Origin of the sequence: Paenibacillus sp. 32O-W (assembly GCF_007679495.1) — a bacterium.
GTDB classification, from domain to species: Bacteria; Bacillota; Bacilli; order Paenibacillales; family NBRC-103111; genus Paenibacillus_L; species Paenibacillus_L residui.
In genome coordinates this window covers 115344-173014 of record NZ_VEGP01000001.1, presented here as the reverse complement: position 1 = coordinate 173014, position 57671 = coordinate 115344, and the positions used below count along the sequence as shown (strand labels likewise).

50 protein-coding genes and 1 tRNA gene (2 of these 51 cut by a window edge) are annotated in these 57671 nt (G+C 50.3%); 34 read left to right on the top strand and 17 right to left on the bottom strand.

Annotation, left to right across the window (positions count from 1 at the left end):
- Positions 1 to 456 carry the 5' portion of a sporulation membrane protein YtrI gene (locus tag FS806_RS00785; protein ID WP_222126564.1) on the bottom strand. It extends 57 nt beyond the left edge of the window, so only the first 456 of its 513 coding nucleotides appear in the window; it begins with the start codon at positions 454 to 456; its stop codon lies beyond the left edge, outside the window.
- Positions 426 to 758, bottom strand: a complete 333-nt coding sequence (locus FS806_RS00780) for a YtrH family sporulation protein (RefSeq protein WP_144932180.1) — start codon at positions 756 to 758, stop codon at positions 426 to 428. Before FS806_RS00780 ends, FS806_RS00785 begins: the two co-directional genes overlap by 31 nt.
- Positions 759 to 1069: 311 nt before the next feature.
- Here FS806_RS00780 and FS806_RS00775 point away from each other — a divergent pair, with 311 nt between their 5' ends.
- The 11 genes from FS806_RS00775 to FS806_RS00725 all read left to right on the top strand — a co-directional run bounded on the left by FS806_RS00775 (position 1070) and on the right by FS806_RS00725 (position 15534).
- Positions 1070 to 5020 carry a DNA polymerase III subunit alpha gene (locus FS806_RS00775; protein WP_144932178.1) on the top strand — a complete coding sequence of 1317 codons (3951 nt, stop codon included), beginning with the start codon at positions 1070 to 1072 and terminating at the stop codon, positions 5018 to 5020.
- Between the two features lie 1037 nt (positions 5021 to 6057).
- A complete protein-coding gene (locus FS806_RS00770; protein WP_144932176.1) occupies positions 6058 to 6246 on the top strand; it encodes a glutamate decarboxylase in 189 nt (62 codons plus the stop codon).
- A 37-nt stretch (positions 6247 to 6283) separates the two neighbouring features.
- Positions 6284 to 7153 (top strand): acetyl-CoA carboxylase, carboxyltransferase subunit beta, encoded by an 870-nt coding sequence (gene accD, locus FS806_RS00765; protein WP_144932174.1) that lies wholly within the window; start codon positions 6284 to 6286, stop codon positions 7151 to 7153.
- Positions 7143 to 8108 carry an acetyl-CoA carboxylase carboxyltransferase subunit alpha gene (locus FS806_RS00760; RefSeq protein ID WP_144932172.1) on the top strand — a complete coding sequence of 322 codons (966 nt, stop codon included), beginning with the start codon at positions 7143 to 7145 and terminating at the stop codon, positions 8106 to 8108. The genes accD and FS806_RS00760 overlap by 11 nt, the downstream gene beginning before the upstream one ends.
- Positions 8109 to 8219: 111 nt before the next feature.
- The gene (gene pyk / locus FS806_RS00755; RefSeq protein ID WP_144932170.1) at positions 8220 to 9974 is read left to right on the top strand and encodes a pyruvate kinase; all 1755 of its coding nucleotides are present in this window, start codon (positions 8220 to 8222) and stop codon (positions 9972 to 9974) included.
- A gap of 223 nt (positions 9975 to 10197) precedes the next feature.
- Positions 10198 to 10662 carry an acyl-CoA thioesterase gene (locus FS806_RS00750; protein WP_144932168.1) on the top strand — a complete coding sequence of 155 codons (465 nt, stop codon included), beginning with the start codon at positions 10198 to 10200 and terminating at the stop codon, positions 10660 to 10662.
- A 14-nt stretch (positions 10663 to 10676) separates the two neighbouring features.
- Positions 10677 to 11072: an FxsA family protein gene (locus FS806_RS00745; protein WP_144932166.1), complete on the top strand. Its 396-nt coding sequence runs from the start codon at positions 10677 to 10679 to the stop codon at positions 11070 to 11072.
- A 236-nt stretch (positions 11073 to 11308) separates the two neighbouring features.
- Entirely contained in the window at positions 11309 to 12421 is a 1113-nt protein-coding gene (gene citZ, locus FS806_RS00740; RefSeq protein ID WP_144932164.1) for a citrate synthase, read from the top strand.
- Positions 12422 to 12552: 131 nt separating this feature from the next.
- Positions 12553 to 13851, top strand: a complete 1299-nt coding sequence (icd, locus tag FS806_RS00735) for an NADP-dependent isocitrate dehydrogenase (RefSeq protein WP_144932162.1) — start codon at positions 12553 to 12555, stop codon at positions 13849 to 13851.
- Between the two features lie 100 nt (positions 13852 to 13951).
- Positions 13952 to 14896: a malate dehydrogenase gene (gene mdh, locus FS806_RS00730; RefSeq protein ID WP_144932160.1), complete on the top strand. Its 945-nt coding sequence runs from the start codon at positions 13952 to 13954 to the stop codon at positions 14894 to 14896.
- Positions 14897 to 15120: 224 nt separating this feature from the next.
- Positions 15121 to 15534, top strand: coding sequence for a hypothetical protein (locus tag FS806_RS00725; protein ID WP_144932158.1), 414 nt, complete (start codon positions 15121 to 15123; stop codon positions 15532 to 15534).
- A 27-nt stretch (positions 15535 to 15561) separates the two neighbouring features.
- Here FS806_RS00725 and yfbR read toward each other — a convergent pair whose 3' ends face one another.
- The 3 genes from yfbR to FS806_RS25570 all read right to left on the bottom strand — a co-directional run bounded on the left by yfbR (position 15562) and on the right by FS806_RS25570 (position 18149).
- Positions 15562 to 16143, bottom strand: coding sequence for a 5'-deoxynucleotidase (yfbR, locus tag FS806_RS00720; protein ID WP_144932156.1), 582 nt, complete (start codon positions 16141 to 16143; stop codon positions 15562 to 15564).
- A gap of 57 nt (positions 16144 to 16200) precedes the next feature.
- Positions 16201 to 17292 (bottom strand): polysaccharide deacetylase family protein, encoded by a 1092-nt coding sequence (locus tag FS806_RS00715; RefSeq protein ID WP_144932154.1) that lies wholly within the window; start codon positions 17290 to 17292, stop codon positions 16201 to 16203.
- Between the two features lie 713 nt (positions 17293 to 18005).
- Positions 18006 to 18149: a hypothetical protein gene (locus FS806_RS25570; RefSeq protein WP_186328137.1), complete on the bottom strand. Its 144-nt coding sequence runs from the start codon at positions 18147 to 18149 to the stop codon at positions 18006 to 18008.
- Positions 18150 to 18648: 499 nt separating this feature from the next.
- Here FS806_RS25570 and FS806_RS00710 point away from each other — a divergent pair, with 499 nt between their 5' ends.
- From FS806_RS00710 to FS806_RS00695, 4 genes are all read left to right on the top strand, one after another.
- The gene (locus FS806_RS00710) at positions 18649 to 20190 is read left to right on the top strand and encodes a fumarate hydratase (RefSeq protein ID WP_144932152.1); all 1542 of its coding nucleotides are present in this window, start codon (positions 18649 to 18651) and stop codon (positions 20188 to 20190) included.
- A 219-nt stretch (positions 20191 to 20409) separates the two neighbouring features.
- Positions 20410 to 22212: a two-component system histidine kinase PnpS gene (pnpS, locus tag FS806_RS00705; RefSeq protein ID WP_144932150.1), complete on the top strand. Its 1803-nt coding sequence runs from the start codon at positions 20410 to 20412 to the stop codon at positions 22210 to 22212.
- A 79-nt stretch (positions 22213 to 22291) separates the two neighbouring features.
- Positions 22292 to 23011 carry a response regulator transcription factor gene (locus FS806_RS00700; protein ID WP_144932148.1) on the top strand — a complete coding sequence of 240 codons (720 nt, stop codon included), beginning with the start codon at positions 22292 to 22294 and terminating at the stop codon, positions 23009 to 23011.
- Between the two features lie 254 nt (positions 23012 to 23265).
- Positions 23266 to 24255 (top strand): Gfo/Idh/MocA family protein, encoded by a 990-nt coding sequence (locus tag FS806_RS00695; protein WP_260981922.1) that lies wholly within the window; start codon positions 23266 to 23268, stop codon positions 24253 to 24255.
- Positions 24256 to 24384: 129 nt separating this feature from the next.
- Here the strand turns inward: FS806_RS00695 and cydS are convergent, their stop codons facing one another.
- From cydS to FS806_RS00680, 4 genes are all read right to left on the bottom strand, one after another.
- The gene (gene cydS / locus FS806_RS27050) at positions 24385 to 24483 is read right to left on the bottom strand and encodes a cytochrome bd oxidase small subunit CydS family protein (RefSeq protein WP_379288667.1); all 99 of its coding nucleotides are present in this window, start codon (positions 24481 to 24483) and stop codon (positions 24385 to 24387) included.
- 5 nt (positions 24484 to 24488) lie between these two features.
- Entirely contained in the window at positions 24489 to 25514 is a 1026-nt protein-coding gene (locus FS806_RS00690) for a cytochrome d ubiquinol oxidase subunit II (RefSeq protein WP_144932146.1), read from the bottom strand.
- Positions 25511 to 26857, bottom strand: a complete 1347-nt coding sequence (locus FS806_RS00685) for a cytochrome ubiquinol oxidase subunit I (RefSeq protein WP_144932144.1) — start codon at positions 26855 to 26857, stop codon at positions 25511 to 25513. Before FS806_RS00685 ends, FS806_RS00690 begins: the two co-directional genes overlap by 4 nt.
- A 488-nt stretch (positions 26858 to 27345) precedes the next feature.
- Positions 27346 to 28578, bottom strand: a complete 1233-nt coding sequence (locus tag FS806_RS00680) for a LysM peptidoglycan-binding domain-containing protein (protein WP_144932142.1) — start codon at positions 28576 to 28578, stop codon at positions 27346 to 27348.
- 208 nt (positions 28579 to 28786) lie between these two features.
- Here FS806_RS00680 and FS806_RS00675 point away from each other — a divergent pair, with 208 nt between their 5' ends.
- The 5 genes from FS806_RS00675 to phoU all read left to right on the top strand — a co-directional run bounded on the left by FS806_RS00675 (position 28787) and on the right by phoU (position 33400).
- Positions 28787 to 29698 carry a phosphate ABC transporter substrate-binding protein gene (locus FS806_RS00675; protein ID WP_144932140.1) on the top strand — a complete coding sequence of 304 codons (912 nt, stop codon included), beginning with the start codon at positions 28787 to 28789 and terminating at the stop codon, positions 29696 to 29698.
- Positions 29699 to 30241: 543 nt separating this feature from the next.
- On the top strand, positions 30242 to 31084 hold the full coding sequence (gene pstC, locus FS806_RS00670) for a phosphate ABC transporter permease subunit PstC (RefSeq protein WP_144932250.1): 843 nt from the start codon (positions 30242 to 30244) through the stop codon (positions 31082 to 31084).
- The gene (gene pstA / locus FS806_RS00665) at positions 31081 to 31941 is read left to right on the top strand and encodes a phosphate ABC transporter permease PstA (RefSeq protein ID WP_144932138.1); all 861 of its coding nucleotides are present in this window, start codon (positions 31081 to 31083) and stop codon (positions 31939 to 31941) included. The genes pstC and pstA overlap by 4 nt, the downstream gene beginning before the upstream one ends.
- Positions 31942 to 31944: 3 nt before the next feature.
- Positions 31945 to 32706 carry a phosphate ABC transporter ATP-binding protein PstB gene (gene pstB, locus FS806_RS00660; RefSeq protein WP_144932136.1) on the top strand — a complete coding sequence of 254 codons (762 nt, stop codon included), beginning with the start codon at positions 31945 to 31947 and terminating at the stop codon, positions 32704 to 32706.
- 34 nt (positions 32707 to 32740) lie between these two features.
- Positions 32741 to 33400 carry a phosphate signaling complex protein PhoU gene (phoU, locus tag FS806_RS00655; protein WP_144932134.1) on the top strand — a complete coding sequence of 220 codons (660 nt, stop codon included), beginning with the start codon at positions 32741 to 32743 and terminating at the stop codon, positions 33398 to 33400.
- 10 nt (positions 33401 to 33410) lie between these two features.
- Here phoU and FS806_RS00650 read toward each other — a convergent pair whose 3' ends face one another.
- Positions 33411 to 34160 (bottom strand): HAD family hydrolase, encoded by a 750-nt coding sequence (locus FS806_RS00650; RefSeq protein ID WP_144932132.1) that lies wholly within the window; start codon positions 34158 to 34160, stop codon positions 33411 to 33413.
- A gap of 140 nt (positions 34161 to 34300) precedes the next feature.
- Here FS806_RS00650 and polA point away from each other — a divergent pair, with 140 nt between their 5' ends.
- The 5 genes from polA (at position 34301) to FS806_RS00625 (ending at position 40027) form a co-directional block, all read left to right on the top strand.
- A complete protein-coding gene (gene polA / locus FS806_RS00645; RefSeq protein WP_144932130.1) occupies positions 34301 to 36946 on the top strand; it encodes a DNA polymerase I in 2646 nt (881 codons plus the stop codon).
- A 76-nt stretch (positions 36947 to 37022) separates the two neighbouring features.
- Positions 37023 to 37871 (top strand): DNA-formamidopyrimidine glycosylase, encoded by an 849-nt coding sequence (gene mutM / locus FS806_RS00640; protein WP_144932128.1) that lies wholly within the window; start codon positions 37023 to 37025, stop codon positions 37869 to 37871.
- A gap of 199 nt (positions 37872 to 38070) precedes the next feature.
- Complete coding sequence (gene ytaF / locus FS806_RS00635; protein WP_144932126.1) at positions 38071 to 38754, top strand: sporulation membrane protein YtaF; 684 nt, start codon at positions 38071 to 38073, stop codon at positions 38752 to 38754.
- Between the two features lie 107 nt (positions 38755 to 38861).
- On the top strand, positions 38862 to 39455 hold the full coding sequence (gene coaE, locus FS806_RS00630) for a dephospho-CoA kinase (protein ID WP_144932124.1): 594 nt from the start codon (positions 38862 to 38864) through the stop codon (positions 39453 to 39455).
- Positions 39455 to 40027 carry a lytic transglycosylase domain-containing protein gene (locus tag FS806_RS00625; RefSeq protein WP_144932122.1) on the top strand — a complete coding sequence of 191 codons (573 nt, stop codon included), beginning with the start codon at positions 39455 to 39457 and terminating at the stop codon, positions 40025 to 40027. The genes coaE and FS806_RS00625 overlap by 1 nt, the downstream gene beginning before the upstream one ends.
- Before the next feature lie 68 nt (positions 40028 to 40095).
- Here the strand turns inward: FS806_RS00625 and FS806_RS00620 are convergent, their stop codons facing one another.
- On the bottom strand, positions 40096 to 40320 hold the full coding sequence (locus tag FS806_RS00620) for an alpha/beta-type small acid-soluble spore protein (protein ID WP_144932120.1): 225 nt from the start codon (positions 40318 to 40320) through the stop codon (positions 40096 to 40098).
- A gap of 119 nt (positions 40321 to 40439) precedes the next feature.
- On the opposite strand from FS806_RS00620, the gene nrdR reads away from it, so the two are divergent.
- Positions 40440 to 40919: a transcriptional regulator NrdR gene (gene nrdR, locus FS806_RS00615; RefSeq protein WP_144932118.1), complete on the top strand. Its 480-nt coding sequence runs from the start codon at positions 40440 to 40442 to the stop codon at positions 40917 to 40919.
- An 83-nt stretch (positions 40920 to 41002) separates the two neighbouring features.
- Here the strand turns inward: nrdR and FS806_RS00610 are convergent, their stop codons facing one another.
- Together FS806_RS00610 and FS806_RS00605 are read right to left on the bottom strand one after the other, a co-directional pair.
- Entirely contained in the window at positions 41003 to 41725 is a 723-nt protein-coding gene (locus FS806_RS00610) for a DsbA family oxidoreductase (protein WP_144932116.1), read from the bottom strand.
- Positions 41726 to 41826: 101 nt separating this feature from the next.
- Positions 41827 to 42249, bottom strand: coding sequence for a MarR family winged helix-turn-helix transcriptional regulator (locus tag FS806_RS00605; protein WP_144932113.1), 423 nt, complete (start codon positions 42247 to 42249; stop codon positions 41827 to 41829).
- A gap of 201 nt (positions 42250 to 42450) precedes the next feature.
- Here FS806_RS00605 and FS806_RS00600 point away from each other — a divergent pair, with 201 nt between their 5' ends.
- Positions 42451 to 43689, top strand: coding sequence for an MFS transporter (locus FS806_RS00600; protein ID WP_144932111.1), 1239 nt, complete (start codon positions 42451 to 42453; stop codon positions 43687 to 43689).
- A gap of 67 nt (positions 43690 to 43756) precedes the next feature.
- Here FS806_RS00600 and FS806_RS00595 read toward each other — a convergent pair whose 3' ends face one another.
- Entirely contained in the window at positions 43757 to 45748 is a 1992-nt protein-coding gene (locus FS806_RS00595; RefSeq protein ID WP_144932109.1) for a methyl-accepting chemotaxis protein, read from the bottom strand.
- Positions 45749 to 46018: 270 nt separating this feature from the next.
- On the opposite strand from FS806_RS00595, the gene FS806_RS00590 reads away from it, so the two are divergent.
- On the top strand, positions 46019 to 47602 hold the full coding sequence (locus FS806_RS00590; RefSeq protein ID WP_144932107.1) for a catalase: 1584 nt from the start codon (positions 46019 to 46021) through the stop codon (positions 47600 to 47602).
- A gap of 114 nt (positions 47603 to 47716) precedes the next feature.
- Here the strand turns inward: FS806_RS00590 and FS806_RS00585 are convergent, their stop codons facing one another.
- Positions 47717 to 48619 (bottom strand): DUF4261 domain-containing protein, encoded by a 903-nt coding sequence (locus FS806_RS00585; RefSeq protein WP_144932105.1) that lies wholly within the window; start codon positions 48617 to 48619, stop codon positions 47717 to 47719.
- 187 nt (positions 48620 to 48806) lie between these two features.
- Entirely contained in the window at positions 48807 to 50009 is a 1203-nt protein-coding gene (locus FS806_RS00580) for an MFS transporter (protein WP_144932102.1), read from the bottom strand.
- Positions 50010 to 50400: 391 nt separating this feature from the next.
- On the opposite strand from FS806_RS00580, the gene FS806_RS00575 reads away from it, so the two are divergent.
- Entirely contained in the window at positions 50401 to 51069 is a 669-nt protein-coding gene (locus FS806_RS00575; protein WP_144932100.1) for a transcriptional regulator, read from the top strand.
- A 668-nt stretch (positions 51070 to 51737) separates the two neighbouring features.
- Here FS806_RS00575 and FS806_RS00570 read toward each other — a convergent pair.
- Positions 51738 to 51810 (bottom strand) — tRNA-Ala (locus FS806_RS00570).
- A 216-nt stretch (positions 51811 to 52026) separates the two neighbouring features.
- Between FS806_RS00570 and FS806_RS00565 the strand changes: the two genes are divergently transcribed.
- The 5 genes from FS806_RS00565 to FS806_RS00545 form a co-directional block, all read left to right on the top strand.
- A complete protein-coding gene (locus FS806_RS00565) occupies positions 52027 to 53553 on the top strand; it encodes a glycine betaine uptake BCCT transporter (RefSeq protein ID WP_144932098.1) in 1527 nt (508 codons plus the stop codon).
- Positions 53554 to 53925: 372 nt separating this feature from the next.
- Positions 53926 to 54237, top strand: a complete 312-nt coding sequence (locus FS806_RS00560; RefSeq protein ID WP_144932248.1) for a metal-sensitive transcriptional regulator — start codon at positions 53926 to 53928, stop codon at positions 54235 to 54237.
- 26 nt (positions 54238 to 54263) lie between these two features.
- Positions 54264 to 54464 carry a copper ion binding protein gene (locus tag FS806_RS00555; protein ID WP_144932096.1) on the top strand — a complete coding sequence of 67 codons (201 nt, stop codon included), beginning with the start codon at positions 54264 to 54266 and terminating at the stop codon, positions 54462 to 54464.
- Positions 54465 to 54692: 228 nt separating this feature from the next.
- Complete coding sequence (locus FS806_RS00550) at positions 54693 to 57122, top strand: heavy metal translocating P-type ATPase (protein WP_144932094.1); 2430 nt, start codon at positions 54693 to 54695, stop codon at positions 57120 to 57122.
- A gap of 117 nt (positions 57123 to 57239) precedes the next feature.
- On the top strand, positions 57240 to 57671 hold the start of the coding sequence (locus tag FS806_RS00545) for a Gfo/Idh/MocA family protein (protein ID WP_144932092.1). It continues 582 nt past the right edge of the window; the window shows 432 of its 1014 coding nt (coding positions 1-432); the start codon lies at positions 57240 to 57242; the stop codon falls past the right edge of the window.

The following is a 57671-nucleotide window of genomic DNA, read 5'->3' as shown; positions in this document are numbered from 1 at the left end:
CATAAGCGTCGTAACCTCCACCCGGTAGTCCTTGTCATAAATACCGGGGTATGGCTTCTCGATCAGCTTCATGTACAGCTTCGGATCTTTCTTGAAATCCGCCACCGGCTTGCCGCTCAAAACCTTTAAATCCTCGTGGACCCTCTTCTCCAGCTCGACCTTCGACAGGTCGTCCAGCGTATGCCCTTCCTCCAGATGGACGAAAATTCCCCCGATGTACGCCGCCTGCTTTCTGTTTTTGCTATAGGTTTCTATTTCGTTCCTCAATTCCCGGATTTCCTGCTCCAGGTCCGCATTGCGGCTGGCCAGCAGGGAGAAGTTCTGCTGGTAGATGCCCATGAAGAGAGCGGCGCCAATAATGACGCCCGCCAGGAATAAGCCGAACCGGGCCAGCCAATGCCGATAACGGTCGAAATTGGGCACTCTCATGACGACCCGCTGCCCTCGCAGATCCATTGGATCAGGTGGTAAGCCATCTGAGCCCCGATGAACGCCACGATGAAATATAGAATCTGTTTAATCGCGGGCGACAGATAGCCTTCGGTAAAGTTAAATTCAATGACCCGCAGAGGGTCGATGGTTCCTCCGACGGCGGCTACCATGGCCCATATTTTAATATTCTCCGCTATTTTGAGCATATAGACGGCTGGAGGCTGAAGGATAAAGACGGCCGCCATCCCGCCAAGCATGCTGCCCCCGAGTACGATTCCGAAGGCGATGAAAAAATCCATGGTCAGCTTAGTTAAGAAAGTGGTCATGATAACCCCATCCTTTGCCGTTTGTCCTATAATTCTATATGTATGACAGACCTGTCCGGCATAGAAGACAGGCCGGTTAAAAAAACGGCGGCCGGAGCGCAACTTACAGATTGTGTTTGATTAAGGTTATCATTTTTACAGTACAGAATCAGAGCTTACGGAGGATTCCGGAGGGCAGAGGAATAAGCGGAAAGAGTGGAGCGGGAAAAAAGAGTAAAGAGATACGAATAACGGATGCGAATGTGGGTTCGCCTCTTGCCGCGGAATATGATAAAATAGTAGGCAGAAGTTAAAGAGAGGGAGAACGGAAAATGAACGGCTTCGTACATCTTCATGTTCATAGTGAATATAGCTTGCTGGACGGGGCGGCAAGAATCGAGGAATTAGTGGACCAGGCCGCCCGGCTCGGCATGTCGTCCCTTGCCCTTACGGATCACGGAGTTATGTATGGGGCGATCGCTTTCTACAAAGCGTGTGTTCAGCGGGGAATCAAGCCTATTATTGGCTGTGAGATGTATTTCACAAGCGGTTCTCTGCATGATAAAGGTTCGCGGCAGGAGCAGCCGATTTATCACCTCATTCTTCTGGCCAAGAACGAGACCGGCTACCGGAATTTAATGAAGCTTTGTTCTATCGGCCATCTCGAAGGATTCCATTACAAGCCGCGGATCGACCATGAACATTTGGCAAGGTACTCCGAAGGCTTGATCTGCCTGAGCTCTTGTCTTGGAGGGGAAATTTCCCAGCTTCTGCTTCATGATCAATACGAGCAGGCGAAGGCTGCGGCGGAGAGATATTACGGGATCTTCGGCGAGGATTACTATTTGGAGATCCAGGATCACGGCCTGACGGAACAGAAGAAGGTTATGCAGGAGATGATCCGCCTGAGCCGGGAAACCGGAATCCCGCTGGTGGCGACCAACGATGTCCATTATGTCAGACCGGAAGATCACGCGGTGCAAGATATTCTCATTTGCATCGGCACCGGTAAGACAATGGATGACCCGGAGCGCTTTCGGATGGAGACGTCGCAGCTTTACTTGAAGAGCGGCGAAGAGATGACCCGTCTGTTCGTCCATGTTCCGGAAGCTGTATCGAATACGGAGGCCATCGCTGACAAATGCCGGCTGGAGCTGGAGTTCGGGCGGGCGATTCTTCCGAGATTCGAGCCGATCCCGCAGGGGATGTCGGCCGGAGATTATCTTGCCGTGCTGTGCAGGGAAGGATTGGAGCGACGCTACGCCGGCCGCGGGGAATGGGCGGATGAGGATTATCGCAGGACGCTGGAGGAACGGCTGGCCTATGAGCTCAGCATCATCGATAAGATGGGCTTCTCCGATTATTTCCTGATCGTGTGGGACTTCATCCGCTTCGCCCATGAGCGGGGAATTGCAACCGGGCCCGGCAGGGGGTCGTCTGCCGGCAGTCTCGTCGCCTATGTATTGAACATTACGAATGTGGACCCGATCCGTTACCGTTTGTTCTTCGAACGCTTCCTGAACCCGGAGAGGGTATCGATGCCGGATATTGATATCGACTTCAGCGATTTGCGAAGGGATGAAGTGATCGGGTACGTCACGCGTAAATATGGGGCGGAGCATGTGGCCCATATTATTACATTCGGAACGATGGCGGCGAGAGGCGCCGTCCGCGATGTCGGACGGGTGCTCAATATGCCCTATAACGAAGTGGACCGCGCGGCGAAGATGATTCCGAATGCGATGGGCATCTCGCTGGAGAGGGCGCTTGAGGTCAATCCTGAGCTGCAGGAATTATGCAAGCAGAATGCCAGAACGGCGGAATTGATAGACCTGGCCCGTAAAGTGGAAGGGATGCCCCGCCATGCTTCAACGCATGCAGCCGGAATAGTCATTTCCCGTGAACCGCTGACCAACTACGTTCCGCTGCAGGAGGGGGCCGAGGGCACCACTCTGACCCAGTATACGATGGAGCATCTGGAAGCGGTCGGAATGCTCAAGATGGATTTTCTCGGCTTGAGGACCCTCTCGATTATTGAGCGAACATTGAAATTTGTGGAGGAGCAATGCGGGAAGCACATTGATTTCTCCCACTCCTTATACGACGATCCGGATACTTACCGGCTTCTTGGCAGAGGGGATACGACAGGGATATTCCAATTGGAATCCCCCGGGATGCGCCGGGTGCTGAAGGAATTGAAGCCATCGGAATTTGAGGACATCATTTCGGTGAATGCTCTGTACCGTCCGGGGCCGATGGATTTTATTCCGAAATATATTCAAGCCAAGCACGGATTGATCGAAGTGGAATATCCGCATGAATCGCTCGTGCCAATACTTAAAGATACTTACGGGATCATCGTATACCAGGAGCAGATCATGCAAATCGCGGCTACGATGGCCGGCTTCAGTCTCGGCCAGGCGGACTTGCTGAGGAGAGCCGTCAGCAAGAAGAAGCGCGAGGTGCTGGACGAACAGCGTGCTTTCTTCGTAGCGGGCAGCGTGCAGCAAGGACGCACCGAGGAGGAAGCCAACCGGGTCTACGATATGATCGTCCGTTTTGCCGATTACGGCTTTCCCCGGGCGCATGCCACGGCTTACGGGGTGCTGGCCTATCAGACGGCCTACCTGAAGGCGCATTATCCGGTGCAATTTATGGCCTCTATGCTGACGGCGGTTATGGGCAGTCACCGCAAAGTGGCCGAATACGTCGATGAATGCCGCCGGATGGGCATCGTCGTGCTGCCGCCGGACGTCAATGAGAGCGGCTATTATTTCACTCCGGCCAGGCTGTCAGATCAGTCCGGGGGAGCGAGTGCAGATTCCCGCGATAGCGGCATGCCGGAGCAGCCTGCGCAGGAACATGGGAATTCCCCGCTCCCGCCGGGGGCAACGGAGGATATGGGAGCGCCGGTTCTTCCAGCGTCAGATTCCGGAAGGATAGGGAATGTTCCGGAAGAAGGGGAGCGAGCCGGGGACGCGGGTGAATTCATAGGCCGCGGGGGCTTCGACTGCATCCGCTTCGGGCTGGCCGCCATCAAGAATGTCGGAGCACAGGCGATTGAAGCGATAGTTAAAGCAAGGGAAGAGCGGCCGTTCGAGGATCTGCTCGATTTCTGCCGCCGCGTGGATTTGCGGGTCTGCAACAAGCGTGTTATCGAATCGCTGATCCAGGCCGGTGCCTTCGGCTCTCTGCCCGGCCATCGCGCCCAGTTGCTGGCCGTCCTGGATGAAACGGTCGAGGCGGCGGTGAAGTGGAAGAAGGAAAGCGACGATTTGCAGCTTCACCTGTTTGGCTTTACCGAGGAAGCCAACTGGACTATCGAGTATCCGGACGTGCAGCCCTACACCAGGATGCAGCAGCTGGAGATGGAGAAGGAGCTGCTGGGCCTGTATCTGTCGGGGCATCCGCTGGACGGATACGAGAACCGGCTGCGCGAAGCGGAGACCGACGCCATACATCTGCTGCCCGAGCTGCCGGATAACAGTCAGGTAGCTGTAGTCGGCATGGTAGTTTCCGTGAGATTGATCGTGACGAAGAAGGGGCAGCAGATGGCTTTCATGGAGTTGGAGGACCGGATCGACCGGGTCGAGACCGTTATTTTTCCCGAAGCCTGGAAAAAGTACGGAAGCCTGGTCGATAAGGGCAAGCTGCTGCTGGTCAAAGCCCGGCTGCAGCATCAGGACGACGCCGTCAAGCTGCTCGCCGACCAGCTGTACACGCTGGAGGATGAAGCCGCCTGGAGCGAGCTCAGGCGGCTTCAGCTCCAGCGGCAGCGCCCGCTTGGCGGAGCTGTGGCGGGCGCCGGCGCAGCAGGGGGCGCGGCAGGGCGCGGCGCGTCCGGGCGGGGGCCGGCGCCGGTGAGCGCAGCCCAAGCGCCTGCGCAGGGGCGGCGCCCCGCCGCCGAAGCGGCGTCCGCGCGCAGCGCCGGCGGGCCCGCGGCGAACGCGCAGCCGGCCCCGCCGCGAGCCGGCACGGCGCCGCCAAGGGCAGCGCGCGGCGTCGGCGCCGCTTCGGCTGCGCCGGGCGGCGCTGCCGATTCGCGCGGGCGGGCGCAGCAGCGGGTCTATATCAAGATAGACCCGCTGCATGAAGCGCCGCACACGCTCGAATCGCTGCAGAGCCTGCTGCAGGCGCAGCCGGGGCTGCTGCCGGTCGTGCTGTTCTACGAGCGCGAACAGCGAACGGTCATGCTGAGCGAACGATATCGGGTCAAGCCTTCCCCGCTTCTTTTTCAGCAAATTGAAAAGCTCCTAGGCGAAGGAACGGTTAAAGTAAAGTGAAAAAGTAAGGCTTGACCGGGTACGCATTGGAACCATGTGCATGACCGGGTACGCTCTGGAACCATAGTGCCTTAGAGGAATAAGCTTTGCTGACGGCTTCACATGGTTAGTCATCCATACTAATATTAAAGCACTCCAAGGGTCTTTGTCGTTCGCCGCGGCAAAGACTCTTTCTCGTATAATTTCTAGTCACGAAATTCCTGCGATAATACATCAATTTATAAGCGATTCAGACACTTATGGAGAAAAGCCTGCGAAAATACATTAATTTCGACATCAATTCACCCGATCACCCTTGGAACGAGAAAAAAAGATGTATTTTAGCAGGCTTTGCTGCGGACACGGGACCCAACGGCTAAAAGCATGCAGAATTGCAGGCTTTTAAACCCTAGATATCAAATAGAGGAAGGTTAGACGCCGACTCTGCTGGTGTGCGGACGGAATACGCTTCGGAGGCCGAACGTTTCTTTGTAGGCCGGATGACTTTCGTGGTATAGTAAAAAAGAACTAAGCTGCGCGAAAGCTTCCTCCGTTTTAAAGTAATAATACAGGCTGTTGAGAAAAATAGCTCGCGGAGCATGTCTGTTAGTTGTACGATTATTCGCGGCATTCGCATGTCTGTTCGAAGACCATGAATGATTTCGTACATAACGCACCCGTTCGCATTCATCCGTCGTGCATTTGTATCTCTTTAGAGTAAAGTAGACGATTTCTCAACAACCTGAAAAATTCCTTTTTATTTCTTTGCTTCGGCGGTGTTGGCCAAAGGGAGAATGGGATTGAGTTGCCCGATAGTATTCCGGGGATTGGCAAACCGGCCGCAACCTTGGAATGGGCATAGGATGAAAGTTAAGATTTCGTTCACACCTGTGTCCAATAATTGTCCATTTTCATGTTTTCTCACGCTTTCCCGCGTATTTATAACGGTTCCATCGGCTCCAGGGCGACTTGTCTTTGTTGCTATAAAAAGACGGGTTATGGTATCATTAATCCATTGTATAGGCTATATGAAGCAGGAGTTAGGGAGGTTATCGGCCATGTGGACAGTTATTTATATCGCTCCGACGGCCAAAATAGCGGATCGCATAAAGGAGAAGCTGACGGAAGAAGGGTTCCTCGTTCAAGTTCGGGCCATCAGCTTAACCAAGAATCAGTATGAAATTTTGGTTCCGGAAGGAGAACTGGAGGAAGTTCAGGAAGTTCTTAATTCCATTCTGCATCGGTAATCATCCTGCTGAAATTAACGCCTGGTGAGGTGTAAACGTGCTAAAGGATTTTTTTTACAAGAAAAAAAAGTACGCCACAATTCCTTCTGAAAGGGCAAAAAAGGAAATTCCCGAAGGAATCGCTAATAAATGCCCTAAGTGCGGTGCGATTCAATTCAGCACGGAGCTGGAAAAGAACCTGAAGGTCTGCGCTTCCTGCGGTTATCATTTTATCTTAAACGGTATGGAACGGATACAGATGACCCTGGATGACGGACGTCTGTTTGAATTTGACAGTGATATGATTTCGGCCGATCCTCTTGAATTCCCGGGGTATCCCGAGAAGGTCGGAAAGATGATCGAGAAGACGGGCAGCAAGGATGCGGTCATTACCGGAGAAGGAACGATCGGGGGCTATCCCGTCGTTATTTGTGTGATGAGCTTTGATTTTTTCAGCGGAACGCTTGGCAGTGTGGTTGGAGAGAAGATCACCCGGGCGATCGAAGCGGCCATGCAGAAGAAGTACCCGTTGATTATTTTTTCCACTTCTGGAGGGGCCCGCATGCAGGAGAGCATATTGGCTCTTATGCAAATGGCCAAAACCAGTGCCGCTCTAAGCAAGTTTCACGAGCAAGGCGGTCTTTATATCTCCGTACTTACAGAACCGACCTTGGGCGGGGTAAGCGCCAGCTTTGCCATGCTCGGCGATTATGTGTTGGCCGAACCGGGAGCCATTATCGGTTTTGCCGGAAGAAGGGTCATTGAACAGACGATTCGGCAGAAGCTTCCAGACAATTTCCAGACGGCTGAGTTCAATCTGCAGCACGGTCAGTTGGATAAAGTAGTTCATCGGAAAGAATTGAGGACGGTTTTGACGCAAATTTTGGACATGCACACGGTGAAGGAGGTGTCTTCCGATGGCAGGTGATTTGCCGTTTGAGCAGCCTCTGGCGGAATTGCGTGCGAAAATTGAAGAGCTGCGCAGGTTTGGCAGCGACAAGAATATCGATTTCACCGAAGAAATTATGCGGCTGGAAGAAAGATATGCGCGGCTGGAGGAAGAAATCTACACCGAAATTTCCGTGCAGCAGAAGCTGCAAATTGCCCGTTTTCCCATGCGGCCAACCACCCTGGATTACATACAGAACGTATTTACCGATTTTCTGGAGCTGCATGGGGACCGTTTGTACCGGGATGATTTGGCCATCGTCGGAGGACTGGCGAAGCTTAACGGTGTGCCGGTTACAGTGGTCGGCCATCAGAAAGGCAAGGACACCAAGGATAACATCGCCCGTAATTTCGGCATGCCCCATCCCGAAGGCTTTCGCAAGGCGCTTCGCCTGATGCAGCAGGCCGACAAGTTCAAGCGGCCGATTATAACCTTCATTGATACGAGCGGGGCTTATCCCGGAGGAGCGGCGGAAGAACGGGGACAAGCTGAAGCCATTGCGCGGAATCTGAGAGAAATGGCATCTTTCAAGGTGCCTATTATTTGTGTGGTCATCGGAGAAGGCGGCAGCGGGGGAGCATTGGCACTGGGCGTCGGTAACCGTGTGCTGATGCTTGAGCATGCCATCTATTCGGTCATTTCGCCGGAAGGTGCCGCTTCCATTCTGTTTAAAGACAGCACCAAGGCGCTGCAGGCAGCGGAAACGATGAAAATTACGGCCCAGGATATTTTGAAACTTGGAGTAATCGATGAAATCATCCCCGAGCCCAAGGGGGGAGCGCATCGCAATCTGGAGGAGCAATCCAGGAACATCAAAGAAATGCTTTGGAAACATCTCGAGGAGCTTGTCGCATTATCCGCGGACGAGCTACGGGAGGACCGCTATCGCAAATTCCGCTCGATAGGAGAAGTAGCCTTGTATCAGAATGGCTGACCGGAAATCATGGGAAGCGCCTATAAACACCATATTGCTATCTTTTATAGTCATCCTTGGCGGCAGTATTTAACTGCGGAGGATTGTTGAACTTACAGGAGGAACAGAACTATGCGTAAAGCTAAAATTGTATGTACGATCGGACCGGCCAGCGAAGCACCGGAAATGCTTGGCAAATTGATGCAGGCGGGAATGAATGTGGCCCGTCTTAATTTCTCTCATGGGGATTTCGAGGAGCATGGGGCGAGAATTCGCAATATCCGCGAAGTGTCAAAGCGGTTGAACAAGAACGTTGCGCTGCTTCTTGATACGAAAGGGCCGGAGATTCGGATCGGCAAGCTTGCGGAAGAACCGATTGAACTCGTGCAGAATGAGCGTATAGTGCTTACTACCGAGGAAATTCTGGGGGATAAGCATCGCATCTCCGTAACGTACAAGGATCTGCCTTCCGATGTTTCCATCGGCTCCACCATTCTGATTGACGATGGGTTGGTCGGGCTGGAAGTAGTGGGGATCCGCGGCACCGAGATCGAGTGCGTCATTGTTAACGGCGGACAAATCAAGAGCAAGAAGGGCGTCAATGTACCGGGAGTGAGTACGTCCCTACCGGGAATTACCGAGAAGGATGCCAACGATATTGTGTTCGGGATCGAGCAGGGGGTAGATTTCATCGCAGCTTCTTTCGTTCGTAAAGCAAGTGACGTGATGGAAATTCGCGAGCTGCTGGAGAAGCATAATGCCAGCCATATTCAAATCATATCCAAGATTGAGAATAGGGAAGGCGTAGAGAATCTGGATGAAATTCTGGAGGTATCGGACGGTCTGATGGTCGCCCGTGGGGACCTTGGGGTGGAAATCCCGGCCGAAGAAGTGCCGCTGGTCCAGAAGATGATGATCCGAAAATGTAACGAGGCAGGCAAGCCGGTTATTACCGCTACGCAAATGCTGGATTCGATGCAGCGGAATCCGCGCCCTACACGTGCAGAGGCGAACGATGTCGCCAATGCCATTCTGGATGGATCGGATGCGGTTATGCTGTCCGGAGAGACGGCCGCGGGCAAATATCCGGTGGAATCGGTAGAGACCATGGCACGGATAGCCGAAAAAGCGGAAACGGCCTTAAATCACAAAGAAATTCTCGAGAGACAGCGTAAAGCCCAACAAGTCACGGTTACGGAATCTATCAGTCAAGCGGTGGCCAATTCTGCGCTGGATCTGCAAGCCAAAGCGATTATTACACCGACGGAAAGCGGTTATACAGCCAGAATGGTTGCCAAGTACCGTCCGAAGTCGCCGATCGTAGCCTATACTCCTTCAGAGCAAACTATGCGTAAGCTGTCTCTGGTATGGGGGGTTATTCCGGTTCTGGGGCATAAGGCTAAAACGACCGACGAAATGATCGAATTCGGAATTGAAGGCGGTATGAAGGAAGGTCTTTTCCGGCTTGGTGATCTGGTGATTATTACTGCAGGCTTGCCGGTTGGACAGTCCGGAACGACCAATCTTATTAAGGTTCATCATGTCGGACAGCTGATTGCCAAAGGCCAGGGTTTGGGAACGCAATGCTCCACCGGCCAAATCGTAACCGCCCGCACTCCTGAAGAAGCGAATGCCAAGATGACGGAAGGCTCTATTCTGGTTGCCGTATCGACCGATAAGGAATACATGCCTGCGATTGAGAAGGCGGCCGCGGTGATTACGGAGACCGGGGGAATTACTTCACATGCCGCTGTTGTCTGCCTGAGCTTGGGCATCCCGGTTATTGTAGGAGTCGAGAATGCGTTTGAAGTGCTGCATGACGGATTGGAAGCAACCGTTTATGCCGAGATGGGCTTCATTTACTCCGGCAAGGCCAACGTCATATAGGTCGATGGAAACACGCCTGGGAAAGGGCGTGTTTTTGCCGTGCTTCGTGGTGGGATTGACTTCGTTATAAGAAGACATGCACTTTTGATTGTCTTTTCTTATAGTGTAAATGAGTCTGGAGATGGGGCTTAACATGAAGTTCGGTTACCCGTGACTCAAACCGGCTGTCGTATGCTGCGTATAAACCTGCTTGAGCGTTACAATTCCTACAGGAGGTGGTCCAATGAATCGATGGCACGTTCATTCCATCCGTGTCCGGTATGAGGAAACGGATCAAATGGGGGTTGTCTATCATGCAAACTATTTGACATGGTTTGAAATCGGCCGAACGGAAATGATAAGAGAGACGGGTTTTACATACCGTGAGTTGGAAGCCAACCGTCTTCTGCTTCCGCTCGTTGAAGCTTCCATGAAGTTCAAGCAGCCCGCAAGATATGACGATGAAGTGGCGATTTATACACGTATGGCGGATGTGACCCCCATCTCTATTGTATTCGAGTCGCAAGTCCGCAGAGCAGAGGGGGGTGAAGCGGAGAGTGGGAGGCAGGCGGATGTCGATGACCAGCCAGAAGGAGAGCTGTTGGTCAGCGGCATGACCAAGCATATTTGGGTCAATCCGGAATGGAAGCCGGTCCGGCTTGACCGGCAATTTCCCGAGCTATATGAACGGCTGCCTGTAAATCGGTAGAAAGGAAGATGCGGATGCTCAGATGGATAATCGTTCTGCTGATAGTCGTTCCCGCTTTGGAAATTTGGGGAATTCTTTCGGTCGGAAGATGGATTGGCGGCTGGCAAACGTTTCTTTTGATCGTCCTGACCGGACTGATCGGAGCTTATCTGGCCAAGAGAGAAGGGCGTAAGGTGTGGGAATACGCACAGCACCAAATGTCTCTCGGCTACAGTCCGACAGCTTCGATACTCGATGGCATTATCATTTTTGTCGGAGGAGTTTTTCTTCTTGCCCCCGGTTTTATAACGGATATCATTGGCTTGATCCTTCTGCTTCCATTTACTCGCCCGGTTGTCAAGCGCTGGCTCTATTATTGGCTGGAGAAGCAAATCCGGAATGGAAAATTCACCTTTATCATCCGCAGGTAAATGGAAGAATTAGAGCCGGTAAGATGATAATAAGATTTCAAGCTTTTTATACTCGAAATCAAAAAAGACTTTAATTGGTATCTGACTTGTATTAAAATTTGTTTATGGTACCGATAATGAACTTTTATAGCCCCACTGTTCACTTCTTCGACAAAATCCTTTATGATAAAAGGAGTTAGAGAAGTACAACACTTGTGAAATAAAATATTTATTGCAAACAAAGGAGAGAGATAGGGATGACGGCGACAAAAGGCCTGGAAGGAATCGTCGCAACTACTTCCTCAATAAGCTCAATTATTGATGGTGTGCTGACCTACCGCGGGATCAATATCGACGATTTGGCGGAGAAGGCAACCTTTGAAGAAGTTGTCTATTTGCTTTGGTACGGGAAGCTTCCGAACCAAGCGGAGCTGGATCAGCTACATAGGGATTTGAGTGCTAACAGCAGCGTCCCGAGCGAAGTGATTGAGCAAATCAAGCTGTACCCGAAAAACACGAACTCCATGGCTGCTCTAAGGTCCGCCGTGTCGAGCCTTGCGCTCTATGACAACGAGGCTAACGACATGAGTAAAGAAGCGAATGTACGCAAAGCGATTCGCTTGCAGGCACAGCTGCCTACTCTGATTGCCGCATTCGCAAGAATCCGGGAAGGCCAGGAGCCGATCGCCCCGAAATCCGGTGCCTCCATTGCAGAGAATTTCTTGTATATGCTGACTGGCGAACAGCCTGATCCAATAGCGGTAAATGCCCTGGATAAAGCCCTTGTTCTCCATGCAGATCACGAGTTGAACGCATCGACATTCGCTGCCCGCGTAACGGTAGCCACTCTGTCCGATATTTATTCCGGGGTGACCTCGGCAATCGGCGCATTGAAGGGACCTCTTCACGGGGGGGCCAACGAGGCGGTTATGGCTATGCTTGAAGAAGTGGGCTCGATCGACAATGTCGAGAGCTATGTTAACCGCAAGCTGGAGAATAAAGAGAAGCTGATGGGATTTGGTCACAGGGTCTACAAGAATGGAGATCCCCGTGCCAAGCATCTGATGAAAATGTCCAAGGAACTGGGCAAAATTACGAACAATATGAAGTGGTACGATATGTCGGTCAAGATGGAAGAAATGGTTACCCGTTTGAAGGGACTCAAGCCGAATGTCGATTTCTATTCCGCTTCTGTTTATACTTCACTCGGCATTCCGAGAGATCTGTTTACGCCGATTTTTGCCATTAGCCGGACATCGGGCTGGACAGCTCATATTCTGGAACAATACGATAACAATCGTCTGATTCGTCCTCGTGCGGAATATACAGGCCCGGTGGGCACGCCGTACGTACCGATCGAGCAGCGTTAATAATTTACAGAGTGCAATCTGCGCTCCAGACCTTACGGGCCGTGCGAATCGTACCGAAACGCCTTCCCGTTTATCCGTACGTTCTCGACCGGTTTACTCTGCTAATACATTAAAGAGGAGGAAATAAAATCATGGCTCAATTCGAACAATTTTCCCTGCCGACCGAAGGCGAGAAGATTACTATTAAAGACAGCGTACTTCAGGTACCTAACAACCCGATCATTCCTTTTATCGAAGGAGATGGCACGGGACGCGATATTTGGCGGGCTTCCAAGCGTGTTCTGGACGCCGCTGTAGAGAAAGCTTACAAAGGCGAGAAGAAGATCGCATGGTATGAAGTATATGCAGGGGAGAAAGCATTCAACAAGTTCAATTCCTGGCTCCCTAACGATACTTTGACGGCTATCCGTGAATATATCGTTGCTATCAAAGGTCCTCTGACTACTCCGATCGGCGGCGGTATTCGTTCTTTGAACGTGGCGCTTCGTCAGGAGCTGGATTTGTATGTTTGCCTTCGTCCGGTACGTTATTTCAATGGAGTTCCTTCTCCGGTTAAACGCCCTGATCTTGTTGATATGGTTATTTTCCGGGAGAATACGGAAGATATTTATGCCGGAATCGAGTATAAGGAAGGCACACCGGAAGTTAAGAAAGTGATCGAGTTTCTGCAGAAAGAAATGGGAGTTAACAAAATCCGTTTCCCGGAAACGTCCGGTATCGGAATCAAGCCCGTTTCCAAGGAAGGATCTTCCCGCCTGATCCGTGCGGCGATTGAGTATGCTCTGCAGCATGGACGCAAGAGCGTTACTTTGGTGCACAAAGGCAACATCATGAAGTTTACAGAAGGAGCCTTCAAGAACTGGGGCTACGAGCTGGCGGAGCAAGAGTTCGGTGATAAGGTGTTCACTTGGGCCGAGTATGATCGCATCAAGGAAGAGAAAGGCACCGACGCTGCTAACGAAGCTCAGAAAGCGGCAGAAGCTGCCGGCAAGATCATCGTGAAGGACGCTATTGCCGATATTGCTCTGCAGCAGGTGCTGACCCGTCCGACCGATTTCGATGTCATCGCTACTCTTAATTTGAACGGGGACTATCTGTCTGACGCTTTGGCTGCACAAGTTGGAGGAATCGGAATTGCACCGGGAGCGAATATTAACTATGTAACCGGACATGCTATTTTCGAAGCCACCCATGGTACGGCGCCTAAGTATGCGGATAAAGACGTAGTTAATCCGGGATCGGTTATTCTGTCCGGAGTTATGATGCTGGAGCATCTTGGCTGGCAAGAAGCGGCTAACCTGATTTACAAAGGTATGGAGACCGCTATTAATAACAAAACGGTTACCTATGACTTTGCCCGCCTGATGGAAGGCGCGACTGAAGTGAAATGCTCCGAGTTCGCGGATGAAATTATCAAGCATCTTGGATAAGTTAGACGCAGTTAATCTTTTAGAGCCCGTTTCTTAAGAAACGGGTTCCCCAATTTATGAAATCTCCACATAAATCTCTGAGTGAAAGGATCTGTTATCCATGGCTATCCGTCGCAAAAAGCTGTCTGTTATCGGTGCCGGTTTCACTGGAGCTACTACTGCATTAATGCTTGCCCAGAAAGAATTGGGCGACGTCGTACTTCTCGATATTCCCCAACTGGAGAATCCGACCAAAGGAAAGGCGCTGGACATGTTGGAAGCAAGCCCGGTACAAGGATTCGACAGCAACATTATCGGTACTTCCAATTATGAAGACACCGCTAATTCCGACATTGTCATCATTACAGCAGGTATTGCCCGCAAGCCCGGCATGAGCCGTGATGATTTGGTCAATACCAATGCCGGAATTATGAAATCGGTTTGTGAGAATGTTAAAAAATACAGTCCGGAATCGATCGTCATCATTCTAAGCAACCCGGTGGATGCTATGACTTATGTGGCCTATCAGACATTGGGCTTTCCGAAGAACCGCGTGATCGGTCAATCCGGAGTTCTGGATACCGCCCGCTACTGCACGTTCATTGCACAGGAGCTTAATGTATCGGTTGAGGACGTTCGCGGATTCGTATTGGGAGGACACGGTGACGATATGGTTCCGCTGGTCCGTTATTCCAATGTTGGCGGAATTCCGATTGAGAAGCTGATTCCCGCGGACCGGATCGAAGCGATCGTCCAACGGACCCGTACCGGCGGCGGAGAAATCGTTAACCTGCTCGGCAACGGCAGCGCCTACTACGCACCGGCTGCATCCCTTGTTCAGATGACGGAAGCCATCGTTAAGGACAAGAAACGCATCCTGCCGGCGATTGCCCTCCTTGAGGGGGAATACGGCTATGACAATCTGTTCATGGGCGTTCCGACGATTCTGGGTGGAGACGGAATCGAGAAAGTGTTCGAGCTTGAATTGACTGCCGAAGAGAAAGCGGCGCTTGACAAATCCGCTGATTCGGTACGCAATGTAATTAAAGTCGTGGAAGGCAACTGATGATTCAAGCTGTTCCGGTATGGCTCACTGCTCCGGGGCAGCTTTTTTCCATTAAGCTTCATCCGGCCACAATTTCCTATACCCTCGTATAGCACGAACCTTTGGCTATATTGTGTCCGGCAAGTAAAAAATGTGCAGTCCGCCCTTGGGACAAGTTGTAAGCCTGACAGGCATTTAGTATACTGATAGAGTACATAACTCAAACATTCAATAGGAGGGCTTTCATGGTCAGTTTTATTTTATTTCTGCACCTGTTAGGCTCCATTGGGATGGGGTTTTATCTGCTCTTTCCTTTTCTTCTGATGAAAAAAGGGGAGGAAGGTTTGGCTCAGACGGTTGGCAATTATAATACGGCAAACCGGGTAGGGCAGATATTGCTGCTCGTCCAGTTTTTGACCGGAGGATACATGATTTCCCAAGCCAGTTATTCTACGGCCTGGATGATCGTCGTTATTCTGCTCGTCGTCGTTATCGGCGGTCTAACCGGCATGTTGGGCAAGAAGTTGAAGTCGGCTCGGGAGGCTCTCAGCTCCGGCAAGGCTGCGGCCGAAGCGGGAATGGGAGAGGTGCAAACATTTTCCTGGCTGATTGCCCTGAGCTTCCTTGTCATGATCATCCTGATGAGTTACCCATTCTAAGGAAAGAAAAACGCTGGAGAGCCAGTCCTATTCGGACAGCTCGTCCAGCGTTTTTTCGAAGCTGGGTGCCAAATACTCAAGGAAATACCGGACCTCCGGCAGATCAAGCTCTATCATAGACTGCTCAATCTGTTTCTTGGCAACGGCGAACTCCCGGTTTCCCGTAGACAGCTCCGTCACACATTTGATATATGCATCCAACAGGTCAGCCGCCTTGACGATGACCCGCAGTTCTTCATCCTGTCCGCCTTCCAGCAAAGGACGGTAAGCATCCTTCAACTGAGGGGGCATCATGGACAGCAGCTTCTTGGAAGCGTGCCGCTCGATCTCGCGGAAGCTGGACAAGATGTCCTCGTTCTGATGCTTGACTGGTGTCGGGATATCGCCGGTGAACACCTCAGCCGCGTCATGGAACAGTGCCATTGATACGGCCTTGTCCACCGGCAAGCTTCGCCCGTAAACCTCGTTGGCAATCGTACAGAGCACATGGGTCAGCATCGCCACATGAAAGGAATGCTCCGCCACGTTCTCGCTTACGACATTGCGCATCAGACTCCATCGTTTAATATATCTTAGCCGGTACATATACGCGAAAAAATGGGAGTCCATAAGCCCCTCCTTTCCCCAACCCTTCCAACTTGATTATCCGCCAGACGTTCCCGCACATCATGACTCAAACAATAGCTTCTCGATATCGCTCCACCTGGCATAGGCTTTGCCCTCGATAACCTGAACGGGCTGTCCGATCGTTAAGCTGTTATTCTGGTGAAGAACGGTACGGCTCCCGGGACGAAGCTTCCATTCTCTGCCTTCATAACGAATAACGATCAGCCCCTCGCTATCCTCAGCTACTTCACCGCCCCAGTTCTCTACCATTTCCCTGAGCGGAATACGGTCATAGTTATGATGAACTGCCTGAATCTGGTTCTGAATCGATTTGTGCAGCTTGGCCGGCGAAATGTACGGGCCTCCCGCATTAATTCTTGGAATCGCGAGCCTGTCGGTCTGCCGTGTAGCCATTCCGGGTGCGATCGTGAATGCATACTCAATTCCCGCTGAGTGCAGCGCCTCAGCCGCATCCCGATCATAGATTCCGAAAGGATAAGCCAAGGAATCGATTGGCGATGGGTTAACCTGCTCCAGTACCGATCGGCAGGTTCTGGTGTCGGTCATTATCCGCTGCCGGTAATCCTCTTCGCTCTCCCGCTTGCCGCTATCCAGATCCAGTCTTGCTGTTAACAGCGCCTGGCCATCCACTTTGTCATGCAAGGCATGAGTATGACACTGCACCTCAATCCTGCCGGGGGCTGCGGCGATCATTTCCGCAATTTGCTGTTGAGACATTGCCGGAATATAGCTCGCTTGCGGATTTAACGTGTCCTTCGTAATGGCGAAATTAACCGCAGGAATATTCAATTGGGATAATACAGGATAAGCATTGCTGTAGAAGCTCTCATATCCATCGTCAAAGGTGACCAGCACGGCGTTGTCGGGGACGGGGCCGCCGGCTAAGTACTGTTTGAATTGATCGAGTGTAATAAATTGGTAGCCCTGTTGCTGTAAATAGGTCAATTGCCTCTGAAAAAGATCAACCGTGATCGTGCCGGAGCTTTGTATGGTGTCATCGACGTGATGATACATGATGACAGCGACTTGTTCGCGGTACATAGTATTCGGCTGATAGGCCGAAAGGGAGGAGACCAATAAGGTCAAGCCGATAATCGTTACAAACAAGCTGCGCACAAAGAATTTAATCATTTCCATTCTCCTTACTTTGGCAGATACCTTATCAGTATATCAATTTAATTATCAACATACTATATTGTCATAAACATTTGCTATGCCAAAAGCAAGTCAATAATATTTTATCGAATGATAAGCATTTAGATTGATTCATTATTGATGAATAATAAAAACTATACCTATTAAAAGGTTCGGTATTAAAGATTAAATTTAGTAAAGATACATTGATTAATTCCTGTGAACGATGTTTAATGCACTTCAGGCAGCAAATTAGCGCTACTATGGAAAGGAAGAGTGAGTTGGGATAATGGAAACCTACCGATTGGGTTTTGATAAGCGCAGGTATATTTATTACGAGGAAGTGAGGGGATGTAGCAAAGTTTGACGGAAATCTGAGGAAAAGGAGCGATTTGGTTGTGCATAGCTTGACTGCGGTGATGAGTAAAATTTGCATTCAGAATTACTGTAGGGAGTACTGAAAGTCTTTATGAGCAAGCGCCACATTTCGCTTTTGATCGTGTGAAACTTGTGAGAGTCAATAATATCATTTAAAGGTGGTTTTAATCTCAGGCCATCTAAATTGATAAATTTTCGCCGATCTCCTTATACGCCTACGCTCTGGGATCGACGACAATGAATATTTTGGAAACTAACCGTTGGATCTAGATGATGTTTTTTGCATGGTTAAGATTCTATAACAATAGCAGGAATTATTATATTATCGATATTTATGGACAGTGCCAAAAGCTATCGCATGGTGGCAATGGACATTCAGAGAAAAATCCCATACAGTAATCATCGCTATTCGGTGAGACGGTAGATAAATTAAAAACTAATGCAGTAATAACAAATAACCCAGCTAATTTTTTCATTCTTTTCACCTCCCATTTCCAAAATATTACATTTTATTATATCAAACATTCGATATATGTCAAGGTCAGATGATGCCGAGGAACACTATTACGCTGTTTTCAGATGGAATACGACTTAACTGTTTTTCTATAGAGTTTATAGATAGAACTGACTCTCTCCTATTATTTCTAATTTTTAAATAAATTTGGGTAAGCAGGAAATCAAATTGGATTGACTAGATTTTTGAAAATAGGCCAAATTCGCACTTGTCAACTTTGAAATCCAACTAGACAAATGGGACGTTTCCAAAGGCATTGCAAACTAAAGCTGATCGATTCGACAGGAGTAAGATTGCTCTCATCCTTTCTAACTGGGCCTATTAGGAATTACTGAATTTCTTCTAATGAGGAAAATCCGTGAGAAAGAATGATCATTCGACTCTCCCGTAATATGATATAATTATAAGCGTGTGTTCTATCGTGAAGTTTCATTGCAAAACAGGAGAGGAGTCTTAATCACATGCGGCATTTTCAAGAGAGCGTGTACCGACTAATCGTAGAAACGTCAACTAACTTGCCGGGGGATGTCCGTCAAGCGATTCGCAAGGCCCGCGAGCTGGAGGATAAAGGGACCCGGGCGGCCTTGTCTCTGTCTACCATTGCCAATAATATTGAAATGGCGGAGTACAATGTTTCCCCTATTTGTCAGGATACGGGGATGCCTACTTTTATTATCCACGTTCCGGTCGGAGCCAATCAGATAGTAATGAAGCAGCAAATTTATGAAGCCGTGAAGCGGGCGACTCAGGACAGCAAGCTGCGTCCGAATTCCGTTGATTCGCTGACCGGAGCGAACAGCGGCGATAATCTCGGGCCGGGAACGCCGGTCATTCATTTCGAGCAATGGGAAAGAGACGATATCGAGATGAAGCTGATCTTGAAGGGCGGCGGCTGCGAGAATAAAAATATTCAATACAGCCTTCCTGCTGAGCTGGAAGGTGTCGGCAAAGCCGGGCGCGATCTGGACGGTATTCGCAAATGTATTATGCATGCCGTTTATCAGGCGCAAGGACAGGGCTGCAGCGCGGGCTTTATCGGCGTGGGCATCGGCGGCGACCGCACGACCGGCTATGAGCTGGCCAAGCAGCAGCTGTTCCGCAGGGTGGATGATGTGAATCCGGTCGAGGAGCTGCGCCAATTAGAAGAGTACGTGATGGAGAATGCGAACAAGCTCGGCATCGGGACGATGGGCTTCGGCGGCGAAGTGACACTGCTCGGATGCAAAATTGGAGTGATGAACCGGCTGCCGGCCAGCTTCTTCGTTTCCGTAGCCTACAACTGCTGGGCTTATCGCCGTCAAGGGGTTATTCTGGATGCCTCTACGGGCGAGATCAAAGAATGGCAATACTCGGCCGGTGAGAAGGTGGATGTGACCTTGGGCGAAGCGGAAAGCGCCGCAGCGGATCAAGGCGGGGAGCGCCGTCAGGTCGTTCTTCAGACGCCCATCACCGAGGAACAAATTCGCGAGCTGCGGGTAGGCGACGTCGTTGTCATTAACGGTCTGATCCATACCGGCCGCGATGCTTTGCACAAGTATCTGATGGATCATGATTCGCCTGTCGATTTGAACGGATCCGTTATTTACCATTGCGGACCGGTTATGCAGAAGGATGAGAACGGCGAGTGGCATGTGAAGGCTGCCGGACCGACAACGAGTATTCGGGAAGAGCCTTATCAAGGGGATATTCTGAAGAAATTCGGAATCCGCGCCGTAATCGGCAAAGGCGGAATGGGGCCGAAGACGCTTAAGGCTCTGCAGGAGCATGGAGCCGTCTACCTCAATGCCATCGGCGGGGCGGCGCAATATTACGCACAATGTCTGAAGAAGGTGGAAGGCGTAGACTTCATGGAGTTCGGTATTCCGGAAGCGATGTGGCACCTGCAGACGGAAGGCTTCGCTGCCATTGTTACGATGGATTCTCATGGAAACAGCCTGCATGCCGACGTGGAGAAAGATTCTCTCGAGAAGCTTGCTCAGTTCAAGGAGCCGGTTTTCAAATAAATGATATTCGAATCTTATTATATTTAAAAAAGGTGGTCGGGCAGAGCGTTCTGTCCGACTTTTTTTCGGATTCTATTTACAGTTGCGGGACACCCGACTTTATTTCTTTACAATTTCTCAACAATCGGATTTGTCGGGTTCGGTGGATTTTCGCGGCAGCTCGGGTTACGATAAAGCTATCTAGTCATGGACAGCCATCTTGCGCGGAGGAACGAAGAGATGAATAAATTCAGAACCCGATTGACGGTTATTTTTATCATTATGATTGGCTTGTCGGTAACGGCAGCGGGAATTCTGGCTGCCAAGCTGCAGGAAAACACCTATATTCAAGCCCAGCGTGAAAATATGGAGAGAGAGCTGCATCTCATCGTGTCGACCTTTGATTGGGTGGCTTCGGGGACGGATGAGGAATTGATACGGCTATACAACGAGCGGATCAGCCAGCTCAAGCAGTCGGCGGATGCCCGGATTACGGTCATTCGGGCGGACGGCCGGGTGTTGGGGGACTCGGATCACGATCCCTTGACCATGGATAACCATCTGGACCGGGAAGAGGTGCAGGAGGCGATCCGATCCGGCTCGGGACATTCTATCCGCTACAGCGATACTTTAGGCCATAATATGCTGTACGTGGTCATTGCGAGCGATGCTTCGGATCAGCCTTTCGGGTATATCCGGATGGCCAGAGATTTGAGCGTTGTCGAATCCTCCCTGCGCAAGCTATGGTTATTCTTGGGCGGCGGTCTGGCCGTATTGTTTCTATTGGCAGGTGTGATCTCCTATCGATTGGCTCATAATATGACCAGACCTTTGGAGAAGATTATCAGGGTAGCGCAGCAAATCTCGCACCGTGATGCCCGATCCCGGGTAACCGTCACCCGCAATGACGAGATTGGAATGCTGGGCCGCGCCATCAACACGATGGCGGACAGTCTGCAGAGGCAGGTTCACCGGATTCAAGAGAATGAAAGCCGCCTGAAGAGCGTTCTGGACAACATGCCGAGCGGGGTGATGATGGCCGATCTAAGCGGCAAAATCGTGCTGTTGAACCGTGCGGTGGAGGATATTCTCGGATTCGCGGCGGAAGAGCTGCGAGGCACGGTATATACCGAAGCCAAGCTGCCGTTCGAGCTGAAGCAGATGATCCGGGAATGCTTGGAAACTCATGACCCGATTCATGATGAAATGATCGTCTATTTTCCAGAGGAGCGGATTTTGGAGGCGAATATCAGTCCGATGGCGCGGAACGACGAAGAATGGTCCGGAATTCTCATCGTGCTGCATAACATGACTGCGGTCCGCAGGCTGGAACGGATGCGGAGCGAATTTGTCGCCAACGTTTCCCATGAATTGAAAACACCGGTCGCCGCGGTCAAAGGCTTTGCCGAAACACTGCTGGCGGGAGCCATGGATGATAAAGAGACGGCCAAGTCGTTCCTGCAGATTATCTATGATGAGAGCGAACGCCTTAACCGGTTGATCGGCGATATTCTCGAATTGTCCAAAATCGAGTCACGACGGATTCCGCTGCAGTTCTCTCCCATTGAGATGGAGCATTTTGTGGAGCAGACTGTTCATGTCGTCAGTGCGGAAGCGGACAAAAGGGGGATTCGCCTCGAATCCTCGGTTCCGCCGAACTTGTTCCTGGAGGCGGATGAAGACAGGCTGAGACAGATCATGATCAATCTTCTGTCTAACGGGATTAATTACACCCCGGAAGGGGGAAGGGTCAGAATAGACGTCGAGCCCGTTGAACAGGAAGAGGGTCCCGAAAGCTATGAACGGGTAAGAATAACGATAAGCGATACCGGAATCGGCATTCCGAAAAAAGACCTTCCCCGCATCTTCGAACGCTTCTACCGGGTAGATAAGGCCCGTTCGAGAAGCTCGGGAGGTACCGGGTTGGGGCTGTCCATTGTCAAGCATTTGGTCGAGCTTCATAAGGGGACGATTTCCGTAGAAAGCGATGCGGGACTTGGCTCCCGGTTTACTATCGAGCTGCCGGTTATTCATGATTCCTGAACCCGGCTTAACAAAACAATGCCGTTCAAGCTATAATGGAATCAGTTGGACGTTTGACGAATGGGGGATGGGTTCTGGAATGACTCATAAAATATTAATCATAGAAGATGAACCCACGCTGGCCAGACTGCTGTCCTACAATCTGTCGCAGGAAGGCTATGAGGTTCAATTGGCGGACCACGGCAGTGAAGGGTTGAGGACAGCGCTGCACGGTTTGCATGATTTGATCGTCCTCGATATTATGCTGCCGGGGATGAACGGCTTCGAAATTTTGTCCAGGCTTCGCCAGCACGGAATTCGTACGCCGATCATCATATTGACCGCCCGCAACGCGGAAGAAGAGGTTGTTCAGGGCCTGAAGTATGGCGCGGACGATTACATTACGAAGCCTTTCGGAGTCGCGGAGCTATTGGCCAGGGTGTCAGCTGTGCTGCGGAGGACCGGGAATGAGGGCTCCGGCGTCAGCCAGGAAAATAACGGGGAGAAGATAATCCGCGTGGGAGAGTTGGCCATCTACCCGGAGAAATATGAGGTGGTCCTGCACGGGGAGCCTATCACCCTTCGTCCGAAGGAATTCGAAGTGCTGCTGTATTTGGTGCAGAGGCCGGGGGTCGTCATTACCCGCGATGATCTGATGAATGCCGTATGGGGCTTCGATTACATCGGAGGACAGCGAACGGTTGACGTCCATGTCAGCTCCTTGCGCAAGAAGCTTGAGATGAATCAGCAATCGGTACAGATTGAATCCATTCGCGGTGTCGGCTATAAATTAGTCGCCCGAAAAGAGAAGACCCACTGAGTATTTCCACACAAAGTACTGACGAACTTCTCCAAGAAGCGAGGCCGATAATAATAGCATAAGTACACTTAATTTACCACGTTATTGGAGAAATGTTCCATTTTTAAACTCCGAATCCGTTGGAGTGCGGACGGAATAAGCTGCGAAGGCATACGTCACTGTATGGGCTTATGTTATGCCCGCAATGGGATGGATCTATTAAGAGATGCAGGCAAGATCATGGTTGAAGGTATTTTTAAATAGAGGAGGCCGTGATGATGCGTAAATTGCGATGGGGTGTACTGGGAACCGGTAAGATTATTTCCAAGGCGGGAGTGGCCATTCACAAGGCCGCGAATAGCGAATGGTTAGGCATAGCCGGACGCCATGCTGAAACGGGGCGGGAGGCCGCGGAGAAATACGGGCTCGAACACCGGTACAACAGCTACCGGGAATTGATCGAAGATCCGGACATTGATGCGGTCTATATTGCTTTATTAAATCATCTACATAAAGAATGGGCGATTGATGCGCTGCAAGCGGGGAAGCACGTGCTGCTGGAGAAGCCGTTCACGCTAAATGCACGGGAAGCGAAGGAAGTCGCCGACACCGCCAAAGCTAACGGAGTGCAGATTATGGAAGCGCATTCTTGGCGATTTCAGGAAGCATATCATGGTGTCAAAGCTTTGCTTGAAGAAGGAGTTATCGGCGATCTCGGAATGATGTGCAGCCATTTCTCATTTATGGCTCCGTCGGACAGCACCCGTTGGGTGCGCGAATGGGGCGGAGGCGCTTTGTATGACATAGGCTGCTATCCGATAGCTTGGAGCCGCTTTCTGATGGGGGCAGAGCCGGAAGCGGTTGAATGTCATATGGTCATGTCTTCTACCGGAGTGGATACCCGTTTTATCGGCACCTTGTATTATCCCGACGGGAGAGTCGCCCATTGCAGCGCTGCCTTCGATATGGCCAACGGCTCCGGCTTCGAGCTGTATGGAACGAGGGGAAGACTATCGTTGAATTCCCGCGTTCAACCGGAGAGCGTCACTCTGACAGCGGAGTATTCCGGTATGGAACGCCAGTGGACTTCGGACAGGATTCAGCCTTATGTCCATCAGGTCCAAGGCTTTGCCGATGCCATATTGAACGGCCGTCCCGTTCCTTATTCCGTCGAGGACGCCATCCAGCAAATGACGATTATGGATGCATTATTTCGTGCCAATGAGGAGCGGACCCGCATTTACCTTAACGATACCGCTAAATGATGTCGGCTTAACAGGAAGCGGCGCGGCGCGTTAATCGATTTGGGAGCACATGCACTTGATACGACACTATAAACTCAAAATAATAAACCGGCCCTGCCGTCAGGCTAAGGCCGGTTTTTCTGCAGTTACTTATTCTTTAGGTTTAAAATGCGGCCCCCAGAGAAACAAGATGATAATAGAAATGACAATCACCAGAGGAGGCGCGATCATGATTAGAAAGAAGTCCATCCCAATCATCCTTTCTTCGAGGTTTTTCCTTGCACATATTTGCTGTCGAACAGAAACAACCGCATGATCAGGAACAACGAAGGAATCAGCAGAACCAATCCGGCAATGAAGGCGACAATCAAGGCAATGGCCATCGTTTCGTTAGTAAATCCGTCGTAAATCGTAATGTACGGATACAACAGGTAAGGCAAGTGGGCCGCCCCGTATCCGAAGAAAGCGAAGGCGTATTGCAGGATGACAAAGATAAATGCCGTTCCATACCTGCGCCCTTTCCACAGAAAGAAGAAAACGACGAGAAAACAAAGGAACGATAGGACGAACATCCACGACAGATCGACCATTCTGTTAAAATGCTCCGGATTGTGTTGGCTGATAAAGAAGAAAACGAACAGGCTGGCAAGTATCGTCGGCATGCTCCAGGCAAGGGCATATTTACGCAGGATGCCGAGAGCGGCATCATCCTTCGCTCTGGAAGCATAATAGGTCAGGAATGTTGCCGAGATATACAAGACGCTGACGATGGCCAGCATCACGACGGCCCATGAATAAGGGCTCAGGAACAGCTTGTTGTACAGGAAAGTAATTTTTCCGTCGACTACGGAGATATAGCCTCCCTCGGAGATCGTCAGCACGGTCGAAAGCGAGGCCGGGATAAGAAGCCCCGTAGCGCCATAGAGAAAGGCGTAAATCCGGCTGTTCCTGGCTCCGTAGGTGCCGAAGGCGTAATAAGATCCGCGAATGGCCAGCAGAATAATCGCGATGCTTCCCGGAAGCAGCAGAGCCGTTCCGAAATAATAAGCCGTGTCCGGGAAAAAACCGATAATGCCAACGAAGAAAAAGACGAGAAACACATTGGTGACTTCCCATACGGGAGATAAATAGCGTTCAATAACCCCTTGGATAATATGCCTCTTGCCCGTAATCATACTGGAATAGCTGAAGAAGCCGGCCCCGAAATCGATGGAAGCCACGATCAGATATCCGAACAAAAAAATCCACAAAACGGTTATCCCTACAACTTCGTAGCTCATTGAAGATAACCTCCTTCTGCCGCGCCCTCCTCCAGCTCTTTCTCAGCCGGGTGGTTGCGGAACAGCTTTCTCAGCACCTTAATGCAGGTTATAGCCAGTACAAGATACAATAAGCTGAACAATATAAGCATAGTTCCTACGTGCTCGGATGTCGTAGCTCCTTCCACCGTTTTCATATATCCTCGCAAGATCCAGGGCTGACGTCCGACTTCCGCGAAGATCCAGCCGAATTCGATAGCCAGGATGGCTAACGGGCCGCTGGCCACGATGAGCCTCAGCAAGGTACGGCGATGCGGGTTCCACGATTTTTTGTACTGCAGAACCATATAAACGCAGGAGATCAAGGCGAGGAAGACGCCGATCATAACCATTCCGTCGAACAAATAGTGAATATAGAGCGGCGGGCGCTCGTCTTCCGGAAAATCGTTCAAGCCGATCACTTCGGTGTTCGGCATGCCATGAGCCAGTATGCTGAGAGCATAAGGAATCTCAATGGCGTATTTGACCTGATTATCTTCCGTGAGAATACCCCCTAATATGAGGGGAGCCTTTTCGATAGTTTCAAAATGCCATTCGGCCGCAGCGAGCTTCTCCGGCTGGTATTTGGCGAGAAATTTACCTGAGAAATCACCGATCACCGCCGTCGAAATGGAGAAAATAAACGCCGCTGTCATCGTCAGATTTAATGCTTTTTTATAGTAGACGTGATCCCGTTTCTTCAACAGGGAGAAAGCCGCTATCGCAGCGAGAATAAAAGCGCTGGTCATATAGGCGGACGACAGGACATGGGAGACCTTAGTCGGTGTGGCCGGATTGAACATGGCCGCCAACGGCTGAATGTCCACAAGCTTGTTGTCTTGAAGCGTAAACCCTTGCGGTGTATTCATGAACGAATTGACGGTCGTGATAAAGAAAGCCGAAGCAGAAGAACCGATGACAACCGGAATGACGAGCAGGAAATGAGTGAAGCGGGATTTGAACCTGTCCCATGTATACAGATAAATTCCTAAGAAAATCGCTTCAAAGAAGAAAGCAAATGTCTCCATGAACAACGGCAAAGAAATAACCTGGCCGGCAACCTGCATGAAGCTCGGCCACAGCAAGCTCAGTTGCAGCCCGATAGCTGTTCCGGTTACAACGCCGATCGCTACCGTAATGACAAATCCCCGGGCCCAGCGTCTGGCAAGTAAAATATAATGGGGGTCCTTGCGGCGGATGCCCGTCCACTCGGCAAGAGCGATCATGAGAGGCACCCCGACGCCGACCGTTGCGAATATAATATGGAAACCGAGTGTTAAAGCCGTAAGAATTCTGCTGTATAAAGCCGGATCATTTGCAAACATGGCGTGAACTCCTTTCTCCCGTCAGGGTCAGAATAATCTTCTCAATAAGGCCAGCAGCATAACGGAAGCGGTGATGATGCACAGTACGATCAGCTTTTTTTCCTGTTTTTTATAATGGTTCATTCGGCTTCTTCCTTTCCATTAGCCAGAATTAATCCTCTTATCTATATATTAAGCTGAAAAGTGTGATCTTTTTCACATATATTGTGAGGAGTTCATGTCAACTTGTTTACAAACTGATGAATATTGCATGGCAGCTTGGTGACACAGGTATTCGGAAGCAGATTGGCAAGTGTCATTGATGCCGGGGAATGTCTTCACTGGAGACGGGTACTTGTCCATAGGCGCAACAGAAATAGTCGGTCGGTTCCACCAGATGTACGGGAACAAGGAAAAGCAAAGAAGCCGGGGGAAACCTTTGGCTTCTTTGCTTTTGTCAGTGCATGCGAAGATTGCAGGCCGTTTATTGACACTCGATTTATAAACGCTTATTCCGAACGTTTTTTGTCGGATTCGTAAATTGTAGGGGTGCCGAAAGGCTGGAACGATGAAATTTCTTCCTCGCCCAATCCAAAGGCCGTTTTACCGGATTTGGATTCCGCATGGGCGCCAAGTCCGTAGGGCATAACGTTTGGCAGTCCTGCGGCCTGCATGTTAGCCTCGTACGGCATGAAATTGGGCAATCCTGCGGCCTGCATGTTAGCCTCGTACGGCATGAAATGGGGCAGTCCTGCGGCCTGCACGTTAGCCTCGTACGGCATGAAATGGGGCAGTCCTGCGGCCTGCACGTTAGCCGAGTGCGGCATCACATTGGGAAGCCCGGCGGCCTGCACGTTAGCCGAGTACGGCATCACATTGGGAAGCCCGGCGGCCTGCATGTTAGCCGAGTAAGGCTTCACATTGGATTGGCCGGCAGCCTGCATGTTAGCGGAGAACGGCATCACATTGGGCTGACCAGTAGCCTGCATGTTAGCGGAGAACGGCATGACATTGGGCTGACCTGCGGCCTGCATATTAGCGGAGAACGGCATGACATTGGGCTGACCTGCGGCCTGCATATTAGCGGAGAACGGCATGACATTGGGCTGACCTGCGGCCTGCATGTTAGCGGAGAACGGCATCACATTGTGATGGCCGAAATCATCCGGCTCTTGACCATACGGCATTATGGTAGGGGTGTATCCAGGCGCACCATATGTTTCATAGGGCATCGAATAAGGATGGAAGCCTCCCTCTTCGGCAAGGCCATGAAGTCCGGGATAACCCGGGGATTTGGACTTCCCGCCGGTTTGCAGCGGACCGATATTCGGCGCCGCCTGATAAGGCATCACCTGTGCAGGTGCGTTGGACATCGCCGAGTACGGTGCCGTTTGTTCCTTATATAATGTCTCGGTATGCATGCTGTGAAGTTTGGGGATGCCTACGACCTGACCGGCGCTTAAAGTCTGTGAACCTTTAAGATGAGGGTTCATCGTGCTAATGATTTGTGCCGGAACGTTGTAGGTTTCCGCCAGCCTTCCTAAGGTGTCTCCGTCCTCACACATATGCTGAGTGTAGAAGCTTTCATTCCTCTCATCGTCCTCACGGAAAAACGGGAAGAAGAACGGGGTCAGGAAGAAGAATGGAAAGAAGCGGCGCGGAAAAAAGAACGGACTGAAAAACGGGAAAAACTGTCTTTCGTCAAAACCTTGTGTCGTCGATGACTCAAATGAAGCACTCATGAATCGATCCTCCCAATCATTTCTGTTTGTTTTTTAAATATAGGCCATTATATGTGCGAATTCATGAACTGGTTCAATCGCCCGCCCATTTGGGCTTGCCAGAAGATTTTACATTCGCTTAACGAAACGATTGTTTTCCATTAACAAACCGTTGTTACGATGGAATTGTTAAGAACGAAGAGCATTTTTAAAAAGGGAGGACTCATGAATGTTTAAAAAGGTGACGAAAAAAGGTTTAAGCTTGGCTTTATCTGCCGTCCTGGCAGTAGGATTATTGGCCGGATGCGGCGGCAAAGAACCGGCGGGTAACGCGGGAGCGAATCCAAGCCCATCCCCGACGGCAACGGCACAAGCGAATGAGCCGGATAAAAATCCGGAAATCAGCGGCATGGTGACTTCCTCCGGATCAACGGCTCTCCTGCCCCTCGTTAAGCAAGCGGCGGAAGATTTTATGGCGAAGCATGAGAAGGTAACCATCAACGTGACCGGCGGAGGTTCCGGAACCGGAGTCAAGAATGTGGCGGACGGAACGTCGCATATCGGAAATTCGGACGTAGAGGCCGACGAGCAGTATAAAGATATTCTGATAGATCATATCGTAGCGATCGCTCCGTTCGCACTTATTGTTCATAAGGACGTAACGGTCGACAATTTGACGAAGCAGCAGGCGGCGGACATTTACATGGGGAAAATCACGAACTGGAAGGAAGTTGGCGGGGAGGACAAGCCAATCGTGCTCGTTCACCGTCAGGACAGCTCCGGTTCCCGTAAAATCATTCGCAAGCTGATTCTCGACGGGCAGGAATTTTCCAAAGAGGGAGTTACCCAGGATTCCAGCAAGACGGTCGTAGAAGCGGTTGCTTCGACCGAAGCGTCTATCGGCTATGTTGATACACCTTACTTGAACGATCAGGTCAAGGCTCTGAAAATCGACGGTGTCGCGTTTTCCAAAGAGACTATCAAGGACGGCACCTATAAGCTTTATGGAGAGGAGCACATGTATACGAAAGGACAGCCGGAAGGAGCCACGAAAGCCTTCCTGGATTATATCATGAGCGATGAATTCCAGAATGAAAAGGTGGAGAAGCTTGGATTTCTGCCGGCCAACCTGTTGAAATAATAGCGATCATTCCGAAACTTTCAGGCCAAACGGTTCTTCTTTTGTGAAGGATCGTTTGGCTGTTTTGATGAAGGAGCAATTCCTGTTATGGCAGCCTTTTTTAAAGTTCGGGGCTCCCCGCAAAGTACCGGAATACGCTTCGAAGGCCATGCGTCATTTTGTGGGATATTTTACAGGGCTCCCCGCAAAGTACCCGGAATAAGCTTCGAAGGCTGCGCGTCACTTTGTGGGGGATTATAGGGATACGTTGGAAGCTTTTTTTATATATTTCATAAAGATTGAAGGGCAGCGGCGAAACAAAGAGAGGGTTGGGGCTCATTTTTACAATGCGTTAACAAAAGCTTGATTCTCCTCTAACATAGTTCCCTTATGATGAAATTACTTGAAAAAAAGATTTGCCGGGACATCTGATCGAGATGTACGAAGGGGGATTATCATTTGGCTTACAAAATAGAGGACAAGTTGGAGGAGGTTAAGTCCGTTGCACCGGAGAGCGGCGGCACGGCTCGCTGGACCCATAACCAGAACAGTAAGGACACGGTGATGAGGTGGCTGTTTATCGTTAGCGCTTCTTTAGTCTCCGTTATCATTTTTTCAATTATATTGTTCGTAGGCTTTCAAGGAACACAGGTGTTTAAAGATGTCTCTTTCGCACAGCTTTTTCTGTCTACGGACTGGAGTCCGTTATCGGATACTCCCAAGTTCGGTATTCTGTCCTTCCTGTTCAGCACCTTGCTGTTGACTCTGCTGTCGGTCATCCTGTCCGTGCCGATTGCCTTGTCAGGAGCGGTGTTCATGGCCAAGATCGCTCCGAAATGGATGAGGGAACTGATGAGGCCGGCAGCCGACTTGTTCGTCGGAATTCCATCGGTCGTATACGGACTGATCGGACTGACGGTGCTCGTTCCTTTCCTGGGCAAAACGTTCGGAGGTGCGGGATACGGTATACTGCCAGCAGCTATTATTCTGGCCGTCATGATCCTTCCTACTATTCTATCCATCTCCGAGGATGCTATCCGCAGCTTGCCGGGCAGGCTGGAAGAGGCGTCCCTGGCGCTGGGAGCCACCCGCTGGCAAACCATCTGGAAGGTGCTGCTTCCCGCAGCCAGGCCGGGGATACTGACTGCCATTATTCTCGGAATGGGGCGGGCTATCGGAGAAACTATGGCTGTCTTCATGGTCATCGGTAACTCGCCTAAAATGCCCGGATCGCTGCTCGATTCCACAACCGTATTGACGACCGCGATTGTAAAAGATATGGGCAACACGTTCTACGGCACGGCCTGGAACAACGCGCTCTATATGATGGCGCTGGTCCTGCTCGTCATTTCCATGCTGCTGATCATCATTATCCGAGTCGTCGCCAAAAGGAGTGAACTGCGTTGAAGCTTAGCAAAACAACCGATCGTATTGCGACCGTCTATTTTTGGGTGATGGGGATCGTGATCGTTGCCATTCTGGCCTGGTTTCTGATTCGGATTCTGGGTGACGGGCTGCCTCATATTTCCTGGAGCTTCGTGACCGGTAAGCCTTCGGAAATGATGGCGGGAGGGGGAGTAGGTCCCCAATTGTTCAACTCCTTCTACATTCTGTTCCTGTCTCTGGCGTTCTCGCTCCCGATTGGGGTCGGAGCCGGAATATACCTGGCCGTATACGCTAAGAAAAATAAATTTACGGAGCTGGTCCGCATATCCGTCGAGGCACTGTCCTCTGTTCCGTCGATAGTCTTCGGGCTGTTCGGGGCGCTGTTGTTCGTCAGCCTGATGGGTCTGAAATTTTCCATCCTGGCGGGGGCGCTTACACTGTCGCTGCTGAACCTTCCCGTATTGGTGCGGGTGACGGAGGAAGCCATTCGTTCCGTCCCGGAATCCTACTGGGAAGCCTCGCTGGCGTTAGGCTCCACACGCTGGCAGGCGATCCGCAAGGTGCTTATCCCGGCTTCCCTGCCCGGGCTTATAACCGGGATTACCCTTGTATCGGGCCGGGCGCTTGGGGAAACCGCGTTATTGATCTATACAGCGGGGCTGTCGGTTTCGCGAACCTTTCCCGATTTCAACCCGTTGGTGATGGGGGAAACCTTGGCGCTTCATCTGTGGTATTCCGGTTCCAGCTCGCTCGCTCCGGATGCTAAAGAAATAGCTAAAGCGAGCGCCGCGCTGCTCGTAATTATCGTATTGGTATTTAATTTGCTCATAGCCATTCCAAGCCGAATACTGCAAAAAAGGCTGTCAGGAGGGAAATAACCGGTGGGTCAAACAGAGAAAATCAAAGTGGAACGATTAAATTTGCATTATGGAACAAACCAGGCTTTGTACGATATTGAAATGAACATTCCGGAAAATTCGATTTGTGCCTTGATCGGGCCTTCCGGCTGCGGGAAATCCACCTTCCTGCGGACGCTGAACCGGATGAACGACCTTATTGAGGGCGTCAAAATAACCGGGGAAGTCAAGGTTGACGGCCGTAATATTTACTCGCCGGACACCGATGTCGTCTCCTTGCGCAAGCGGGTGGGGATGGTTTTCCAGCGGCCGAATCCTTTTCCCATGAGCATATTTGATAATGTGGCTTATGGACCGCGAATTCACGGAACGAAGAAGAAGGCTGTCCTTAACGAAATTGTGGAGCGCAGTCTGAAGCAGGCGGCTCTATGGGATGAGGTCAAGGACCGTTTGCACAAATCCGCGCTGGGCTTGTCCGGAGGACAGCAGCAGAGGCTGTGCATTGCCCGTCTGCTGGCAGTGGAACCGGACGTTCTGTTGATGGATGAGCCGACCTCGGCCCTCGATCCGATTTCCACCTTGAAGGTGGAAGAATTGACGCAAAATCTGAAAGAACGGTACACCATTATCATTGTTACTCACAACATGCAGCAGGCCGCCCGGATTTCCGATTATACTTCATTTTTCCTGAACGGGTATTTGGTGGAGACGGACAAAACCGACAAAATGTTTACGGCCCCGGGAGATCAGCGTACGGAAGATTATATCACTGGCCGATTCGGCTAAAGGACCGGCGGAGGAAATTTAGGAGGGAGAAGAAATGGATACTCGCCCGAATTACCGGCAATCGTTGGCTGAATTGCAGCGATATCTGATGAAGATGGGGAACGAGGTCGAGCAGCAGATCCAACAGGCTGTTCAATCCTTGACCGATCTGGATGAGCGGAAAGCGAAGGAGACTGTGAGCCGCGACGATTCGATCGATGATATGATGATGAGAATTGAAGAGCGCTGTTTACGGCTTATCGCCCTGCAGCAGCCTATGGCTACGGATTTAAGAATTATTGGCATGACGCTGAAGATCGCCATCGATTTGGAACGGATTGCCGATCATGCGGTCGATATCGCCAAGGTTACGCTTCGATTGTCCGGTGAGAAGCTGGTCAAACCGCTCGTCGACATTCCAAGGATGGCCGAAGCCGCCATGGGGATGGTCAAGGACAGCTTGCTGGCCTTTACCGAGAGAGATATCCAGCGTGCGGCCGCCCTGGCCGAGCAGGATGATGTTGTCGACCATATCTACAGCTCCATGCTCCAGGAAATTACCGGCATGCTGGGCAAGGAACCTTCATCGAACCGGCAATGGATCCACCTTCTTCTGGTCGCCAATTATTTGGAACGGGTAGCCGATCATGCGACCAATATCGGAGAAGGAGTCATTTATCTGGTCACCGGCAAGCGCAAAGATCTCAATTTGTAATCCGGTCAGATTACAGCAGCACTGTCAATTGTTCGAGTTTACGAATAACGGCTACTTTTTTGCTCCCTATTTTTCTGAGGGAGCTTTTGTCTTTATGCCCGGGATTTAACCAGATCGCATCCATACCGGCACGGAGCGCACCGATTACATCGTTGGGCCATGAATTCCCGACCATAAGCGCCTGTTTGGGAGTGACCTTCATAGCCTGCATGGCATGGACGAAGATAGCCGCATGGGGCTTGCGCTTATCTTTCTGCTGGGAAGTGAATAAGTGTTCGGGAGGGAAAAATTTGTCCAGCCCGAGAGCGGTTAAATGCCGCTCCTGCTTCTCTCGCCGGCCGTTGCTGATGATGGCCAGCCGATAGCGGGGAGCCAAGTATTCCAAAGTATCGAGAACTCCCGGAAACAGCTTGGGCGATTGCTGCGCTCTTGCGTCGATCCGCTGCAGCAAGGATTGAATAAAGGATGGCTCCTGAGGGAGAGGGAGCGGTTTCAAAGCAGCGGCAAGAGAGCTTTGCCTTAACTGCAGACGGGAAGCGGAGGTACGTTTTTTGGAGCCGGCTCTCGATTTGTATTCGGAGTGAAACTTCGCCAGCGCCTGCCTGGCTATCCCATCTCTCTCAACGGAAAACCAACGGTCTGTGTATTCCTGCAGCACTTCGATGAAGCTTTCGTTATAGGCCGAGTCGGGGTCAAGCAAGGTTTGATTCATATCGAAGAAGATGACCCTCTTCCTCTCCGGCGTAAATAAACGTTTCAATTAACGTTCACCTCGGGCGTCGAATTTTGTAACTGCTCACTCTATCCCTATGCGGGCTTCAACTAATTTATCCTGCCGCTTTCATGCCCTGTCTATCGTATGCTATGATGAAATAAGAATGAATAATGGGGTGTGTGCGCATGAGCAAATTAATATTAATTGATGGTAATAGCATTGCCAACCGCGCTTTCTACGCTTTACCCTTGTTGACCAATTCGAGCGGACTGCACACCAATGCCGTCTACGGATTTACGACCATGCTGCTCAAATTGATCGAGGAGCAGCAGCCGACGCATTTCATGGTCGCCTTCGATGCCGGCAAGGTTACGTTCAGACATAAAGATTATAAAGAATATAAAGGCGGAAGAGCGAAGACGCCGCCTGAGCTGTCCGAGCAGTTTCCCCTGCTCAAAGAGCTGCTCCAAGCCTTCGGAATCACTCAATTTGAACTGGAAGGATACGAAGCGGACGATATTATCGGAACCCTGACCCGTCAAGCGGATGAACAGGGCATTAACGTGCTGGTAGTTACCGGGGATAAGGACATGCTGCAGCTGGCATCCCCGCAGGTCACTATCGCCCTGACGCGCAAGGGCATAAGCGAGGTAGAATTGTACGATCCTGCAGCCATTGAGGAGAAGTACGGTCTTAAGCCTCTGCAAATTATTGATTTGAAGGGTCTGATGGGCGATTCCTCCGATAATATACCGGGAATTCCCGGTGTGGGAGAGAAGACCGCGCTCAAGCTGCTTCATCAATATGGCAGTGTGGAAGAAGTGCTTGCCCATGCGGACGAATTGAAGGGCAAGATGCAGGAGAAGGTTAAGACTCATGCGGAGGATGCCCGGATGAGCAAGGAGTTGGCCACCATCTTCCGGGAGGTCCCGATGGAGTTGACCTTGGACGAGATGGCGTACTCCGGAAGCGAGGGACAAGCACTCGCTTCTATGTTCCAGAAGCTGGAATTCAAATCTTTGCTGGATAAGATGGATTTCACCGCCGAGGAAGCGGGAGAAGAGCCGGCTGAGGAGCTTGAATGCCAATGGGTGGATACGTCAGCCGCCGCTGCCTTCGCGGACAAGCTGAAGACGGTAAGCGCCATCTATGTGGAAGTGATCGGGGACAATCCGCATTATGCGGAAGTGGTCGGCATTTCCTTCTATGACGGAGAGACCGCCTATTATGCTCCTCTCGATGTGATTCTGTCGGAGGAAGGGGCGCCGATTCGCGCTTGGTTGTCCGACCCTTCGAAGAAGGTGGCATCGTACGATGTGCATCGGGCGGATGTGGCGCTGTCCTGGCAAGGCATAGAGCTGCGAGGCTGCTCGTTCGATGTGCAGCTCGCCGGTTATTTGCTGGATCCGACGGAAGCGAGCCATACGTTAGCCGCTATTGCCTCCAAATTTTCCGTCGGTGGGCTGAAGGAAGACGAAGCGGTGTACGGCAAGGGGGCTAAATTCAAGCTGCCGGATTCGGAGACGCTGAATAACCATCTTGGGCGCAAAGCGGAAGTGATCGCCAGGGTAACCCCGGTTCTGGAGAAAGCTCTGGAGGACAGCGAGATGGCCAAGCTGTTCCATGAGCTTGAGCTTCCTCTGTCCGCCGTGCTGGCCGGGATGGAGAAGCAAGGAATTCTCGTACACTCGGAAGAGCTGAGGACGCTTGGGGTCGAGCTGAATGAGCGCATCCAGGATTTAATGAAGACCATCTATGACTTGGCCGGAGGAGAATTCAATATCAACTCTCCCAAGCAGCTGGGCGAGGTTCTGTTTGACAAGCTGCAGCTTCCCGTGATCAAAAAAACGAAAACCGGTTATTCCACCGATGCGGAAGTGCTGGAGAAGCTGGCTTCGCGCCACGAAATTGTGCAGCATTTGCTTAATTACCGCCAACTGGCCAAGCTCCAGTCAACTTATATTGAGGGGCTGTTAAAAGAAGTTAACGAACAGACCGGAAAAATTCACACTTATTATAAACAAACGATTGCAGCCACCGGCAGACTCAGCAGCCAATACCCGAACCTGCAGAACATTCCCATCCGGCTGGAGGAAGGCCGCAAAATCCGTAAAGTCTTCGTTCCGTCGGAACCCGGCTGGTCTATTCTCGCGGCCGACTACTCGCAGATTGAGCTGCGGGTGCTCGCTCATATTTCGCAGGACGAGAAGCTGATGGAAGCTTTCCATCATAATATGGACATTCATACCAAGACGGCAATGGACGTATTCGGAGTTGCTGAGGAAGACGTGGATTCCAACATGCGCCGCTCTGCGAAGGCCGTTAATTTCGGAATTGTATATGGAATCAGCGATTACGGACTATCGCAAAATTTGGATATTACCCGAGCGGAAGCGGCCCGGTTTATCGAGCAGTATTTTTCCGTCTTCCAGGGGGTTCGCCGATATATGGAAGAGATTGTAATGAAAGCCCGCAAGGACGGCTTCGTAACGACCCTTCTCCAGAGGCGCCGTTATTTGCCGGAAATTAATGCGTCCAACTACAATCTTCGCTCCTTCGCGGAACGCACCGCCATGAACACGCCGATCCAAGGGACGGCAGCGGATATTATCAAGCTGGCCATGGTCCAGATCGCCGACCGCTTGAAGCGGGAGAAGCTGGCCAGCCGCATGCTGCTGCAGGTTCATGACGAGCTGGTGTTCGAGGTGCCTGATAATGAATTGGAGACTATGAAGCAGCTGGTTCCTGAAATGATGGAAAAAGCGATTAATCTGGACGTACCGCTGCGGGCCGATGTAAGCTGCGGAAGGAACTGGTACGAGGCCAAGTAGCCGGCCGGGTGGCAATCGCCCCGGTGTTGAGGTATGCTCAGTAATGTGAAGAACTGAATGGCCGGAGGTGAACAAGATGCCAGAGCTTCCAGAGGTAGAAACTGTAGTTCAAACATTAAACAAGCTCGTTAAAGGAAAGAACATCAACGAAGTCAGCGTCCATTTGGCGCGTATTATACAGCGGCCGTCCGACCCGGATGAGTTCTGTGCCATTCTGAGGGGAAGGTCTATACACAATATTGAGCGGAGAGGGAAGTTCATCCGTTTTCTTCTGGACGGTCTTGTTCTCGTCTCCCACTTGCGGATGGAGGGGCGCTATGGTCTCTACCAATCGGATGAACCGGTAGAGAAGCATACGCATGTTATTTTTCATTTTGATGACGGTACGGAGCTGCGCTACAAGGATGTGCGGCAATTCGGAACGATGCATTTATTCTCCCCCGGAGAAGAATTTGTCCAGCCTCCCTTGCATAAGCTTGGACTAGAGCCGCTCGGTCCCGAGTTTACGTTCGAGGCGTTCCGTGAGCAAATTTCTCCTCGCTCCACGAAAATCAAGCCGCTGCTGCTGAATCAGGAACGGATTGCAGGAATAGGCAATATCTATGCGGATGAAGCCTTGTTCAGGGCCGGTATTCATCCGGAACGAACGGCGGATTCCCTCACACGTAAAGAATTGCTCCGGCTGCATGAAGCGATCATAGAGACGCTTCAGGAAGCGGTGAGTGCCGGCGGGTCCTCTATCAAATCGTATGTCAACGGCCAAGGAGAAATGGGCATGTTTCAGCAGAGTTTGAATGTTTATGGCCGTAAGGATATGCCCTGCAACGAATGCGGACAGCTTGTTGCCAAAACCGTTCTTGGAGGAAGAGGGACGCATTACTGTCCTTCGTGCCAACCGTTAAAAAGGCGCAAAGTCCGCCGATAAACAGACCGGAGACGGGCCTGCTTCCCGCTTCGGTATCCGTCCATTCCTGCGATAAGCATGCAGTGGGCCCTGTATCCCGGGCATGCACAGAATAACGGCTTCTCCCATATGATGAAACTGACTCGCCTAACCGAGGACTTTATTCCCGGAATAGGAAAGGTCCCGTCAGGCGGGCGGTCTTCACGGGAGGGATGCAGGGATGATGGCGACATCATTAATCATATTGGCATTAGCTGTAAGCTTGGATGGGTTCGGTGTAGGGATTACATATGGTTTGAGACGGATCAGAATCCAGGCCTTCTCCATAATAATCATTGCTATTTGCTCCGGGTTGACCATTCTTCTATCCATGCAAATAGGGGGCTTGCTGTCCCGGCTATTTTCCCCGTCAGCAGCCAGTGCGCTAGGAGCCTTCATTCTGATCGGCATTGGAATCTGGTCTTTATATCAAATGCTGTCCAAAAAAGACGAGTCCAACGAAAATTCCGATTCCGGAAAACCGGAGCATGAGCCGGCGGTCTCTTCATCTGCCCATGTAAATAAAGCCATTGTCAGGATTGAACTCAAACGGTTGGGGCTGGTCATCCAAATTTTAAAAACCCCTTCGGCCGCTGATTTGGACCGTTCCGGGGTCATCTCCCCCTCAGAAGCGGCCTTGCTTGGCCTGGCTTTGTCTCTGGACGCTTTCGGGGCGGGTATAGGAGCGGCGTTATTAGGCTATAATCCTTATGTCACTTCTGCGGTTATCGCTATTTCCAGCGGTCTGTTTATTGCCGCGGGGCTTTATGCGGGCTTGCGTTTTGCGGGGTTTGGCTGGATGCGGAAATTATCGCTGCTGCCAGGTTGTTTTTTAATTATGATGGGGATTTCCAAGCTGTTTTGAAAAGACCGAGATGGGCGGGTAAGACACAGGCCGAAGGTTATATATGAAGCAACGGGATTTGTCTTATATTACTGTGTTTATAGACTATTATTGGGAGTGCAGCTTTTATGAATATAGGTTTGACTGGAGGAATAGCCAGCGGCAAATCAACCGTAGCCTCTATACTTGTTGAGCGGGGAGCGGTATTGGTTGATGCAGATCGGATTGCCCGGGAGGTAGTGCTTCCCGGAACCGAGCTGTTGGAGCAGGTTGCGAACCGTTTCGGACAAGCTATTCTTAATCCGGACGGTTCCCTGAACCGCAAGAAGCTTGGAGAAATCGTATTTGCGGATGACGCAGCGCGCAAAGATCTGGAGGGCTTGCTGCATCCGCAAATCCGATTGGGTATGAAACAAAGAATGCAGGAGGCGGAGGATACGGATCCCGGCCGATTGGTCGTTGTGGATGTGCCGCTTCTCTATGAATCCGGTCTTCAGCATATGTTCGAGCAGGTAATGGTGGTCTATGTTCCCCGTTCAAAGCAATTGGAGAGACTGATGGCGCGGGACGGAATTAACGCAGCACAGGCGGAGCAGAGACTAAACGCTCAGATGGATATCGAGAAGAAAAAAGAGCTGGCCGACATTGTTATTAACAATGAGGGAAGCTTGACGGATACGATACGACAAATTGACCACTTTATAGAAGGAAAGGGGCTCTGATGAAAAGAAGACGGAAGCGAAGCCGGTTATGGTTCGTACTTTCATTTATTGTAGTGATCGTTGTCTTATTCTACAACAGCAATTGGCTTGGCAAGCTCGTTCATCCGATTCACTACCAGAAGGAAATTTTTCAGTTTGCGGAGCAGAACGGATTGGACCCTTATTTGGTAGCCGCCATTATCCGGGTGGAAAGCAACTTTAATCCCGATGCGGAATCGAAGAAAGGTGCTGTCGGGCTGATGCAGCTAATGCCGGACACGGCCGACTGGATATTGGAGAAGGAAGGATTTAGCACGTATGATTTCAAAGATTTGCGAAATCCGGAGCTTAATATTCAGGCAGGCACGAGATATCTGAATTTCTTGTTTGAATATTTTAACAATAATCGATTTGAGGTATTGGCTGCATACAACGCGGGGCAGGGCAATGTGAAGAAGTGGAAGGAAAGCGGAATTTGGGACGGAACCTTGCAGGACGTGGATCGTATTCCATTCCGCGAAACTAAAAAATATGTCAGCTCTGTCGACTATTATTATAAGAAGTATATGGAAATCTACGCTAAAGAAAGGTAATATTGAAAGCATCGGACAAGCTCCGTAAGGAGCTCGCCGATGCATGAGGTACAAGACTAAAGAATTCCTTAATGGTTACCGCCAGACAGTTGTTGCTCAGCGATTTGTACCAGACGACGGGTGATATGACCTCCGATTGCACCTGCATCACGAGTAGCCATGTTACCCATGTAACCGTCTTGAGGAATGGCGATACCCAGTTCCTGAGCTACTTCGTATTTTAATTGATCCAATGCAGCGTTAGCTTGAGGAACAACCAATTGGTTGCTGCTCCGAGATTGTCCTTGTGCCATGTTGTTCACCTCCTTGTCGGTTGGTAATTCTATTATGTGCGCTTTGTTTGGGATCATAACAGGGAACGTCTGGTAAGAAGAATCGCAAATGGGAGAACGGGAAGAAGGAGGGACTCAAGTTGAAATGTCCATTTTGTGATCATTCGGGCACTAAAGTATTAGATTCGCGAGCCGCTAACGAGAATAAATCGATTCGCCGGCGCAGAGAATGCGAGAAATGCTTCCGCCGCTTTACAACGTTCGAGATGGTGGAGGAAACACCGCTAGTCGTCATCAAGAAGGATGGAAGCAGGGAAGAATTTAACCGCGAGAAAATTTTAAGAGGCTTGATCCGCGCTTGTGAGAAAAGGCCAGTTTCCATGGAAACATTGGAGAAGATGGTTTCCGAAGTGGAGAAACAGATTCGGAATACAGCCCGCAATGAAGTAGAAAGCCGGGAAATTGGCGAGATTCTGATGAACCAGCTCTATCCTGTGGATGAGGTGGCCTACGTTCGCTTCGCTTCAGTTTACCGGCAATTTAAAGATATTAACATGTTTATGAAAGAACTGAACCAGATCCTGACTAAGCACCAGCCGGATCCTAACGATGCCCCCTGAATAAATAACGCGGACACGGGTAATTTACGCGAGTCGCGTTATTTTTTTGTATAAAGAGCAGAACTCATCCCGGATTAAACAAATTAGGAGTTTCTCTCTTCCGGTAGAACACAACCGGCATCCGTGCATGCCGCACTGTCCTCTGATCCGCCGATGACGGTAAGCGGATTCTCTTCACCCCAGGCTTTCTGCAATGCCTCCAGGAACACTTCACTTGGCTGTGCCCCGGATACCGCGTATTTACGATTAATCACGAAGAAAGGAACGCCCCTTACGCCAATCTGGCTTGCTTCCCGTTCATCATTTCGCACTTCATCGGCATACTTGCTGCTGTCATTCAGAACCCGAAGGGCCTCCTCGCGATCCAGGCCGACCTCTGCGGCCAAGTCTGCCAATGTTTCATGATGGCCGACGTGCAGCCCATCGGTAAAGTGAGCTTTCAGCAATCGCTCGGTCAACTCTTTATTCTTGCCTTGGGAAGCCGCGTAATGAGTCAGACGATGAGCATCGAAGGTATTGGTCTGGATCGTGCGGTCGAAGTAGAAATCAAGGCCGACCGCCTTGGCTTGCTGCGCTATTTGGTTCGTATTGGCAATGGCCTGATCACGGCTCATTCCATACTTGGCCGCAAGCATGTCATATACGCTCGGATTGCCGTCACGGCTGGCATTGGGATCCAATTCAAAGCTCCTATAAATCACTTCTACCGATTCCTTATTGGCAAACTGCTGCAGCCCGGCTTCGAACCGGCGCTTGCCGATGTAACAGAACGGACATACATAATCCGACCAAATTTCCACTTTCATTTTTTTCTAACCTCCAAATTTTGATAATAATAAGTATGCACATGCGGTGAAAACTAAATTATAGCACCAATTGGATTATTCCTGACAGATCTTAACAAGGATTAGACGAAGGTACGGTTGAATTTGGTCAACAATTTTCCGAAGGTATGGCAATCTTCATCGGACCAATCCTTCAATTTTTCCGTTACCCTTGCTAATCTAGCCCGCTTGCTTTCATCCAGTTCCTTGGCTCCCAAATCCGTAATTTGCAGAGAGAAGGATCTTCGATCTTGGGGGTCTGGAGTTCTATAGATGTATCCCTTCTGCTCCAGGGCCGCAGCTTGCCTGCTGACTGTGGAAATATCCAACCGGAATTCGTCTGCGAGAGCCTTGACGCCGGCGGAACCGTGAGCAGAAATTTGATGCAATAACAGGTATGCGGACCGGTCGAGGGTTCCGATTTTCTTGTCAGACGCAATGGAATTGATATGACGAACCAGAATAGCCAGCTCCAGCTCTATAGTTTCCAACGATCTCGGGTCCAATTTTTTGTATCACCTCACAACAGAAGCTGCTTAATGCTCATACTCATGGTAGCATAATGGTTCATTTTTTCAAATTACAGCTAATGAAAGCAGGTTTATTGACATGAAAATATATAGTTGTATAATACAATAATGTAGTTTCATTATACAACTTATTTTGTTTTCTTTGAAATTTAACTTTAATCGGAGAGGAACAGGTATATGTCATATCAGAATTCGACAGAAGGCAGTTCATCCAATGCGCCTCTTTATGAAGAGGGGAGCCTTCTTAAACAGCCCAAGGCGGTTTGGGCGGTATTTTTCGCATGTATTATTGCTTTCATGGGCTTAGGCCTGATAGACCCGATTTTGCTGGCTATTGCCGATCAGTTGGAAGCAACCCCCAGTGAAGTCTCTTTGCTTTTTACAAGCTATAATGCGGTCATGGCGGTTGCCATGTTAATAACGGGAGCTATCTCATCGAGGCTCGGAATCAAGCTGACACTGCTCGCCGGTATAGTAATTATCGCAATTTTCTCCTGTCTCGGCGGCCTCTCTAATGGAATATGGCCTCTTATCGGTTTGAGGGGAGGCTGGGGGCTGGGCAACGCGCTGTTTGTCGCGACGGCTCTGACCGCGATTGTTACTTTGTCCAAATCCGGTACGGCTAAAGCTATTATTTTGTACGAAGCGGCGATTGGACTAGGCATTTCGATAGGTCCGCTGCTTGGCGGCGAGCTCGGTTCCATTTCTTGGAGAGGACCCTTCCTGGGAGTGGCCGGGTTGATGGTCATTGCTTTCGTCAGCCTGCTTATTCTTATGCCGAAATCCCAGGTACCGCAGGCCGGGAAGCTTCCAAAAACCTCACTGCTCGATCCGTTCCGGGCAATGAAACATCGATCTCTTGTCGTTCTTGGAGTAACGGCTTGCCTGTATAATTTCGGTTTCTTTACATTACTGGCTTACGCGCCATTCGTTATGGGCTTGAGTGAACGGGGATTAGGCTATGTATTTTTGGGATGGGGCTTATTGTTGGCAATAACATCGGTATTTATGGCGCCGAGGCTGCAGCAGAGGTTCGGAACGATTAAATCCATGTGTGCCATGCTGATCTTGTTTGGCGTAGACCTGCTGGCCATGGGCATCTGGACTTCTACTCAGTGGTTAATCATCGCGGCCGTTATCATCGCCGGAGCCCTGTTGGGGAACAATAACACACTCATCACCACGGCGGTAATGAATGCCGCTCCTGTCGAACGTTCCACCGCGTCCGCCGTATACAGTTTCCTTCGTTTTCTTGGCGGGGCGGTTGCGCCGTTCCTGGCAGGAAAGCTCGCGGAATGGTACAATCCCCATGTTCCTTTCGTAGTAGGTGCGGTTTTCGTAGTGCTGTCCGTTTTCTTTGTGCTGGCAAACCGAAAGCACCTCAACCATGTTGACGATATGGAATCCGGTCATTAATTTTCCAATATTTCAAAAGGGCTGCTTTTTGTCTTTGCAGCCCTTTTTTTCAATGGAGGATTTCAATTTATGAAGTTCGAAAATTTCCTAACTCATCCGATAACTGCAAGGCCAGACGGTCCAATTCTTCCGCCAGCTCCGTCAGCCGGTGGATGGAATGGCCCTGTTGCTCCACGGTGGCGGATACCTCTTCGGTCCCGGCTGCCGTTTCTTCCGTAATTGAGGTTGTCGTTTCCATGGCCTGCAGAATTCTCTCTTTCTGCTGTGTGGTGTCCAATATCGCCGCCGCAATGCTCCGAATCTGCTCCGTATTGGACTGAACGGTGCTCAGAATGGTTCGGAAAGCCGAGTCCGTATCCGATACAGCCGATTCCTGGCGCTGCATTAGGCGATGAGCCTCCTCAATCACGGTCATCGTATGCTTGGATTCGCGGCCGATTTCATCTATGATTTCGTCTATTCGGGCAACAGCGCTTTGGGATTGGTCGGCCAGCTTTCTGACTTCTCCGGCGACAACGGTAAATCCTCTGCCGGCCTCTCCGGCGCGTGCCGCTTCGATGGAAGCATTGAGCGCAAGCAAATTCGTCTGGGCGGAAATTTCGGATACCGTACCGATAATTTCGCTGATTTGCGCTGTCCGGTCGTTCAAAGTCGTTATCGCATCGACTATTTGTTCCATGGAACGGTTCGTGTGGGCTGATTGCTCCTTAAGCTCCATGACCGTATTCATTCCGTCCCTGGATACCATTTGCATTTGCTCTGATTCCGTCTCCAGAGACCGGCTCTGGGCTTCGATTTCGGTCAGCCGTTCAGCCAATTGATAGATCGCTTCCGAAGTTTGCTCCACCAATTCCGCTTGATGTCCCGCTCCCAGGGCAATCTGATCCACGGTTCTCGTAATTTCCGTGCTGGCTGCCTGATTTTCCTGCGAATTTGCGACCAGTGTCCGGGACGCTTCCTGCACTTTAGCCGAAATCCGATCGATGCCGCCAATCATGTTTCGTATTTTCATTACCATACTGTTAAATACCCCGGCCAGCTGTCCTAATTCGTCTTTGCGATCAAGCCGGATTTGCAGGTTCAAGTTCCCTTGCTCAACTTCTTTCATCGAATTCATCAAGCTATGGAGCGGTTTGGTTATTCGTCTGGCAAAAACGAAAGAAACAAGGACTACAATGATCAGCACGATAACCGTCATGATCGTAAGCGGCATAATCAATTGCTTGGCCTCTTGTTCAAACTCATTTACATAAACCGTTCCCGCCAGCTTCCAATCGGTCGTCGGATTGGTGGTGAAGCTGAATTTTTTATCTTCTCCGTAGAAGTTATAGGAGATGGTTCCTTGTTCGCCGGCCTCCATCATTTTAATATAATATTCTTCCTGCGTTACATCCGCCCCGTTTAATTGGCTGTCGGGATGATACAGGAAGGTTCCCTTATCATCGAACAATATAGCATATCCGGCATGGCCGATTTGAATATTTTTCACCAAATCGATCAACTCATTCAGCGTTATATCAATAGCCAGCACCCCCCACGGCTTTCCGTCCCGGACCAATGTTTTGGCGGCGCTTATGACCAGAGAGCCATCCGTGGCCGTTACATAGGGTTCCGTCCAGATCACCTGTCCTTCATTCCGGACGGCCTCCTCATACCAGGGACGCGTGCGCGGATCAAAGCCGGGTGGCAACGATTGTCCCTCAGGATACAGAAAAATATCGCCTTCCGCTGTGCCCAGATAGATATTTGTAATATCATTGTTGGCTGTATGATACATCCCGAACACAGACATTAAACCGGATTGATCCTCCGGCTGTTGAGAGAAACCGCCAACCACCCCGTTGTCGGAAATAGCCGTTAACTGGTTTTCGAATTTTCTGAAGAAACGCTCGAACATCCGGTTGGTTTCCTCGATGGAATATCCGACATTTTTGGTCAGTGTGTCTACAGTCATATTTACGCTGAAATAGTAACTCGCGGAGGATAGAATGACGGCCGCCAGCAGAGTTAGTGCCAGGAAAGGAATGAGAATTTGCTGCTGCAATTTTAAATTTTTCATACGTACCCCCGAAGTTTGAAGTGGTTGCGAATATTCTAGTTATTTAGTCGGAACAACTAGAAGTATTTTCTATTATATAGACGAAAAGACCTATAAAAATAGTCTATAGACGCAGGGAATTATGAAATTTTTGTTAATAAACTGTTTATTTTTTGTAATGTAAGGAATTTTCTATAAGAAATTAAGCAAAATATAAGTGGCGAGGTATAGGCTGCCTACAACTCATAATAATAAAGGGCTTGAAGGTCCGAACAGATTCAGGAGGCCACAATGAACGAGGGTAATCAGAAAACCGAGCATGATCTTACCTTGACTAACCGGCAAGGGCATCCCGTCACAAACAATCAAAATTTAAGAACGGTAGGAAATCGCGGTCCGGCAACTTTGGAAAACTATGATTTTATCGAGAAAATCAGCCATTTCGACCGTGAGCGCATCCCGGAGCGTGTGGTTCATGCCCGCGGAGCGGGGGCCCACGGCTACTTCGAAGCTTATGGAACGGTAGGGAACGAGCCTGTATCCAAATACACACGTGCCAAGTTATTTCAAGAGAAGGGCAAGCGCACCCCTGTATTCGTCCGGTTCTCGACCGTAATCCATGGCGGACATTCCCCGGAGACGCTTAGAGATCCCCGCGGATTTGCCGTTAAATTCTATACGGAGGATGGAAACTGGGATTTGGTGGGGAATAACTTGAAAATTTTCTTCATCCGCGATGCGGTCAAATTTCCGGATATGATCCATGCCTTTAAACCGGACCCGATTACGAATATTCAGGATTCTGAAAGGTTCTTCGACTTTTGCGCCAATTCTCCCGAAAGCTTCCACATGGTAACGTTTGTTTATTCCCCTTGGGGGATTCCGGCCAACTATCGTATGATGCAGGGCTCGGGCGTCAATACATATAAGTGGGTAAACAGCGAAGGGGAAGCCGTTCTGGTCAAATATCATTGGGAGCCCAAGCAGGGGATCAAAAATTTGACGATGAAGGAAGCTGCAGAAATTCAGGCAGTCAATTTCAATCATGCTACCCAGGATTTATATGAAGCGATTGAGCGCGGGGATTATCCGGAATGGGAGCTGCTGGTGCAGATCATGAGTGACGGGGAACATCCCGAGCTTGATTTCGACCCGTTGGACGACACGAAGCTGTGGCCTGAAGATCAGTTTCCGTGGCTGCCGGTCGGCAAAATGGTGTTAAACCGCAATCCGGAAGATTATTTCAACGAAGTAGAGCAAGTAGCCTTCGGTACGGGGGTGCTGGTGGACGGGCTGGATTTCTCCGATGACAAGATGCTTCAGGGTCGGACATTTTCCTATTCCGATACGCAGCGCTACCGTGTAGGCGCGAATTATTTGCAGCTGCCCATCAACTCGCCCAAGAAGAGGGTGGCCACCAACCAAAGCGGCGGCCAAATGCAGTACAGGGTGGACCGTGCCCCGGGGCAAAATCCTCATATTAACTATGAGCCATCGTTGCTGGGCGGCCTGAAGGAAGCTGAGCAGGCAGGGAAGGAATATACTCCCCAGGTCGAAGGCAGGCTGGTGCGCCAATCCATCGACCGGCAGAGCAATACGAAGCAGGCGGGTGAAACCTACCGCAGGTTCGAGGAATGGGAACGGGCCGAATTAATCGCGAATCTGGTGGCCGATCTTTCCCGCTGCGATAAACGAATACAGGATAAAATGATCGCTCTCGCAGAGGAAGCGGATGAAGAATACGGTCGCCGTCTGAGAGAGGGATTGGCGAATGCGCCGCAGGGCGGATCGAGTCAGAAGCCGCTCGGCAACAGGGAAGGGGACAAGGCTCCTCAGCAAGCCGTGGACAAAGGCCACGAGGCCGAGCCGTATTAAGTGAAACGCAATTTAGAAAAAAGCCCGCCTTGCAGTCGTTCTGCAGGCGGGCTATAAAGCTTTGATAAGTATCTGGCATCCTTGGCGAACCCGTATGGCCTCCAAGGCCTGTTTTTATTCTTCGCCTTGTCTTCCAGCGTAATAAGGCTCTCCCGGATCGAGATCGATAACAACTCGCCGAGGTGCAGCCAGCGCATATTGATGCTCGCATCGCCAGCGCATATCTTCGGTGAAGCCGATCGTCTCCCCGTCAGCGATAACATCTCCATTATTAAATAAATAATACCCGATATTAATTAAATGGTCGCCTACCTCGTTGGGGTCCAAATCGTAGAAGTGACACTGAACATCGGGGATGCCGAGAGCGGCAAGTCCTACCGTATCCATCAATCCTTCGGGGCGATTGCTGCCGGTTCCTTCCACATTGTAGAATCGTAAATTCATTGCGCCATATAAAGCGGCTCCTTCTTCCACTGCAGCCAAATACTCTTTGGGCTCAACCAGCTTGTCGCTCTCACGGAAGTAAATCGCATCGCAAGGCGCCGCTTCCAATATCGCTTTAAGGGCGCCAGTGAACAGCTCTAATCTCGATTTGGGATCAAGTCCGGAAGCCATCATGTCCGACATAAGTAATGAATGGCTGCACTCGCTTAGTGTCTGTGCGGCTTCCTTCCAATGCCAGCATTGCTGGATCGCTGTCTCATAGTCCGTGACCGGCCGGTTATCAATATTCATTAAGCTGGTCTGGGCGGGCATTTCTCCATCTGAATACCGAACCATATAGTTTAAATGGAAGAAATGCAGCAATTGCTCCTTTTCGGTTTCGTAGGCTTCCCAAACCGCTAGTCCGGCGGCATCGGCTTCCTCTAGTTCCGGCTGCTCCGTTTTGCCAGTGTAAAGCTCCATTTTCTTATAGAGTAAGTCCCGGTCAATCTCAGGCCGTTGTTTGTATTTAAGTTCAACCGTGTAAACCCGTGCAAATCCGAAATCCCTATCTTCTTCAAGCATATCGTTCATTTAACTTGTCTCCTTTGTCCCCTTCATGATTGTTCGGCCCGTATGGCGATCCCCTTCTATAACCTAGAGTAAAAAGTATGGTTATAGCGCCCCGCAAGCAAATCTTCCTTGCTGATGACAGATGAAAAGTATGGTTCATAACATTCCCATCCCCGTCAATGACTTCAATAATGTTATTCGTACGCTCTTATGCGCTGCGTTTGGCGGCCGCGGCCCGATTCGCATGCCGCTGCGACCAATAGGCCAGACTCATCGTGGCGAGCAGAAGGAGGCCTGTTGCCCAGAAGACGGCATGAATCGAGAACACGCCGCTAATGGCGCCGCCGACGAGCGGTCCCAGCATGCCGCCTAGTTGGTTCGCCGTCTGATTCAAGCTAAAGGCCCGTCCGCGGAACTCACTCTCCGTAGTGCGTACGACCAAGCCGTTTAGCGCCGGGAATACCGCACAGAAGAAAATACCGTACGCAAACCGGATAATAGAGAACCACCAGATGTTATGGAATGGAATTTGCAGCAAGGTTCCGATTCCTCCGGCTAGCAGACCGATAAGCAATATTTTGTGAAAACCTACCCGGTCGGCCAGCTTTCCCCAGCGGGGAGCGAACATAATGCTCGCGACTCCGACCAGCGAGAACACAATTCCTGCGGCCAGCGAAGCGTCCTTCGTCGGAATGCCAAGCTCGACTATGTAGAGCGGCAGTACCGGTTCGATCGTCATAACGGAAAACTGGGTGCATAACGTCAGCACGACAATGACGATAAACGGCTTGTTCTGCACCGCAATGCCGATCGTATGGATGATCGAGCTGCTGTCTTTGCTCGGCACGAAGGACTCCTCTTTCACCCAAAAAATAATGAGAATCGTCGCGATAAAGCAAAGCACCCCGGCGCTGCCGAATGCAATCCGGTTATCGAAAATTTTGGACAGTACGCCGCCCAGCATCGGTCCCATAATGCTTCCGGTTGCCGTAGCCGTTGATATCATTGACAGGGCATACCCTACCTTTTTCTCCGGAGTGTTCGTCCCCACAAGCGCTATCGCTCCTGGAATGAAGCCGGACAGCAAGCCTTGCAGCAGCCGAAGCGCAAGCAATTGATACGGATTAGTCACGAATGCGGTCAAAAGATAAATAACACATAGGGCGATACCTGCCCGGATAATCATCGGCTTGCGCCCGTATTTATCTCCGATCGCGCCCCAGAAAGGTGATGACACGGCCCCTGCCAAAAAAGCGCTGCTGAACAAAATTCCGGACCATAGCTCGATATGATCCTTCACCCCAATTTGCAGCAAAAACAGAGGCAGAAACGGAATGACCATCGAAAAGCTGGACGATACGATGAATGAGCCGAACCATAAGATCCATAAATTTTTCTTCCATGTTTCCATACATGATCACTTCCGAAGTATTCTATTTGCCGCAGGTTACTGGCCGTTATAACTATGAGCAACGATTTCTATCGGGCCGAACATTTTAATAGACTTTATTATACACCAATCCCCCCATTCTGCAATTTTCAATTAATCCATAAGCCTATTTCCAAGTATGCACAAGAAAAGATAGGCATTGAAACTTTAGGGCAATTTCACAAGCGAAAGCACCGCTCAAATGAACGGAATCGGATCAATCCTCAATTTCACAACTCTCAATTTCGCCTTGATTCTGAATAAATTTCAATGCTATACTCGAGTCAAACGGTCATGAAGCACATGCCGCTTTGATACTTAAAAGTATCGAGGCGGCATTTTTATTTTGTTTTGTGGAAAGGGGGCGAGCTTCATGTTTATGAAACAATATGAGATTTGGATGCAGAAGCAAATTGAACAGGAGAAGAACCATCGAAGACGTGAGTTGTTACAAAAAGGACTCAGCCACGGAACTGTGGAGTTGTTGCGTTCGATCTGGTATCCGGTTGTCGGTAACTTCGATCATTTGTATCCTGAATGGGAGGTCCGCGATTTCAATAATGGGTATCGGTATCTCGATTTGGCTTTCTTGCCAGGAGGTGCTAAAGGAGATATAGAAATTCAAGATTACCGATCGCATGCCAGAGATTTGGATACACGTCGTTTCAAAGACTTGTGTCGCAGACAAAGCTTGTTGTCGCTTGATGATTGGGTCTTTTTGCCGATTGCGTATTTGTCAATTCAAGAAGAACCGGAGTTTTGTAAGCAGTTAATCTTATCGTTCATTGGGAAGATTCTTTCGTTCGAGGTGGATGTCCGGCTGAACAGTATGGAGGCGGAAACAGTGCGATATGCGCGAAGACTTTTGAGGCCATTTACACCAACGGAGCTTGCGAGGCATCTTCGAGTAACTGATCGTTACGCCCGTAAGGTGCTGCATGACTTGGTGGAGAAACAACATTTGATAGTGGTTGGAGGAAAATTGAGATTTCGGACGTATCAGTTGAATATTGGCAGTAACTTAAGGACTTTAGGGGGATAAGGAAGGGAAGAGGAGAGGAAAGAGAAAGCCTGCGGAACTGAGAGACGTTATTCAACGAAATATCGCCATTTTTTAAAGTTAACGGAACTGTACGCCGTTATTGGCTGCAATTCGCGAAGTATTGCCATCGAAATAAGCAAATAACGGTACTGAGTTCCGTTAGGATTAAAATGCTGCCAAAATCAATGAAATAAGGTCGCTGACTTCCGCTACTGTCACCAGAGCCTGGGGCATGTCCGAATCCCGATTGAACTTGCTGACGAAGCTTATTCGAAGAAGACTCTTAGCGGAAGATTCAGACGCCGATTTCTTACCCCACAAAGTGAAGAGCCGCTTCGAAGCGAAATCCGACTACTTTGCGGGGACCCCAGTGAACTTTCATGCCGCGCGGACGAACCCCCGGGGTTCGCTCCCCCATAACCCAGTAACGAAGAAAGAGGCTGATCCCCAGGGATCAACCTCTTTCTTCGTTATGGAGCCTACTTCAAGGGGCATGTCCGAATCCCGATTGAACTTGCTGACGAAGCATATTCGAAGAGGACTTTTAGCGGAAGATTCAGACGCCGTGCTCCTCCGCTTCGCTCCGTCCGCGCGGACGAACCCCCGGGGTTCGCTCCCAAGGCTCCGAAAAACAAATAACCGATCCATTAGGATCGATTATTTGTCTATGGAGCCTAGGGGGATCGAACCCCTGACCTCATCGCTGCCAGCGATGCGCTCTCCCAGCTGAGCTAAGGCCCCTCATGGCTACCTTTATCATTATATCCGGGAGCATACGGAAATGCAAGTCCGCACATTAAAGTTCTAAAATTCTAACAATTTCATTATTTAATTCATCTTTTAATGAGCTTCCGATTTTTAATGTTCGGCATATAACCCGGCGGCAATTGGGGATAATTTAAGAATACCCGTTTGCTTAATTCGATGATAATGGAACCTTCGGAAGGAGAGGGCATAATGGTTTTTTACATTTCGTTAATCCTTATCGGTTTGTTCGTATTATGGGGAGTGTTTTACCCGGAGCATCTTTCGGCTACAGCCAACGCAACATTCGAGTTTACTATAAGCACCTTCGGCTGGTTCTATTTATTGGTTACGCTAGGTTTTCTTATCTTTAGCTTATATATCGCCTTCAGTAAATACGGAACGATTCGGTTGGGGGATGACGACGATGAGCCGGAATACTCGAATATCAGCTGGTTTGCCATGTTGTTTAGCGCCGGAATGGGGATCGGCCTTGTCTTCTGGGGAGTAGCCGAACCACTTTCCCATTACCTGGTCCCTCCGGAAGGGGCGCTGGGGGGGACGGCCCAAGCCGCGCGGTTGGCCATGAGATATTCCTTCTTTCATTGGGGGCTTCATCCCTGGGCGATTTATTCCGTCATTTCACTAGCTCTGGCTTATTTCAAATTTCGTAAAGGCTACAGAGGGCTTATCAGCGCGACCTTTACTCCATTATTGGGAGATAGAGTGAATGGACCGATCGGCAAAGGAATCGATATCCTGGCCATACTGGCCACGGTATTCGGAGTGGCTACCTCCCTGGGACTCGGTACGCTGCAGATTGGAGGCGGCCTAAATCACTTGTTCCATATACCTAATGTGGTATGGACGCAAATCATCATTATAGCAGCGGTTACAGTTCTTTACTTGATTTCCGCGACTGCCGGTCTGGATAAGGGGATCAAAACGATAAGCAACATCAATTTGCTCATAGCCGTAGGCTTGATGCTGTTTGTGCTAATGACGGGCCCCACTTCGTTCATATTTGATACGTTTACCTCCACGCTCGGAGGATATTTGCAAAATGTCGTTCAGATGAGTTTAAGGCTGTCGCCTTTCACCGAAAGCACATGGATCGGCACATGGACCTTGTTTTATTGGTCGTGGTGGATTGCCTGGGCTCCCTTCGTCGGAATGTTCATTGCCAGAGTGTCCAAAGGCAGAACCATACGAGAATTTATTCTTGGGGTATTAATCATTCCCAGTGCATTCGGCTTTGTCTGGTTTTCCGTATTTGGCGCCACTGGCCTTAAGCTGGAAATCTTCGACGGGGCTAATCTGGCCGAAGCCGTGCAGCGGGATGTGACGAGCGCATTGTTTATTATGCTGGAGCAGCTTCCTCTGGGGACAATAATAGCCGGTTTGGCGACAATATTAATCATTACGTTTTTTGTTACATCGGCCGATTCCGCCACCTTCGTTCTCGGGATGTTATCCAGCAAGGGGGCATTGAACCCTTCCGCCAAGGTTAAGCTGATATGGGGGATTCTGCAATCAACCATTGCCGTCGTACTGCTCCTTAGCGGAGGGCTGAACGGTCTTCAGACGGCTTCCATTGTTGCGGCCCTTCCCTTTGCATTGATTATGGTTTTTATGTGCTTTTCTATCCAAAAGGCGCTGAACGAGGACTATAAGCAAATCCGCAGAAAAGAAAAGGAACGATTGAAAAAGCTGGAAGCTCTCCTTCTTAGGGAGCCCTAAGATACGCTTCAAATACCCATAGGTTGTCTTTATGCCCGGGGTGGAGCTTCTGCGCTTCCCTCCGAAACGGATGGATATACTCGAGGCGGCCTCGCTGGGCTTTTGCCCAACGCAGCACCTTTGTGAAAGAGGCCCCACCTGTGATATGATGTTCAGCAGTACGCCCCAAGTTAGTACGGCTCATTCTTATAGGGATTCACGGTCCAAAATGAAATCAGCCCAATGTACCTAGACTCCAAAGAGGGTATTCCATATCCAAGGGAGACTTATTATAATTTATTTTTAAACCCCTATTGCATACCTTAGGGGGGTATGGTAATATGAATATGTAACAAGGAGGGATTTCTCATGGATCACTTGATGGATGACTTAATGGACGACACTCATGCCTGTGCTTCCGGAGATGAAAGGAAGAGTCATCATTCTGATAAAATCAAATCCAATCTGATTACCCGGCTGAACCGGATTGAAGGGCAAATCCGCGGAATTAAAGGGATGATTGAGAGAGATACTTATTGTGATGATGTACTTAACCAAATTGCCGCTATTCAGTCCGCATTGAATGGTGTAGGGAAGATGCTGTTGGAAGGGCATATGAGAAGCTGTGTGGTAGAAAGAATTCAAGAAGGCGATCATGATGTGATCGACGAGTTGTTAAAGACCGTCAATAAGCTTATGAAATAAATTACACGAATAAGGAGAGGTTTGTTATGAAATCCATCGTTCTGAAAGTGGAAGGAATGTCCTGCAATCATTGCGTTAATTCGATAGAAGGTGCATTGAAGAAGATTGGTGCTGCCGGTAAAGTCGATTTGGAGGGGAAGACCGTCGCAGTTGAATTTGACGAGTCCAAACTGACGGAAGATGCGATTAGAAGCGCCATTGAAGATCAAGGGTACGATGTAGCCTAACGTCGCTGGTTAGTACAACCCCGGGAGAGTATGTCAGCCCGAGGGACGATGACATCAGCGATAGCTTAACTAATCCTGGCTTCGAGCCGAACCAGTACGACGAAAGATTAATCTCAGAACATTGGTGAATTCTATAAATAACCTGTATGCTCCGTTCAGGAGCTTTTCTTCCCTCAATTATATACCCTACTGGGGTATGGTGTTTACTTATCTAGAGAGGTGTTTCCGATGGATGCCAAAGAAGCAGTAAAATCAACTAAAAATACGACCTACCAAATAACGGGGATGACCTGTGCAGCATGTGCTAATCGAATCGAAAAAGGATTGGCCAAAATGGACGGAGTCGAGTCGGCGAACGTCAATTTTGCCCTGGAAAAAGCAACGGTAGTGTATCATCCGGATAAAGTCGATTCCGAGCAGTTGGAGCATAAGATTCAGCAATTGGGTTACAACACCGTAAAGCAATCCGTTGAGCTGCAAATCTCCGGAATGACTTGTGCCGCCTGCGCGTCCCGAATTGAAAAGGGGCTGAACAAGCTGCCTGGCGTCACCAAAGCGACGGTTAATTTCGCTTTGGAAACGGCGCATGTCGATTATTCGGAAGATGAGGTAAAGCTGGAAGATTTGCAGAGGAAGGTTGAAGACCTGGGCTATAAGGCTGTTTTGAAGGAAGAAGCGACCGGGACCGATCACAGGAAAAAGGAAATCAAAATTCAGCTAACGAAATTGATTGTTTCGGCGATATTATCGCTGCCGCTGTTATGGTCGATGGTCAGCCATTTCCGGTTTACTTCGTTTATCTGGATTCCTGATTTATTTATGAATCCCTGGTTCCAGTTCGCTCTGGCAACCCCCGTTCAATTTATTATTGGATGGCAGTTTTATGTCGGAGCTTACAAGGCTCTGCGGAACAAAAGCGCGAATATGGATGTGCTAGCAGCACTCGGGACATCCGCGGCTTATTTCTACAGTCTCTATCTAACGACCAGATGGAGCGGCAATGCGCATCATTCGGTTGATTTGTATTATGAAACAAGTGCCGTCCTTATTACGCTAATTATTCTCGGTAAAGTGTTCGAAGCGTTGGCCAAGGGCCGGACATCAGAAGCGATCAAGAAGCTGATGGGGCTTCAAGCCAAGTCGGCTCGCGTGCTGCGCGATGGACAGGAGATGGATGTTCCTGTCGAACAAGTGGTTGTCGGAGATATCGTCCTTGTGAAACCGGGGGAGAAAATTCCGGTAGACGGCGAAGTGTTGGAAGGACAATCAGCCGTCGACGAATCGATGCTGACCGGAGAGAGCATACCGGTAGAGAAGCATGCCGGAGACCGGGTCATCGGTGCGACCTTGAACAAAAATGGTTCTCTTCGCTTCCGGGCAACCCAGGTAGGGAAAGAGACGGCGTTGGCACAAATTATAAAAGTCGTGGAGGAAGCCCAAGGCTCGAAGGCTCCTATTCAAAGAGTGGCCGACCGGATTTCGGGAATATTTGTACCGATTGTCGTTGGCATTGCTCTTGTCGCTTTTCTCTTATGGTACTTTATCATCGATCCGGGACAGTTTGCCGGTGCGCTGGAGAAAGCGATCGCTGTACTCGTTATCGCTTGTCCTTGTGCTCTCGGGCTGGCGACCCCTACCTCGATTATGGCCGGGTCCGGCCGTGCGGCGGAAGCCGGAATTCTGTTCAAGGGAGGAGAGCATCTGGAATCCGTTCACCGGATTACAACCGTTGTTCTCGATAAGACAGGGACCGTCACCAAAGGCAAGCCGGAGCTGACGGATGTGTTACCGGCTTCGGGTGTGGAGCGTATACGGTTCCTTCAATGGCTCGGAGCGGCCGAGAGATTGTCGGAGCATCCCTTGGCGGAAGCCATCGTTGCGGGAATTTCCGAGCAAGGGATAGCGATGCCGGAGGCACAGCAGTTCGAAGCGGTTCCCGGATACGGGATCCGTGCCAAGGTCGAAGATCGAGACCTTCTGGTCGGGACTGTGAAACTGATGGATCGGTTCGACATATCCATTCCTTCCGAAGCGATAGAGGAGAAGGAAAGAATGGAGAACACCGGCAAGACAGTCATGCTTGCAGCCGCAGACGGACGTTATGCGGGCATGGTGGCAGTGGCCGATACGCTCAAGGAGACCTCGCGGGAGGCTGTAGCGCGGCTGCGGGAGATGGGGCTCACCGTCATTATGCTCACAGGCGATAACGAGAGAACGGCTCAAGCGATTGCCAAGCAGGCAGGGATAGACCGCGTCCTGGCCGAAGTGCTGCCTGAGGAGAAAGCAGAGCAGGTGAAGAAGCTTCAAGCGGCAGGGGAGAAAGTCGCTATGGTCGGGGATGGCATCAACGATGCTCCGGCATTGGCGACAGCGGATATCGGCATGGCTATCGGGACCGGAACGGATGTCGCTATGGAAGCTGCGGACGTAACGTTAATGAGAGGCGATCTGAGGAGCATACCGGACGCCATCTATATGAGCCGCAAAACGATGAATAATATCAAGCAGAATCTGTTCTGGGCATTGGCCTATAATTCTCTGGGCATCCCGATTGCGGCAGCGGGGTTCCTCGCACCATGGGTAGCCGGGGCCGCCATGGCTCTTAGCTCGGTATCCGTTGTATTGAATGCCTTGAGATTGCAGAGGGTAAAGCTGTAACCAAACTCGGCAACAAAATGGAATCAAATTCTTTTAAGCCGGTCTCCATATAGGGGATCGGCTTTTTTTCCAACTTATGCTACTATGTAAGGGAAATCTGATGCAGGGGGGATAAGTATGTTGAAAATCGGAATGGCCAGCTTCTGGCATGTGCATGCCGAGGATTATGCCCGCCAGGTAGAAAACCATCCTCATACGCAAATAGCTGCTGTCTGGGACGAAAATCCTGAGAGGGGCCAAGCGGCAGCGAATGCCAAAGGGGTCCAGTTTTACGAACGTTATGAAGACATGCTGGCACAAGTGGATGCGGTTGTTGTGGATGCGCCTACGACCATGCACAAAGAGGTAATTGTTGCCGCTGCTGAAGCGGGCAAACATATTTTTACCGAGAAAGTCATTGCCCCGACCTGGCAGGAAGTGAAAGCCATTCTGGAAGCGGTCCGGGCTAACGCCGTGAGGCTGATGGTTTCTCTGCCGAGGTTATATTTCGGATATACCTTGGCTGTCCGCGAGATGGCGGCACAGGGGCTGTTCGGCCAAGTGACGCTG

Bases quoted from the DNA above. Each gene is read 5' to 3' on its own strand.
- FS806_RS00780 (WP_144932180.1), bottom strand. From the start codon at position 758: ATGACCACTTTCTTAACTAAGCTGACCATGGATTTTTTCATCGCCTTC.
- FS806_RS00775 (WP_144932178.1), top strand. From the start codon at position 1,070: ATGAACGGCTTCGTACATCTTCATGTTCATAGTGAATATAGCTTGCTG.
- FS806_RS00770 (WP_144932176.1), top strand. From the start codon at position 6,058: ATGTGGACAGTTATTTATATCGCTCCGACGGCCAAAATAGCGGATCGC.
- FS806_RS00760 (WP_144932172.1), top strand. From the start codon at position 7,143: ATGGCAGGTGATTTGCCGTTTGAGCAGCCTCTGGCGGAATTGCGTGCG.
- pyk (WP_144932170.1), top strand. From the start codon at position 8,220: ATGCGTAAAGCTAAAATTGTATGTACGATCGGACCGGCCAGCGAAGCA.
- FS806_RS00750 (WP_144932168.1), top strand. From the start codon at position 10,198: ATGAATCGATGGCACGTTCATTCCATCCGTGTCCGGTATGAGGAAACG.
- FS806_RS00745 (WP_144932166.1), top strand. From the start codon at position 10,677: ATGCTCAGATGGATAATCGTTCTGCTGATAGTCGTTCCCGCTTTGGAA.
- citZ (WP_144932164.1), top strand. From the start codon at position 11,309: ATGACGGCGACAAAAGGCCTGGAAGGAATCGTCGCAACTACTTCCTCA.
- icd (WP_144932162.1), top strand. From the start codon at position 12,553: ATGGCTCAATTCGAACAATTTTCCCTGCCGACCGAAGGCGAGAAGATT.
- mdh (WP_144932160.1), top strand. From the start codon at position 13,952: ATGGCTATCCGTCGCAAAAAGCTGTCTGTTATCGGTGCCGGTTTCACT.
- FS806_RS00725 (WP_144932158.1), top strand. From the start codon at position 15,121: ATGGTCAGTTTTATTTTATTTCTGCACCTGTTAGGCTCCATTGGGATG.
- yfbR (WP_144932156.1), bottom strand. From the start codon at position 16,143: ATGGACTCCCATTTTTTCGCGTATATGTACCGGCTAAGATATATTAAA.
- FS806_RS00715 (WP_144932154.1), bottom strand. From the start codon at position 17,292: ATGATTAAATTCTTTGTGCGCAGCTTGTTTGTAACGATTATCGGCTTG.
- FS806_RS25570 (WP_186328137.1), bottom strand. From the start codon at position 18,149: ATGAAAAAATTAGCTGGGTTATTTGTTATTACTGCATTAGTTTTTAAT.
- FS806_RS00710 (WP_144932152.1), top strand. From the start codon at position 18,649: ATGCGGCATTTTCAAGAGAGCGTGTACCGACTAATCGTAGAAACGTCA.
- pnpS (WP_144932150.1), top strand. From the start codon at position 20,410: ATGAATAAATTCAGAACCCGATTGACGGTTATTTTTATCATTATGATT.
- FS806_RS00700 (WP_144932148.1), top strand. From the start codon at position 22,292: ATGACTCATAAAATATTAATCATAGAAGATGAACCCACGCTGGCCAGA.
- FS806_RS00695 (WP_260981922.1), top strand. From the start codon at position 23,266: ATGATGCGTAAATTGCGATGGGGTGTACTGGGAACCGGTAAGATTATT.
- cydS (WP_379288667.1), bottom strand. From the start codon at position 24,483: ATGGACTTCTTTCTAATCATGATCGCGCCTCCTCTGGTGATTGTCATT.
- FS806_RS00690 (WP_144932146.1), bottom strand. From the start codon at position 25,514: ATGAGCTACGAAGTTGTAGGGATAACCGTTTTGTGGATTTTTTTGTTC.
- FS806_RS00685 (WP_144932144.1), bottom strand. From the start codon at position 26,857: ATGTTTGCAAATGATCCGGCTTTATACAGCAGAATTCTTACGGCTTTA.
- FS806_RS00680 (WP_144932142.1), bottom strand. From the start codon at position 28,578: ATGAGTGCTTCATTTGAGTCATCGACGACACAAGGTTTTGACGAAAGA.
- FS806_RS00675 (WP_144932140.1), top strand. From the start codon at position 28,787: ATGTTTAAAAAGGTGACGAAAAAAGGTTTAAGCTTGGCTTTATCTGCC.
- pstC (WP_144932250.1), top strand. From the start codon at position 30,242: ATGAGGTGGCTGTTTATCGTTAGCGCTTCTTTAGTCTCCGTTATCATT.
- phoU (WP_144932134.1), top strand. From the start codon at position 32,741: ATGGATACTCGCCCGAATTACCGGCAATCGTTGGCTGAATTGCAGCGA.
- polA (WP_144932130.1), top strand. From the start codon at position 34,301: ATGAGCAAATTAATATTAATTGATGGTAATAGCATTGCCAACCGCGCT.
- mutM (WP_144932128.1), top strand. From the start codon at position 37,023: ATGCCAGAGCTTCCAGAGGTAGAAACTGTAGTTCAAACATTAAACAAG.
- ytaF (WP_144932126.1), top strand. From the start codon at position 38,071: ATGATGGCGACATCATTAATCATATTGGCATTAGCTGTAAGCTTGGAT.
- coaE (WP_144932124.1), top strand. From the start codon at position 38,862: ATGAATATAGGTTTGACTGGAGGAATAGCCAGCGGCAAATCAACCGTA.
- FS806_RS00625 (WP_144932122.1), top strand. From the start codon at position 39,455: ATGAAAAGAAGACGGAAGCGAAGCCGGTTATGGTTCGTACTTTCATTT.
- FS806_RS00620 (WP_144932120.1), bottom strand. From the start codon at position 40,320: ATGGCACAAGGACAATCTCGGAGCAGCAACCAATTGGTTGTTCCTCAA.
- FS806_RS00610 (WP_144932116.1), bottom strand. From the start codon at position 41,725: ATGAAAGTGGAAATTTGGTCGGATTATGTATGTCCGTTCTGTTACATC.
- FS806_RS00600 (WP_144932111.1), top strand. From the start codon at position 42,451: ATGTCATATCAGAATTCGACAGAAGGCAGTTCATCCAATGCGCCTCTT.
- FS806_RS00595 (WP_144932109.1), bottom strand. From the start codon at position 45,748: ATGAAAAATTTAAAATTGCAGCAGCAAATTCTCATTCCTTTCCTGGCA.
- FS806_RS00590 (WP_144932107.1), top strand. From the start codon at position 46,019: ATGAACGAGGGTAATCAGAAAACCGAGCATGATCTTACCTTGACTAAC.
- FS806_RS00585 (WP_144932105.1), bottom strand. From the start codon at position 48,619: ATGAACGATATGCTTGAAGAAGATAGGGATTTCGGATTTGCACGGGTT.
- FS806_RS00580 (WP_144932102.1), bottom strand. From the start codon at position 50,009: ATGGAAACATGGAAGAAAAATTTATGGATCTTATGGTTCGGCTCATTC.
- FS806_RS00575 (WP_144932100.1), top strand. From the start codon at position 50,401: ATGTTTATGAAACAATATGAGATTTGGATGCAGAAGCAAATTGAACAG.
- FS806_RS00565 (WP_144932098.1), top strand. From the start codon at position 52,027: ATGGTTTTTTACATTTCGTTAATCCTTATCGGTTTGTTCGTATTATGG.
- FS806_RS00560 (WP_144932248.1), top strand. From the start codon at position 53,926: ATGGACGACACTCATGCCTGTGCTTCCGGAGATGAAAGGAAGAGTCAT.
- FS806_RS00555 (WP_144932096.1), top strand. From the start codon at position 54,264: ATGAAATCCATCGTTCTGAAAGTGGAAGGAATGTCCTGCAATCATTGC.
- FS806_RS00550 (WP_144932094.1), top strand. From the start codon at position 54,693: ATGGATGCCAAAGAAGCAGTAAAATCAACTAAAAATACGACCTACCAA.